The 57,671-nt window shown below is 59.3% G+C and carries 51 protein-coding genes (2 of these 51 only partly in view); 31 read left to right on the forward strand and 20 right to left on the reverse strand.

Annotated elements, in window-relative coordinates; translation table 11 throughout:
- The 5 genes from arcS to RJ40_RS12710 all read left to right on the forward strand — a co-directional run.
- On the forward strand, positions 1–810 hold the 3' portion of the coding sequence (arcS, locus tag RJ40_RS12690) for an archaeosine synthase subunit alpha (RefSeq protein WP_265581228.1). 837 nt of this gene lie to the left of the window's left edge; only the last 810 of its 1,647 coding nucleotides appear in the window; its start codon lies off the left edge, out of view; the stop codon is at positions 808–810.
- Between the two features lie 35 nt (positions 811–845).
- Positions 846–1,700 (forward strand): sulfide/dihydroorotate dehydrogenase-like FAD/NAD-binding protein, encoded by an 855-nt coding sequence (locus tag RJ40_RS12695; RefSeq protein WP_265581229.1) that lies wholly within the window; start codon positions 846–848, stop codon positions 1,698–1,700.
- A complete protein-coding gene (gene gltA / locus RJ40_RS12700) occupies positions 1,700–3,028 on the forward strand; it encodes an NADPH-dependent glutamate synthase (protein ID WP_265581230.1) in 1,329 nt (442 codons plus the stop codon). Before RJ40_RS12695 ends, gltA begins: the two co-directional genes overlap by 1 nt.
- Before the next feature lie 4 nt (positions 3,029–3,032).
- The gene (locus RJ40_RS12705) at positions 3,033–3,554 is read left to right on the forward strand and encodes a class I SAM-dependent methyltransferase (protein WP_265581231.1); all 522 of its coding nucleotides are present in this window, start codon (positions 3,033–3,035) and stop codon (positions 3,552–3,554) included.
- A gap of 1,463 nt (positions 3,555–5,017) precedes the next feature.
- A complete protein-coding gene (locus RJ40_RS12710) occupies positions 5,018–6,397 on the forward strand; it encodes a PAS domain S-box protein (protein WP_265581232.1) in 1,380 nt (459 codons plus the stop codon).
- A gap of 357 nt (positions 6,398–6,754) precedes the next feature.
- On the opposite strand, the gene RJ40_RS12715 is transcribed toward RJ40_RS12710, so the two are convergent.
- Entirely contained in the window at positions 6,755–7,834 is a 1,080-nt protein-coding gene (locus tag RJ40_RS12715) for a GHMP family kinase ATP-binding protein (protein ID WP_265581233.1), read from the reverse strand.
- Between the two features lie 9 nt (positions 7,835–7,843).
- Positions 7,844–8,392, reverse strand: coding sequence for a ferredoxin domain-containing protein (locus RJ40_RS12720; RefSeq protein WP_265581234.1), 549 nt, complete (start codon positions 8,390–8,392; stop codon positions 7,844–7,846).
- A gap of 91 nt (positions 8,393–8,483) precedes the next feature.
- Between RJ40_RS12720 and RJ40_RS12725 the strand changes: the two genes are divergently transcribed.
- The 5 genes from RJ40_RS12725 to RJ40_RS12745 all read left to right on the forward strand — a co-directional run bounded on the left by RJ40_RS12725 (position 8,484) and on the right by RJ40_RS12745 (position 13,689).
- Complete coding sequence (locus RJ40_RS12725) at positions 8,484–9,539, forward strand: radical SAM protein (RefSeq protein ID WP_265581235.1); 1,056 nt, start codon at positions 8,484–8,486, stop codon at positions 9,537–9,539.
- 1,113 nt (positions 9,540–10,652) lie between these two features.
- Positions 10,653–11,483, forward strand: coding sequence for a radical SAM protein (locus RJ40_RS12730; protein ID WP_265581236.1), 831 nt, complete (start codon positions 10,653–10,655; stop codon positions 11,481–11,483).
- Positions 11,428–12,516, forward strand: a complete 1,089-nt coding sequence (locus RJ40_RS12735; protein ID WP_265581237.1) for a hypothetical protein — start codon at positions 11,428–11,430, stop codon at positions 12,514–12,516. Before RJ40_RS12730 ends, RJ40_RS12735 begins: the two co-directional genes overlap by 56 nt.
- A 2-nt stretch (positions 12,517–12,518) precedes the next feature.
- On the forward strand, positions 12,519–13,091 hold the full coding sequence (locus RJ40_RS12740; RefSeq protein WP_265581238.1) for a hypothetical protein: 573 nt from the start codon (positions 12,519–12,521) through the stop codon (positions 13,089–13,091).
- A 16-nt stretch (positions 13,092–13,107) separates the two neighbouring features.
- A complete protein-coding gene (locus tag RJ40_RS12745) occupies positions 13,108–13,689 on the forward strand; it encodes a hypothetical protein (protein WP_265581239.1) in 582 nt (193 codons plus the stop codon).
- Positions 13,690–14,421: 732 nt separating this feature from the next.
- On the opposite strand, the gene RJ40_RS12750 is transcribed toward RJ40_RS12745, so the two are convergent.
- The 8 genes from RJ40_RS12750 to RJ40_RS12785 all read right to left on the reverse strand — a co-directional run bounded on the left by RJ40_RS12750 (position 14,422) and on the right by RJ40_RS12785 (position 23,689).
- Positions 14,422–15,123 carry a glycosyltransferase gene (locus RJ40_RS12750; RefSeq protein ID WP_265581240.1) on the reverse strand — a complete coding sequence of 234 codons (702 nt, stop codon included), beginning with the start codon at positions 15,121–15,123 and terminating at the stop codon, positions 14,422–14,424.
- Positions 15,120–16,100 carry a glycosyltransferase family 4 protein gene (locus tag RJ40_RS12755; protein WP_265581242.1) on the reverse strand — a complete coding sequence of 327 codons (981 nt, stop codon included), beginning with the start codon at positions 16,098–16,100 and terminating at the stop codon, positions 15,120–15,122. Before RJ40_RS12755 ends, RJ40_RS12750 begins: the two co-directional genes overlap by 4 nt.
- On the reverse strand, positions 16,097–17,437 hold the full coding sequence (locus RJ40_RS12760) for a protoporphyrinogen/coproporphyrinogen oxidase (RefSeq protein ID WP_265581243.1): 1,341 nt from the start codon (positions 17,435–17,437) through the stop codon (positions 16,097–16,099). Before RJ40_RS12760 ends, RJ40_RS12755 begins: the two co-directional genes overlap by 4 nt.
- Positions 17,438–17,542: 105 nt before the next feature.
- Positions 17,543–18,217, reverse strand: coding sequence for a DUF1847 domain-containing protein (locus tag RJ40_RS12765; RefSeq protein WP_265581244.1), 675 nt, complete (start codon positions 18,215–18,217; stop codon positions 17,543–17,545).
- 52 nt (positions 18,218–18,269) lie between these two features.
- Entirely contained in the window at positions 18,270–19,772 is a 1,503-nt protein-coding gene (locus RJ40_RS12770) for a sodium:solute symporter family protein (RefSeq protein WP_265581245.1), read from the reverse strand.
- Between the two features lie 268 nt (positions 19,773–20,040).
- Positions 20,041–20,535, reverse strand: coding sequence for an acetolactate synthase small subunit (gene ilvN / locus RJ40_RS12775; RefSeq protein WP_265581246.1), 495 nt, complete (start codon positions 20,533–20,535; stop codon positions 20,041–20,043).
- On the reverse strand, positions 20,532–22,205 hold the full coding sequence (gene ilvB, locus RJ40_RS12780; protein ID WP_265581247.1) for a biosynthetic-type acetolactate synthase large subunit: 1,674 nt from the start codon (positions 22,203–22,205) through the stop codon (positions 20,532–20,534). The genes ilvN and ilvB overlap by 4 nt, the downstream gene beginning before the upstream one ends.
- Positions 22,202–23,689, reverse strand: coding sequence for a 2-isopropylmalate synthase (locus RJ40_RS12785; protein WP_265581248.1), 1,488 nt, complete (start codon positions 23,687–23,689; stop codon positions 22,202–22,204). Before RJ40_RS12785 ends, ilvB begins: the two co-directional genes overlap by 4 nt.
- A 153-nt stretch (positions 23,690–23,842) precedes the next feature.
- Here RJ40_RS12785 and RJ40_RS12790 point away from each other — a divergent pair, with 153 nt between their 5' ends.
- On the forward strand, positions 23,843–24,274 hold the full coding sequence (locus RJ40_RS12790; protein WP_265581249.1) for a hypothetical protein: 432 nt from the start codon (positions 23,843–23,845) through the stop codon (positions 24,272–24,274).
- A 925-nt stretch (positions 24,275–25,199) separates the two neighbouring features.
- On the opposite strand, the gene RJ40_RS12795 is transcribed toward RJ40_RS12790, so the two are convergent.
- The 3 genes from RJ40_RS12795 to purH all read right to left on the reverse strand — a co-directional run bounded on the left by RJ40_RS12795 (position 25,200) and on the right by purH (position 29,210).
- Positions 25,200–25,862 (reverse strand): DUF4013 domain-containing protein, encoded by a 663-nt coding sequence (locus RJ40_RS12795; protein WP_265581250.1) that lies wholly within the window; start codon positions 25,860–25,862, stop codon positions 25,200–25,202.
- 1,111 nt (positions 25,863–26,973) lie between these two features.
- Positions 26,974–27,621 (reverse strand): DUF4013 domain-containing protein, encoded by a 648-nt coding sequence (locus RJ40_RS12800; RefSeq protein ID WP_265581251.1) that lies wholly within the window; start codon positions 27,619–27,621, stop codon positions 26,974–26,976.
- 104 nt (positions 27,622–27,725) lie between these two features.
- Complete coding sequence (gene purH, locus RJ40_RS12805; protein ID WP_265581252.1) at positions 27,726–29,210, reverse strand: bifunctional phosphoribosylaminoimidazolecarboxamide formyltransferase/IMP cyclohydrolase; 1,485 nt, start codon at positions 29,208–29,210, stop codon at positions 27,726–27,728.
- A 90-nt stretch (positions 29,211–29,300) separates the two neighbouring features.
- Here purH and RJ40_RS12810 point away from each other — a divergent pair, with 90 nt between their 5' ends.
- The 5 genes from RJ40_RS12810 (at position 29,301) to RJ40_RS12830 (ending at position 35,164) form a co-directional block, all read left to right on the forward strand.
- The gene (locus RJ40_RS12810; protein WP_265581253.1) at positions 29,301–30,677 is read left to right on the forward strand and encodes a phosphoadenosine phosphosulfate reductase domain-containing protein; all 1,377 of its coding nucleotides are present in this window, start codon (positions 29,301–29,303) and stop codon (positions 30,675–30,677) included.
- 136 nt (positions 30,678–30,813) lie between these two features.
- A complete protein-coding gene (locus RJ40_RS12815) occupies positions 30,814–31,338 on the forward strand; it encodes a nucleotide exchange factor GrpE (RefSeq protein ID WP_265581254.1) in 525 nt (174 codons plus the stop codon).
- A 13-nt stretch (positions 31,339–31,351) separates the two neighbouring features.
- Positions 31,352–33,202 (forward strand): molecular chaperone DnaK, encoded by a 1,851-nt coding sequence (gene dnaK, locus RJ40_RS12820; RefSeq protein WP_265581255.1) that lies wholly within the window; start codon positions 31,352–31,354, stop codon positions 33,200–33,202.
- Between the two features lie 6 nt (positions 33,203–33,208).
- On the forward strand, positions 33,209–34,345 hold the full coding sequence (gene dnaJ / locus RJ40_RS12825; RefSeq protein WP_265581256.1) for a molecular chaperone DnaJ: 1,137 nt from the start codon (positions 33,209–33,211) through the stop codon (positions 34,343–34,345).
- Between the two features lie 240 nt (positions 34,346–34,585).
- Positions 34,586–35,164, forward strand: coding sequence for a HEAT repeat domain-containing protein (locus RJ40_RS12830; protein WP_265581257.1), 579 nt, complete (start codon positions 34,586–34,588; stop codon positions 35,162–35,164).
- Positions 35,165–35,562: 398 nt separating this feature from the next.
- Here the strand turns inward: RJ40_RS12830 and RJ40_RS12835 are convergent, their stop codons facing one another.
- On the reverse strand, positions 35,563–36,885 hold the full coding sequence (locus RJ40_RS12835) for a sodium-dependent transporter (protein ID WP_265581258.1): 1,323 nt from the start codon (positions 36,883–36,885) through the stop codon (positions 35,563–35,565).
- Between the two features lie 128 nt (positions 36,886–37,013).
- Between RJ40_RS12835 and RJ40_RS12840 the strand changes: the two genes are divergently transcribed.
- From RJ40_RS12840 to RJ40_RS12875, 8 genes are all read left to right on the forward strand, one after another.
- Positions 37,014–37,262: an Hsp20/alpha crystallin family protein gene (locus tag RJ40_RS12840; RefSeq protein WP_265581259.1), complete on the forward strand. Its 249-nt coding sequence runs from the start codon at positions 37,014–37,016 to the stop codon at positions 37,260–37,262.
- A gap of 422 nt (positions 37,263–37,684) precedes the next feature.
- A complete protein-coding gene (locus RJ40_RS12845; protein ID WP_265581260.1) occupies positions 37,685–37,909 on the forward strand; it encodes a HypC/HybG/HupF family hydrogenase formation chaperone in 225 nt (74 codons plus the stop codon).
- Entirely contained in the window at positions 37,910–38,251 is a 342-nt protein-coding gene (locus RJ40_RS12850; protein ID WP_265581261.1) for a hydrogenase maturation nickel metallochaperone HypA/HybF, read from the forward strand.
- A complete protein-coding gene (gene hypE, locus RJ40_RS12855; protein WP_265581262.1) occupies positions 38,248–39,243 on the forward strand; it encodes a hydrogenase expression/formation protein HypE in 996 nt (331 codons plus the stop codon). The genes RJ40_RS12850 and hypE overlap by 4 nt, the downstream gene beginning before the upstream one ends.
- Positions 39,244–39,257: 14 nt before the next feature.
- The gene (locus RJ40_RS12860) at positions 39,258–40,517 is read left to right on the forward strand and encodes an amidohydrolase family protein (protein ID WP_265581263.1); all 1,260 of its coding nucleotides are present in this window, start codon (positions 39,258–39,260) and stop codon (positions 40,515–40,517) included.
- Positions 40,518–40,681: 164 nt separating this feature from the next.
- Positions 40,682–41,041, forward strand: a complete 360-nt coding sequence (locus tag RJ40_RS12865; protein ID WP_265581264.1) for a DUF167 domain-containing protein — start codon at positions 40,682–40,684, stop codon at positions 41,039–41,041.
- A gap of 130 nt (positions 41,042–41,171) precedes the next feature.
- Positions 41,172–42,395 (forward strand): DNA primase DnaG, encoded by a 1,224-nt coding sequence (gene dnaG / locus RJ40_RS12870; RefSeq protein ID WP_265581265.1) that lies wholly within the window; start codon positions 41,172–41,174, stop codon positions 42,393–42,395.
- Positions 42,396–42,450: 55 nt separating this feature from the next.
- On the forward strand, positions 42,451–42,738 hold the full coding sequence (locus RJ40_RS12875) for a UPF0058 family protein (RefSeq protein WP_265581267.1): 288 nt from the start codon (positions 42,451–42,453) through the stop codon (positions 42,736–42,738).
- Between the two features lie 634 nt (positions 42,739–43,372).
- On the opposite strand, the gene RJ40_RS12880 is transcribed toward RJ40_RS12875, so the two are convergent.
- Both RJ40_RS12880 and RJ40_RS12885 read right to left on the reverse strand, forming a co-directional pair.
- Positions 43,373–44,170: an ATP-grasp domain-containing protein gene (locus RJ40_RS12880; protein ID WP_265581268.1), complete on the reverse strand. Its 798-nt coding sequence runs from the start codon at positions 44,168–44,170 to the stop codon at positions 43,373–43,375.
- A gap of 101 nt (positions 44,171–44,271) precedes the next feature.
- Positions 44,272–44,862, reverse strand: a complete 591-nt coding sequence (locus tag RJ40_RS12885; protein WP_265581269.1) for a hypothetical protein — start codon at positions 44,860–44,862, stop codon at positions 44,272–44,274.
- A 238-nt stretch (positions 44,863–45,100) separates the two neighbouring features.
- Between RJ40_RS12885 and RJ40_RS12890 the strand changes: the two genes are divergently transcribed.
- A complete protein-coding gene (locus RJ40_RS12890; protein WP_265582582.1) occupies positions 45,101–46,036 on the forward strand; it encodes an ornithine cyclodeaminase family protein in 936 nt (311 codons plus the stop codon).
- A 543-nt stretch (positions 46,037–46,579) separates the two neighbouring features.
- On the opposite strand, the gene tes is transcribed toward RJ40_RS12890, so the two are convergent.
- A complete protein-coding gene (gene tes, locus RJ40_RS12895) occupies positions 46,580–48,049 on the reverse strand; it encodes a tetraether lipid synthase Tes (protein WP_265581270.1) in 1,470 nt (489 codons plus the stop codon).
- Between the two features lie 178 nt (positions 48,050–48,227).
- Between tes and RJ40_RS12900 the strand changes: the two genes are divergently transcribed.
- From RJ40_RS12900 to RJ40_RS12925, 6 genes are all read left to right on the forward strand, one after another.
- Positions 48,228–48,728 (forward strand): CDP-2,3-bis-(O-geranylgeranyl)-sn-glycerol synthase, encoded by a 501-nt coding sequence (locus RJ40_RS12900; protein WP_265582583.1) that lies wholly within the window; start codon positions 48,228–48,230, stop codon positions 48,726–48,728.
- On the forward strand, positions 48,722–49,234 hold the full coding sequence (gene pyrE, locus RJ40_RS12905; RefSeq protein ID WP_265581271.1) for an orotate phosphoribosyltransferase: 513 nt from the start codon (positions 48,722–48,724) through the stop codon (positions 49,232–49,234). Before RJ40_RS12900 ends, pyrE begins: the two co-directional genes overlap by 7 nt.
- 27 nt (positions 49,235–49,261) lie before the next feature.
- Positions 49,262–50,557 (forward strand): phosphoribosylamine--glycine ligase, encoded by a 1,296-nt coding sequence (gene purD, locus RJ40_RS12910; protein ID WP_265581272.1) that lies wholly within the window; start codon positions 49,262–49,264, stop codon positions 50,555–50,557.
- The gene (gene argF, locus RJ40_RS12915; protein ID WP_265581273.1) at positions 50,554–51,489 is read left to right on the forward strand and encodes an ornithine carbamoyltransferase; all 936 of its coding nucleotides are present in this window, start codon (positions 50,554–50,556) and stop codon (positions 51,487–51,489) included. The genes purD and argF overlap by 4 nt, the downstream gene beginning before the upstream one ends.
- Positions 51,490–51,811: 322 nt before the next feature.
- Positions 51,812–53,116, forward strand: a complete 1,305-nt coding sequence (locus RJ40_RS12920; protein WP_265581274.1) for a hypothetical protein — start codon at positions 51,812–51,814, stop codon at positions 53,114–53,116.
- 158 nt (positions 53,117–53,274) lie between these two features.
- Positions 53,275–54,486: a hypothetical protein gene (locus tag RJ40_RS12925; protein ID WP_265581275.1), complete on the forward strand. Its 1,212-nt coding sequence runs from the start codon at positions 53,275–53,277 to the stop codon at positions 54,484–54,486.
- 1,042 nt (positions 54,487–55,528) lie between these two features.
- Here RJ40_RS12925 and RJ40_RS12930 read toward each other — a convergent pair.
- The 3 genes in view from RJ40_RS12930 to RJ40_RS12940 are tightly spaced (at most 25 nt apart) and all read right to left on the reverse strand, a layout consistent with a single transcriptional unit that may run on beyond the window.
- Positions 55,529–55,783, reverse strand: a complete 255-nt coding sequence (locus RJ40_RS12930) for a hypothetical protein (protein ID WP_265581277.1) — start codon at positions 55,781–55,783, stop codon at positions 55,529–55,531.
- Positions 55,780–57,282, reverse strand: a complete 1,503-nt coding sequence (locus tag RJ40_RS12935) for a methanogenesis marker 14 protein (protein ID WP_265581278.1) — start codon at positions 57,280–57,282, stop codon at positions 55,780–55,782. The genes RJ40_RS12930 and RJ40_RS12935 overlap by 4 nt, the downstream gene beginning before the upstream one ends.
- A 25-nt stretch (positions 57,283–57,307) precedes the next feature.
- Positions 57,308–57,671, reverse strand: the final stretch of a protein-coding gene (locus tag RJ40_RS12940) for a winged helix-turn-helix domain-containing protein (RefSeq protein WP_265581279.1). The gene runs 416 nt beyond the window's last position; the window shows 364 of its 780 coding nt (coding positions 417–780); its start codon lies off the right edge, out of view — the gene reads right to left on this strand; its stop codon occupies positions 57,308–57,310.

Genomic DNA, 57,671 nt, shown 5'->3' on the forward strand with positions numbered 1-57,671 from the left:
CTCCCGTGCTCCGCTAGGAAGCCGTACTCCACCTCGCAGAGCCACCAGAAGTTCGTGCGCACCATCGACGGCCGGGCCCATGAGGTGATCATCACCTCGCCGCTCGGCGTCGTGCCGCGAGAACTCGAAGGGGTCTACCCGGCCGGTCACTACGACGTCCCGGTCACCGGGTACTGGGACCGCGAGGAGTGCGGACTCCTCGCCGGGTTCCTCACCGACTATCTCAAGGCCCACCCGTACCAGCGGGTCATCGCCCACCTGGAGGGTGGGGCACTGGAGGTCGCGAGGACCGCCGCGGCGGCCTGCGGGATCGAACTCGAGGAGACCGTCGTCGCTGGCCGCCCGACCGCGCCTGCCTCGCTGGCGGCCCTCGACGAGGCGCTCGCCGGAGGATGGAAGAAGCGGAGCACCCCGGTCGCCGGGATGCTTGCCTGGCAGTTCGGCGAGCAGGTCGAGACGAAGGGGATGCAGGTGAAGGGCAAACCCTGGCGGCGTGCAGTCTTCAAGGGCAAGACCATCCTCTTCAACATCGACCCCGAGACCGGACTGTACAAACCGACTTTGAACGGCTGGGAGCATCTCCATGGCTACCGCGTCGAGATCGACGACTTCGTCCCGCGCGGCGACGTCCTCGCTCCGGGCGTGACCGGCGCCGACCCCAGGATCCGGGCAGGCGACGAGGTGCTGGTCGTCGGCCCCTCGGCGATGGCGACTGGTCGGGCGGCGATGGGCGCGGCCGAGATGGTCGGGGCACGCCGCGGCGTGGCGGTCAAGGTGCGTAAAGTAAAGTCCTTGAAAAGCGAATCGTAAAGGAACAGTGCACTGTGCAACTGGAGTGGTAGAGTTTGTATCAGGTTGAGGAGGCTACGCAGCTCTCAGAGAATGTGTACCAGATCTGGGTCAACGCGCCGCAGGTGGCGCGCCACGCCCGGGCCGGGCAGTTTCTGATTATCAGGGTCGACGAGACCGGCGAGCGGATCCCGCTTACCATCTCGGCGACGAAGGGCGATTCGGTCAGAGTCATCTATATGGCAGTCGGCAAGACCACCGAACTGCTTGCGACCAAAAAGAAAGGCGACGTCCTTGCCGACATCGTCGGCCCGCTCGGCACGCCGAGCGAGATCAAGAACTACGGCACCGTTGTCGTCATCGGCGGGGGCGTCGGGATCGCGAGCACCCCGATCATCGCCCGCGAGGCCAAAGAGGCCGGCAACCATGTCATCGGAATCATCGGGGCGAGGAACAAAGATCTTCTCATCCTTGAAGACGAGATGGAAGAGGTCTGCGACGAACTCTTCATCACGACCGACGACGGGAGCAAGGGCGTCCACGGGTTTGCGAGCACGGTCCTGGAAGACCTTCTCAAGGAGCGGACGATCGGTTGTGTCTGGATCGTCGGCCCGGCCATCATGATGAAGGTGACCTCGCGGGTGACCATACCGTACAAGGTCAAGACCTTCGTCTCTCTCAACCCGATCATGGTCGACGGGACCGGGATGTGCGGCTCGTGCCGGGTCACGGTCGGCGGCGAGACGAAGTTCGCCTGCGTCGACGGCCCTGAGTTCGACGCCCACCAGGTCGACTTCGACAGCCTGATGCAGAGGCAGCGGATGTACGTCGACGAGGAGAAGGAAGCGCGTGAGCACTTCCACCACCATGACCATCATGGCGGCTGCGGGTGCTGTGGGGGGAAGCACTGATGGCTGAAGAGATGAAGGACTTCAAAGAGGTCAACAAGGGGCTCTCCGAGGAGAACGCCGTCCTTGAGGCCCTCCGGTGCATGAACTGCGTCATCCCGCACTGCGTGAAAGGGTGCCCGGTCGGGATCGATATCCCGGCCTTCATCCAGAAGGTGGCAGAGAAGGACTTCGAGGGCGCGGCAGCGGTCATCAAGGCCGACAACATGCTCCCGGCGATCTGCGGCCGGGTCTGCCCGCAGGAGTCCCAGTGCGAGGGCGAGTGTATCCTCGCAAAGAAGGAGAAGCCGGTGGCCATCGGCGCCCTGGAGCGGTACGTCGCCGACCGGGAACGCGAGCACGGCACAAAGCTCCCGGCGGTCGCGGAACCGACCGGCAAGCGGGTCGCGGTCGTGGGTTCAGGCCCGGCCGGACTGACCGCCGCGGCCGAACTGGCCCGTTTCGGGCATAAGGTCACGGTCTTTGAGTCGCTCCACGAGGCCGGCGGCGTGCTCACCTACGGGATCCCTGAGTTCAGGCTCCCCAAGGCGATCGTGAAGGCCGAGATTGAGCAGGTGAAGGCCCTCGGCGTGGAGGTCAGGCTCAACCACCTCGTCGGGCGGAGCGTCCCGGTCGAGGAACTCCTCGGCTATGACGCTGTTTTCCTCGGGACCGGTGCGGGACTGCCGTACTTTATGGGGATGGAAGGCGAGAACCTCAATGGGGTCTACTCGGCCAACGAGTTCCTGACCCGCGTCAACCTGATGCATGCCAACTGCTTCCCTGAATTCGACACGCCCGTCAAGCGCGGCTGCAAGGTCGTCGTGGTCGGCGGCGGGAATGTAGCGATGGATGCCGCACGCGTGGCCAGGCGGCTCGGCGCGGCGGTGACGCTGGTTTACCGCCGGCGCGAGGAAGACCTCCCGGCCCGTGCGGTCGAGGTGAAGAATGCCCACGAGGAGGGCGTGGAGTTCCTCTGCTGCGCCAACCCGGTGCGGGTCGTCGGCGAGACGGCCGTGGAAGGCGTAGAGTGTGTCAGGATGGAGATGTGCGAGGTCGACGCGAGCGGACGGCCGAAGCCGACCTGCATCGAGGGGAGCGAGTTCACCCTCGAGGCCGACGTCTTCATCGAGGCCATCGGGCAGGGGCCAAACCCGCTCCTGGTCTCGATGATCCCCGGGCTTGAACGCGAGCGCCGGGGCAACCTGGTCGTGGACGAGGACGGGCGGACGACGGTGGCACGGGTCTATGCCGCCGGTGACGCCGCGACCGGCGCGGCCACCGTCATCTGGGCGATGGGCTCGGCGAAGAAGGCCGCGGCGGCAATTGATAAGGCACTGAAAGAGGAGTGAAGAGATGATCGAAGGGCGGTATCTTGAGGAGCGGAGGACTCTCCTCCGTCTCGCCGGCGTCGAGGACAGAGAGGTGCTGGACATCGGGGCCGGCCCTCTCACTCTCATCGCCGCCAGTGAATACGACTGTTTCGTCACCAGCATTGATATCGACACCGAACGGTTGAGGGAGACCGAGCGGCTTGCCGAGGAGGAGGGGGTCGCGAAGAAGATCAGCTTCGAGGAGGCCGACGCCGCTGACCTTCCATACGGGGACGAGGCCTTTGATATCGGGGTTTGCTTCGGCACTCTCCACCATCTGGAACCTGAGACGAGGCATGCTGTCCTCTCAGAACTGGCACGGGTCTCGTATGAGAGATTTATCGTCGCTGAGTTCAATGAGGTAGGCTTTTCCGAACTCCATGGCGAAGACGACCTCGCACCCGTCGACCTCGCCTGGCTGGAGGAAGAACTCCGGGCCTTCGGCTGTCCGGTCGTCCACCCGCTCGAGAAGATGACGATCTTCGTCGTGGAAAAGAAGGCCTGACTTTTTGGCTCTGTAGAATTCCTCAAGACGGTCATCTCTGCGGGGGGCTGGCCGCCCCCCGGTCCCCCCGCGCGAAGATAGGCAGGGGACGGCAATACTCTCTTCATCGTCATTGATAGTGCCTTCCCGGCCCTATCGCAATCCCGGGGGTCCGGGGGCAGAGCCCCCGGCGTGAGCATGGGGGAAGGCGGTTGAATCATACTCAAACCTAGAAAAAGTGAGGTTTTCTACAAGGCCTGACTTTTTAAACTTTTTTTGGCTGTGAGCATATCCCAAAAGTGTCCCGAACATGAATCTTCGTCCGTATCAAAACCCTTCATTCCAGAAATTCTGATCGCAGACCTTCCGCCGGGTGGCTGGTTGCCCCTCGTTCCCCCCGCAGAAGATAGGGAGGAGGACGGTAATCCCCTTTTCAGCATCATCACATGCGCCTTCCCGCCCCCATCGCAATCCCGGGGGTCCGGGGGCCGCGCCCCCGGCGTGAGGGTGGAGGAAGGCGTGGTGATCCGACGTGCCGCCCCCCTTGTAGACTCTTCACCGCAATCTCGCGCCGGGGGGCTTTGCCCCCCGGAACCCCCCACGGACAGAGGATAGCCGAGGGGCGGCGGATGAGTGGTGCCCTCCTCGCCCCCTGTTGCTAAGAGAGGGATCCAGGATCTCTCAACAGTTCGAAACCCTGCTCAGAACAATATTCAACCGCGTATGCTTGAGCCCCCGGTTCATGTTGAATTCTAAAGAGCCATTCTGGCAACCTTTTGCAGATCAAAAAGCCGTAGTATTCGTCTCAATCGCGCTGATTTCCGACAGAATTCCCTCGCCGTATGACGCTGTTCCCGAAGGGTCCTGACCCCTGATGTCTCTCCCTCTTGTACGGGTGGGTATGGGGCCGATATAGTCCATGGATCTTTCGATATTTGATAAACCGGTCATATTCTGTCATGGCTGCAAAAAATGACCGATATAACTCTGGATCGGCGGGGCAGATCCCGGAACAAAGAGATATTCGAGCAGATATGCCCCGCTTTCCTCTCTATGATCCGTCGGATCCGGAGGATGAATCCCCGAACGGATCTCGAAGGGTAATTCCTGGAGGGTTTTATCTGAAATACGGGCTTTGTAGAAATGCTCTGGATGGGTATCTTTGCGGGGGGCTGGCCGCCCCCCGGACCCCCCGCATCAGGATAGGAGCGAGGACGACAACCCCCTCTTCAGGCGCATCAATGGCGCCTTCCCGGCTCTATCTTCATCCCGGGGGTCCGGGGGCAGCGCCCCCGGTGCAAGAATGAGGGAAGGCGATGGATTCGGTCATAGGGGGGTTGAAGGGATGAAATGAGGATGGTTTCTACAGGGCCGAAATACGCCCAATTATTCCTTATTGTTGCCACAAATGATTTTGATATTTAAAATGAATATCCGCGATAAATATGAAACATATATATATTATTCAGGGTCATTGAATTTTGATGCTCCGTGACTCCCCCCTTATCGGAATAGAATCCTCTCAGGCCAATAGACTCCCGCAGATTCTCTGTCTGGCCGATACAAGGGGTATCATTCTGTTCCTGAACCAGAGGGGGCGAAACGTCTTCTGCCGTCCGGATGAGCGCACCACCGGGCGGTACCTCTCCGATCTCTTTGCCCCCTCTGAGAGGGAACGGTTTGTGGCTGAGTATGACGGGACCGTGAGCGGTGCGGGTTCATCGCCCTCGCTGTACACCGTACTCGACAGAGACGGCCGTCGGATCCAGGTGTTGCCGGTCTTTGCTCCTGCCAGAGAGGGCGTCTGGGTCAGCCTCGTTGAAATAAACGCATTCTCCATCCGTCCCCGCCCCGATGTGCGCGAGGATCTTTTTGCCTTCCTGGACGCCTTCCCCCAGACATTCTTCGAGTTCGACGAGAACGGCACCTTCACCTATGTGAACAGCCATGGTCTCCTCGAGTTCGGTTTTACCGATGAGGATCTCAAGAGGGGGCTGAACGCCTACGACCTGATTGCTCTCCCTGACAGGGAGTGGGCCTACCAGAATGTAGCCTGCCGGATGGGCGGCAAGGTTCCCGAGTGCCACGAGTACACCTTTCTCAGAAAGGACGGGAGCACCGTCCCGGTGATCGTCCACTCGGTCGCCGTGACCAGGGACGGGAAGGCGACCGGGACACGGGGGGTGGTGATCGATATCAGTGGGATCAGGGCCGCCCAGGAAGAACTGGAGCATATGAACGAGGCACTCACTACGGTCACCAGTCTCACCCGCCACGAACTGATGAACATCCTCACCGCCCTCTCGGGGTGGGTCGACCTGGCGGCCGGTGCCACAACTGAACCTGAAGTCGATAAATGCCTCGGGAAAGCTTCGGATGCGGCCGGGTTGCTCAGAAAACACCTTGAGTTCTCCCGCGAGATCCAGCAGGTAGGGACGGCGGCACCGACATGGCAGGGCCTCGATGCCGCCGTCGCCTCCGCACGGTCGTTTCTTGAGAACGGTGCGCAGAGCCTCACGATCCGGACGGAGACCAGAGGTGCCTGGATTCTTGCCGACACGCTCTTCGACCGCGTCTTCTATATCCTCCTCGAAAACTCGCTGCGGCATGGGAAGGGGGTGACCGAGGTGAAGTTCAGGGTGGAGGGATCTCTGGTGGTGTACGAGGATAACGGATGTGGGGTTCCCGACAGGGAGAAAAAAAGGATCTTCGACCTCGGGTATGGGAAGAACACCGGTTTTGGGCTCTACCTCGCGCGCCGGATCCTGACCGTCACCGGGATCAGGATCCGGGAGGAGGGAAAGCCCGGCACCGGGGCGAGGTTTGTCCTCTCCATCCCGCAGGACCAGATCAGGTTCTTCTAATTCTCGGCTCTGGAGAACTCCTCAGACTCTCAACCATCATCATCGTGAAGGGACTGGGGGGTGCAGCCCCTGAGTGTGGGGACTGCCGCACCCCGATCTTGAAGATTGGTGCAAGACGGCACACTGATGAAGAGACGATCGAACCGACACATTGTTCCAACTGCTCGCCAATTCGCCGGCGAGCGATCCCCCACCAATCGCCATTGTGGAGGGGTTCAGGGGCTGGTCCCTGAACCCCCTTTATTGAGAGGATTGTGCGAGACCGCACATCCCCGAAAAAAAGCGGGCGAAATTGATCTATTCGGCCCGCCGCTATCAGCGCTCCAGAGTCGATCTTCTCCAAAACTCAGGAGAGCCCTAATCCTCTTCTTTCCAGACCTTCAACCCTTCGTTGTCGACGGTGGTGGCGAGGGTGACCGTGAGGCCGAGCCCTTCGGCGATCGCCTCCACTTCTTCCGTGGGCTTCCCGGTGACGACGGCGATCGAGGGGCCGACCGAACTCATCCCCACGAACTCAAGCCCGGCCTCCCGCAGTCTGCTCATATAGGCGTAGATGGCAAAACTGTGGTGCTCGATCTCGGCCCTCTTGGAGCCGCGGAACTCGATCTCCCACATCACCTCGCCGGCCTTCTCAAGGTCGCCCCGTTCGAGGGCCGGGATCAGGTCCATCAAGACCATGTAGGCCTTGAGCGGGCGGTCGCGGTAGTCGAGGTCGCGGGCCCGGTTCATCAGGAGGTCGAACTCGCTCTTGCCGGCAGAGGAGATCCCGCTCTCAGGGATGATCACGTAGACGTTCTTCTCTGCGGCGAAGGGGTGATGATAAGCAAGGGCGAGGTCGTCGCCCATCACCACAAACCCGCCGTATGTGCTCACCGCCGGGCCGACCCCGGTCTCGAAACCGAAGGCCACCTGGTCGTCGGCTGTCTCCTCGACAAAGTTCCTGCCCACCAGAATCCTGATCTCCTCAGGGGTGAGGGGTGATCCCACGGCGGCGTTCATCGCATGGCAGACCGCGGTGAGGACCGTCCCGGTTGAGCCGAGACCGACATGCTTGTACTGGTGGTCACGGGCCCTGACCGAGAAACCGCCTTCGTAGCCCACCGTCTCCTTGAAGGCCTCGATGACCTGCGTGACGATGGGGGCGCGCTCGTACTCGATCTCGGTCTCTCCATCGGTGCACCGCGCCGTGGCGGTGCAGTAGACCTGGACCGCGTACCCGAACCCGCCGCCGCCCGGGCGGTCGGGGGCAAACCGGTTCATGTCAAGGACGGTCGCGTGGATCCTGGCCGGCGCACGGGCGGTGAAGGCGCCTTCCTGCGGCACCGCCCGAACCTCGCGGTCGAGGTGGAGGGGGCGGAGGTGCTCGCCCGCGGTGAAGGGCTCGAACTCGTACTCGACGAGGTCGAGGTCGCCGCCTCTGATCTTCATCATCGGCATGGTATGTTCCTATGTGCGGTCAAAGAAGATATTTTTTCCAGAGGCCTTGAGCGGGACGGCATAGACGACGGTGCACCCCTCCAGAAGGCCGAGAGTCCGGGCGCCGACACCCCCGGAATACAGGACCCGGTTGTCGACATTGTGGATCGAGGCGGTCTTCACTGCGGACCCGACGGCGATCCCGAGGTCGGTCATCCTGACCGCACAGTTCGGGCCGGCAAACGGCGCGCCGCCTCTCCGGGGTGCGCGGAGTGCCGCGGTCATCTCTGTGCAGGTGAGGTACCCGCAGGCCCCGCAGTTGATCGCGGCGGTCTCCGCTCCGCGGCACCCGATGAGAAGACAGGCGTCGGCGGCCTCGACGTTTTTGGCGTCCCGCAGGAAGAACCCGAGGTCGTGCTCCTCCCCGAAGGCCCGCATTGCGTCGGCGAGTCTGGTCAGGTCGGCGTCGACGAGCACCGCCGTCTCGATGGTGTCGACGCCCTTCCCCTTGGGTGCGGTCCTGGCCGAGAGCGCCATCAGCGAGGCGACGAGCCTGACGGCTTCAGATTCTGGAGTCATACTGGTTAGGTTCGCTTAGCATCTGATATAATCTTCACTTTCACCCCGCACCCGGTCCATCTTTTTCCCTCTCAGGACCGAGTTGAGAACAATGTCTCGTGCCGCAGAGGTCGCGGCCCTCACCAGGGCGGCGCGCTTTGATCGCTGTGTCCCTGATCCTGTTCTGCCGGGGATCCCCGTCGCATCGGGCCGGTGCAGGCGGATGATGAAGGTGCTGCTCCATGGGCGGTGTGCGTACGACTGTGCCTACTGCGGGATCCGGACGTGCCGGGAGGATCGTTCCCTCTCACCGGCAGACCTCGCCGATCTCTTCCTGCGGATGTGGCGCGAGGGGCGGGCCGACGGGCTCTTCCTCTCGTCGGGTATCCCGCGCGACGTCGACGAGGCGATGGAGGGGATCCTCGAGACCGGCGAGATTCTGCGGCGCCGGGGGTACGACGGATATCTCCATCTCAAGGTGCTTCCCGGCGCGGCGCGGGCCGACATCACCGATCTCGCCAGGGTGGCCGACCGGATCTCCATCAACATCGAGGCGCCTTCGGCGTCCAGGCTCTCGGAAATCGCCGGGGTGAAGGACTACCGGCAGGACATCGAGAAGAGGCAGACCTGGGTCGCCGACGCCATGCCGGGACGACACACCACCCAGCTCGTCGTCGGGGCGGCCGGCGAGAACGACGCCGAGGTGCTGGCCTGCATCGCCGGGCAATACCGGCGTCTGGCCCCGGCCAGGATCTATTATTCGGGTTTCAGGCCTCTTCCCGGAACGCCGCTTGCCTCCCACGATCCCACCCCCCTCTGGCGGCAGAACCGTCTCTACCAGGCGGACGCTCTGCTCAGGCTCTACCACTTTTCCACGGATGAGGTGGCCGGGGTGCTGGACGAGGGAGGGTTCTTGCAGAACGCCGACCCCAAGCGACTCCTTGCCGGGGAGAGGCCGCGGGTGGACGTCAACCGTGCCTCCCTTGCCGACCTCCTCAGGGTGCCCGGCATCGGTCCGAAGAACGCCCGCCGGGTGCTCGCCGCACGGGAGAAGAGTCCTCTCAGGTCTGAGCGCGACCTCAGGGCCTGCGGCGTGCGGGGGAGAGGGGTGGGGCGGTATGTCACCTTCGGGGAGGGGGATGTGCAGAGCGGGATCTTTGAGTTTTGATGGGGGGTTGATGAAACTCTCAGACTTTGCCCTCTCTAATCCCACGCCATTCCTGATCCTCGCGCTGGGGGCTCTTCGAAAAACTTTGTTTATCTCGTGTTCGCTGTCGCTCGCAACCCCCGGACAGTTATAATCAAAGATTTTCTCGAACTCGCTCACGCTCGTTCCCTCAGGATGAAGAGCTGGCCGCGACGGCTGAGAAAAGATCTAGAAAACTGGAATGTCGTCCACCGCTTATTCGTGGTCGCTTCAGGATCTTTGTTCTGCCTTCCCCCAATCATCTATCATCCCATGGGGCCGGGGGATGGGAGTGTCAGCGAGTTTGAGAAGATCTCTGATCTTCAAGAGAGCACCCGGTGCGATCTGGAGGGAAAGTAAGTCGATTAGAAGTTCTCCTCTGAACAATTTTCATGTGTTATGCATGAGGTGTGCTCTCGACTCATGTTTGATTACCATGAAACAGGATGAGGCAAGAGCCTCATACTGAACCAATGAAAACCTACCCATTGAATTCTATTTCTGATTTCAATGGGGTTTTCATGGAAAATGATCCTGACGATCAACCTGGGCGGTTTGTATGATGATTTCTCATCATCTGGATCCTTTATACCTGATATACGAAGTACAGAAACTCTCTCAGAATGATCGGCCGCCCTCAGCGCAGAACCTTCACCGTCGTCTCGCGCCGGGGGTTGCACCCCGAGACCCCCCACGGAGAGAGGATAGGCAGGGGCGGCACGATGCAAGATTTCTGGCCGTTCCCCTGTCATAAGGGGAAGAACCAAGGATCGGTCCTTCCAAGCCCCAGAGAGCGGCGACATGAAATTTTCATCGCGTATGCTTGAACCCAGGGTTCATGCCCTATTCTACATAATCGGAAGACAGGACATTCTTTCTAGTCGAAAATATCTGGTCAGGATGGAATGGAGCGTGTCTGGGGTCTAAAAATATGTTTGAGATCTAGAAGGACTTCATTTGATGTAAAGAGTTGTACCACAAAATACATAATAAATAAAATATTAAATGCCGATTGCATACATCTCGGATTATATTTGATAATCTTATCAGAAGTCGGGAGAATGATGCATTGAACATAGAGAGGTGATGAAATTGGTGGCCAATTTTCTGGACCTCCATATTGTTGATTACTGCCAATTGAACTGCAAGCATTGCTACCTGAATCAGGGCCACACCTTCATGCCGGTGGATATGCTAAAAGAAGTCTGTATCGACTTCATGCAGACCGATTTTCCCCTTCCGCAGAGTACGATTATTCTCAGCGGCGGCGAACCTCTTCTCCATCCGCACTTTGATACCGTGTGCACCATTGTACGAGGTCTGAACGGTTTCATTGCCCTGAGTTCGAATGGAATACTCATTCCTCAACACATCGATCTTTTCCAGAAAGATGATGGTATCCAGATCAGCATTGACGGAGACAAAACTGTTCATGATTTCATCCGCGGCACCGGGAGTTATGAAAAAGCAGTGAATGCGCTGAGGATACTGGACGAGAACAGGATACGTCATAGTATTTCATTCACTATCAATGAGGCAAACTTGAAATGCATCGACCCTATCATTGATCTCTGCATTGAAACCGGGTCCTATATGCTGAACTTTAATCTTTACCAGCCGATTCGTGACAATGGATTTTATCCTCTAACGTTTTCACACTGGCTCTCTCTCAGACAACACGTCAAGAAAAGAGCGGAACAAGAAGGGATATTCTGCCCTCTGACCTGTGTGGAAAAGGGCTGTATTGCAGGGATACTGGGGCTTTCAGTTCTTCCTGATGGTACATATTGGGATTGTTCACGGAATCAACGTGTTCTTGGAAAGTTTCCTCAACGGATCAAGGATGTCGTACTCAAGAAAAACATCAGAAGTGGAAAAAGTAGAGATCAATTTGAGACTTGTTGCAAGAAGGTGGATTATGAGTAAAGTATATGTAATCGCTTCGTATTGCGATCAGGGAAAAATTGCACTGATATTGGCACTTGAAAATTATTATAGGGCACAGGGCAAAAAAGTGGCATGCTTACAAAGGATCAAAGGTCAATCAGATGTAGGATTATACCTGAAGAAAGGATGCTATCAATACAGTCTTCCGCTTGAAGCTGTAAAAAGCCGAAGTGCACTTGAACAGTGGTTGCCAAAAGGATTTGATGTTTATATCGTCGGGATTTCTACCGCGTATTCCCCTATTGGGGCTGCATATCTCGATCTCTTTTCGAGTTATAACGAAATCATTCCTTATGATTGGTTTGATAATGTGACAGGCTGTGTACAGAACTGTATCCAGTCTTATTCAGGTGATCCTGAAATATTACTGTTCTGGGAAATGGCACGTCAAAAGAATCTTCAGGAGAAAAAAGTTCAAGAAGCAATTACCGGTGTGTCAGAGCCTCTGGACTACCCCTGCCTGGATAAAAATTCTGTTCTTCATCATCCAGAAACACTCGTCTACGATGCATTTGAGCCAAAAATGTCACTGCCGGAGAGTAACAAGAAAGTGATTGCTGTGGGCGCTTTTCCCGGGGAGTTCTGGGATATTTTCCATGATCTCATGTGGTATGGGTACGACTACATGCAGTTCGTCCAGAGGCTTGAGGAAGAAAGTTATGATCTGGCGATTATTGGAGAATGTAGCAATGGATCTTTAAAGTTGCCCAGTAAGCCAAAAAATAAAACAGTCATTTGCTATCAGCCTTCAGTTTATTTCCCGTTTCGACAGCCTGAAAATGTATTTCAATCCGGCAAAAGCATTGGACAGATTCCTAAGAACATAAAGGAGAGACCCGTGGGTACATCTCTGGCTGATAACGGGTTTTCATACAGTGCCTATCAGAATAGATTCTGGTTATTTCAGAGGTATCCCGGGACTGATATTGTCCGGCATGAGGACAATATCATCTATTGTAACGGATGGGTACTCCCTCAGTACCTGATGAGGGATGGATTACTGGAGGTGTGATCATGGGAGGTGGTGGCTGGAGCGATTGGGGGAACTGGGCAAACTGTTGTGTTCCATCAGGTCCGTATCTCACCTTCTACATACGACACTACCGGTGTGGTCAGTCGTCCTGCCAGGGAGGTACAGGTTCCTGGAATTTAAATGCCGTGTGTCTGCAAAACGCAGTGATGCGATATGCACGGGCCGGAAAAAGTTCTCAATTCTCCAATGCTCTATCATGTTGTTACTGGAGAGAAGATTATAGATGCCCTGAGCACTGCTATTTTGAGGAAAATTACAACAAGGACATCTATATCGTCGCAATAACAAATGGGGATCTTGTATTTGGCCATGCCGTCTGCGCCGAATATCTCGGAGGAGGAGTAGGAGAATTCAGCAACTGGAAATTTTTCCAGTACGATAATCTCAATATAACTCCAGGAGACTGGCAGATGCCGTACGGAACGGAATGGCAGGAAACAAAAGTCGAGATAAAAAAAGTAACTGACATACCCGACTGTGGTCATTACAATAGCGATCGATATCCTGTTGTGACATTTTTGATCGACGAAAATGGTAGGATAACCATTGGTTGACAGGAGATGGCAATGAATGAAAATAATTCTTGGAATAAAAAAACATCCGATTTTGGTGGGAGTTGGTACAGTGATTATTGTATTAGTAATCATATGTTTCGCAGTATTGATGGTAGAAGAATTACAATCCCCAGAAAAAACTGAAGATACGAAGGAGACTGAAAATATGACATTAGAGGAGTTACCAGAGGATTTGAAAGATGAGATTGAGCATATACGACTATACAGTAAATTTGGCATAAGTAAATTGGAATTAGATGCCAAAAATAAACACCTCGTCATATATGCTTTCGATATAACGGATGAAAAAGAAGTGAGCGATCTCCAGGGAAAGCAAATCAGTAATTGGACCATTCAGATCGTTCACGATGTTGACTATGAAAAGGAGAGAGATCAGATCCGAACCGAACTTATGGAACTGGAAAAAGATCCGGAATTGCAAATCGCAGGTTTTGATCTGTCGACCGAAGAAATCAACGTGTGGGTCTACGAACGCACACCCGAAAACCAGGCGCTGGACGGCAAGGAGATTCACGGCTGGACGGTCCATGTCTGGGTTGCGCTCACCCCGACAGAGACTGGAATTAATAGGTGCTAGTGCTCTCGCTATCGATGGAAAATCTGCTTCCGGTGTAATCTATCCATGAGAGGTATGAAAGGTGTTGGCATAAACCTGAAAGCCCTCTGTATCGTCCTGCTGCTTGATCACATGCACCCACCAAGTTAGCGGCAACCTCCATCGTCCCGCTGACGAATGACCCGGCAATCAATTTGTATCAGTCTTGGTCACCAGATGGGAAACACATTGCCTTCACGTCATCCGATAACGACCATGCCGGCATCAAGGTTATGGAACTACGTTGTCGGTTCGGCACTGGAACCAGAGTTTTCGATCTGGATTACAGAGATCGGGGGGAATGCCACCGCACAGGTGACGACAACCGCAATGGTCGCCTGACGGAAAAAAGATCGCCGTAAGCGATGGAAACGATCTCTTCACCGTCATCCTTGATGATCCACAGCAGACAACACCTGCCTTGCCGATTTATGGCGTTTGGGGTGGTGGCGGCACTCTCACTGTTCGCAGTGGGCGTTGCTTTTAAAAGACGGTGATCCTATCACCTGAACTGGCGGTGTGTATGATCCTGCCAGGAGAGTTAGCGGGATGCAATCCAAGAAATCAGGCCCCCTATCGCTCGCACTCAGTGTCGAGATAGCACCGGGGATGGCTTTCCTCTCCTCAAGATCTTCAATGTTGTTTTCCGACCCGGAGATCCAAAAAAGATGATCGCGGGAAGTGTGAAGACGTTCTCCCTCCGTCCCGCACCTCTCACTTATACTCGCGCTTCGAGTACGAATACTTCTCGGAGTTCCCGCCCCGCACCACGATATAGATCCACTCCCAGAGGGACTTGAGCGTCCCGAACTGCTCGTACCGGCGCATATCGAAGGCGACGCGGAGTGAGGTGTCGAGGAAAACCTTCCCGACCTCGCTGGTCCGGCGGGCGATCTCCAGGTCGTCGCCGGCGTCGATGCACCGGTACATCCCGACCTCGATGAAGGCCTCGCGGCGGAAGGCGGTGTTGCACCCGAGGGTGTAGTACATGGTGTGCGTCCACGAACCGAGGCGGGAGAAGACGTTGGCCAGGGCGAGGGAGATGGAGTGTTTGAGGTTCTTCTCCTTGGGATACACCAGGCCGTAGACCTGGACGACGTCCGGGTGGCGCGCGAAGTCCTCCTCGATCCGCTCCAGCCAGTCCGGGGGGATGACGCAGTCGGCGTCGGTCGTGGCGACGATCTCCCCCTTCGCCGCCTTCGCCCCGTCGTTCCGTGCGCCGCCGACCTTCTTGCTCGTCTGGATGAAGACCTGGTCGGCATATTCGGCGGCGATCTCGCGGGTCCTGTCCTTCGACCCGCCGTCGACGACGATGAGTTCGTAGCGCTCCCTGGGGAGGGTCTGGTTGCAGAGCGACGCAAGACACGCGGCGATGTTCGCCTCTTCGTTATAGGTAGGGATCACAACTGAGATCATGACGAGGTCAACTCCTGGTAGAGTCTGACATGGAGGTCGGAGACTTTCCTGATGTCGTAGCGTTCGGTGAAGGGTCTGGAGAGGTCGGCGTGCTGCCTGAGGAGGGCGGTGTCCTCGAGGAGTGCCCCGGCCCCGGCGAGGTCGTCGAAGTAGAGGGCGGCGTCGCCGAAGTTCCCGGTGAACTCGGGGATCTTGCGGGCGACGACCGGCAGGCCGCTGGCGAGCGCCTCCAGGATGACCATCGGGAGGCCCTCGGCGAAACTGGGCATGAAGAAGACGTCGGCGCTGCAGTAGGCCGCGGTGATGTCCTCGACGAACCCGGTGAAGAGGACGTTCTTGCCGCACTTACTCTTCTCCTCTTCGATCCGGCCGTGGTCTTTTGAGAACCTGCCGTAGGGGAACCCGCCGACCCAGACAAACCTGGTGTCCGGGTGGTCCCGCGAGAGGGCGAGGAAGTCGTAGATGCCTTTCCGGGGTGTCTGCTGGGCGACGGTGAGCACCACCTGCTCGTCCTCGCCGATCCCGTACGTCTCGCGGAAGGCCGCCCGCTTCTCGGCGTCGGGTCTGAACCGTTCCCTGTTCACGCCGTTCGGGATGAGGGTGGTAGGGACGTCGGGGGCGAACTCGCGCACCTCCTCGTCGCAGAGCGGCGAGATGGTGATGATGTGGTCGAAGCCCTGGTATATGCCGGGGTAAAAGTTGTTGACGGTATCAGAGAAGGCGAGGTTGCCGGCGTTGAGTCGTGGCGTCGAGTGGGCGGTGAGTACGGTCACCGCGCCGCTCAGTTTTTTGTTTGCGAGGGCGAGGGGACCGAAGGTATGGTAGTGGACCAGGTCGAAGTCCCGGCCGTGAGCGTTCCAGGAGACTTCGGGGCCGCCGTTGCCGTCGGCGAGCGCCCGGTACAGGGTCTTTGCCAGGGTGGCGCAGCCGATATATTTGAAAAAGAGCATGTCCTCGACGAAAAAGTTGACTTTCATGAAAACTCCTTCGCAAACTCGATGACGTGACGGATGCACCCGTCCATATTGAGGTACTCGAACTCGGAGAACCGGCCGACAAGATCGATCCCGAGGCTCTCGCAGTACTCCCTGACGATCTTGATATTCTCCAGGTAGGCGAGGTCGTAGATGACGTAGGCGTATTTCTGGCGTTCGACCGAGGTGGTGAGCACCTGGTCGCGCGAGGCGATGACTCCCATCTCCATGAGGCCGTCGACGGTGGAGGCGACGAGGTCGTCGTCGGAGAGGGCCGCGGTGGGGTCGCCGTCGCGGTAGGTCACTTCGGCGAGGACCGAACTGCACCCTTCGGGGGCGTTGGTGTCGCTGTAGCCTGAGGGGAAGGAGATCCGGTTGAAGGGGCCGAGTTCTTCCTGCGGGACATAGACCCAGGAGTACGGCGGGACGTCGCCCCTGAGTCCGAGGCAGACGCAGGCGACCGAGTTGTACTTGAGGGCCCGGCAGGCCGCGGCAACGTCGTGTGGGACGCCGTCGAGGGCAGGGAGGAGGGCCTGGAGGGGGATGGTGGAGATGCACCGGTCGGCGACGACCTCTTCGGTGCCGTCGGAGATCACCCAGCGGTCGCCCTTGCGCCTGACCGACCTGACCGCAAACCCGGTCCTGATGGCGTCCTCGATCGGTGCGGCGACGGCCTTCACCATCGCCTCGATCCCGCCCTCCTGCGGGTACGAGAAGACCGACTGGTGGGTGTAGCCCTCGGTCTCGATCCCGACCGCCGACCTGACCACATCCTCCACCGGCGGCCTTGGCACGCGGCCGTCCATCCAGTGGGCCGACATCTCCTCCGGCGGGAACTTCCAGATCTTTCTGTTGTACGGGAGCATGTAGCACGCCGCGATCCCCTCGCCGAAGGTGGTGCGGATCCACTCGCCGAAGTTCTCGGGCGGTTTCACCTCGCCCTTCTCCGCGGCGATGAGCGCCTTGATGAACTCGTTGATGCAGAAGAAGAGGTCGTCCTTCGGGAGGTCGGCAAGTCCGTTCTCGAAGGGGTACTTCACGTACCGCCCCTTGTAGAAGATCTTCGTCTTTCTCTGCCGTTCGGTCCGGTTCTCCCCGAGCGCCTCCTTCATGAGGGAGAGGACCTCTGTATCTCTTGAAAATATAATGTGCGACCCGCCGGTGTCGAAGGTGAAGCCGTCGATGACCTTCGACCGGCAGAGCCCGCCGTACCCGGACTCAGCCTCAAGGACCACCACGTCCTCGCCCTGCTGACGCAGCAGTCGCGCCAGTGTTATGCCGGTCAGTCCGCCGCCCAATATCGCCGTTTTCACGGTGTAATAGGTTTGTGGAGGATTCATTTATGGTTGTTGATATTCGGTGAACGGCCCAGGATCATGATGAACGGGGGGAGAAAAGGGGAGGCCGGAGGGCGGTCGAGCATGGATGCACCGTCGACTTCCGTCTTACTTCATGTACCGCGAATAACTCTCTATCGTATAGACCGCCGCGAGGGGGTTGTGGCCGAGCAAGCGATCCTTGGCGGCGAGGACGGTGCAGGGCGCCTCCGCATATTTCATGAAGAGGGAGTCGTGCCCGACGCAGAGGCCGAGCATGATGTTGAACTCGGTCTCTGCGGCATTGAGGAGCATGGCCTGGAAGATGGGATTGCAGATCTGCTCGTCGGTGCCCGGCGCCACCTTCTCCTGGTCGGAGACGCCGAGAGTCTCTTTCGGGACGCGGCCCGCCTTGCAGACCACCGAGATGACTTCAAAACCCCGCCCCCTGAAGAAACGCTCCACCGCCGCCGCCTCCTTTGCAAGGCCGGTGCAGAAGGCAAGGCCGAGGCGGCGGTATCCCATCTTCCCGGCAAACTCGGCCGTCTCCTCAAGCCGGCACTTCACCGGCCTGAGGCGGTCGTACCCCTGCTCCTTATCTCCATAGCCCTCGCCCTCCTGGACCGCCGCCGCCCGTGCAAAGGCGGCCACGGCAGGGCGGCGGTACTCCTCCATCGCGGCGGCCAGCACTTCGGCCTGCTCTGCCGTCGGACATCCTGGGATCGACCTCCCGTCTTTTGTCCTGCAGAGTTGCTCGTCTTTTTTGATCCCGCATCTGGCGCATGCAGGGTAGCCTCCTTCCATGGATCACTCCTGGGGGGCCGGGTAAAAATAGAGAGAGATTGCGGCAGTCCGTTCACCGGAGGTGGATGAACTTGCCGGTCAGCGTGGCGTCGAGCACCTTCGCATCGGTCTTCGTGGTCGCCATGCTGACGACGACCATCGTGACCGCCGAGAGGAGGAAGGCATACATGCTGAAATGGAAGGGCATCTTGTCGACCACATAGTACCAGTAGCCAAGCGCCCCGCCTGAGACCAGACCGACCAGCATCGAGGCGATGGCACCCTCTCTGGTCGCACCCCGCCAGTACAGCCCGGCGAGGAGAGGCACCGCAAAGGTGGCGAGCATGATCCCGATCCCGGACCACATCAACCACGCGAGCATCTGGGGCGGGTTGATCGCGAGGAGGAGCGTCCCGCCGGCGGCCACGACGACCGCGACCCTGGAGACGAGGAGCACCTCTTTGTCGCTGGCCGAGGGCCTGAAGATATTCTTCCAGACATCCCAGGCAAACATCGAGCCCACCGTGAGCATCAACCGGTCGGTCGTCGACATCACGGCCGCGAGCACGATCACCGCAAAGAACGACCAGACCCAGAGGTTGGGCATGGCGTACTCCAGCCCTGAGATGAAGATGAAGTCCTGGGCATTGGGCACGTCGGGGAGAATGATGCTCCCCTCCTCGACGAGCACCCGGCCGGCAAACCCGGCAAACTTCATCAGGAGCATCACGACCGCGTAGACCGCGAAGGCGATGAGCGGCGACCACTTGAAGTAGCGCTCCTCCTTTGCCGCCAGCACATTGTTGATGACGTGCGGGGCGCAGGCAAGCCCTACCGTGAGCATCAGCCCGAACGAGAGGAGAAACTCGGGCGTGAAGGTCATCCCCTCGGTGAGGTACGGCTGAACAAAGGTCGGGTCGATCCCGGCCATCACCTCGTTGATATGGCCCATCCCGCCGGCTTTCATGATGAGGATCGGCGCGATCGCAAGCACCCCCACGATAAGGAGGCCGCCCTGGATCACCGTCGTCCACGAGACGGCGTACAGCCCGCCGACCACGGTGTAGGCGGTGATGATGACGCCCGAGATGATCAGCGCCTGCCAGTGGGGGATCTCAAAGAGCCAGACGAGCACGATGGAGATCGCAGTGTACTGTCCAATCAGGTAGATGAGGGAGACGATGATCCCGGCCACCGCCGAGAGTCCTCGCATGACCTTCGGGCTCTCGAAGCGGTCGGCAAGATAGTCCTCGACCGTCAGGTAGTTGTTCTTCTTCCCGATCCGGTGGAGTTTGACGCCGAAGACGATGATACAGAAGGAGGCGGCCAGCGGGACGAAGAGTTGTTCCCAGATGGAGGGCCACCCGGTGGTGAAGCCGAGCCCGCTCACCCCGAGCAGGGTCATCCCCGAGCAGATGGAGGAGACCATCAGGATGGTGAAGACCCAGAACCCGAGCGACCTTCCGGCGACGATGTAGTCCTCGGTGTTGTGGATCTTGCCCGAGGCCCAGGCCCCGATCACGATGAGGACCAGGAAGTAGAGGCCGATGATCCCGGCCGTGACCGGTTCGATCATACCTCGTCCTCTTTGAAGACGAACGCCCAGAGGGTGAGCATGACGGTGACCGCAATGAAGGCGGTGCTGACGATGGCAAGTGTCTCGAATGGAAGGCCGATCATAGTACTATGTCAATGTGTGTCATGCCAGCATATAACATGATCGGTCGGAGCGGCCCTCGCCTCTCAAGCATGAGAAGAGGCGATCTTCAGGGGGCGGGGGGCGGGCGGGTGCGAAAAAAGGGGATGAATGCAGTATCCGGATTATCATCAGTAGAATGGGGCCATTACCGCCCGCCTTTCATCCCCCGCATCAACGCAATCTTCCCGGTCCGCACAAACTCCTTGATCCCGTACTGGCGCAGGAGGCGTTCCAGGGCGTCGATCTTCTCGGGGTCCCCGGCCACCAGGAGGATGACGCTCTTTGGCCCAACATCGATGATCTGGGCCCTGAAGATGCTGGCCACCTGCATCACCTCGGCCCTCCCCTCGCCGGCTTCGGCCGTCACCTTGATGAGCGCGAGTTCGCGGTCGACCGTGCTCTGCTCGGTGATGTCGGAGACCTTGATGACGTCGATGAGTTTGTTCAACTGTTTTTTCACCTGCTCGATCCTGGCGTCGTCGCCCAGGACGACGATGGTCATCCTGCTCATCCCCGGCTCCTCGCAGGTGCCGACGGCAAGGCTCTCAATATTGAACCCCCGGCGGGAGAAGAGCCCCGAGACCCTGGAGAGGACGCCCGCCCTGTTCTCGACGAGGACGTGGAGCGTGTGCGGCCTCATCCGCCCCGCCTCCCGATCATCTCGTTGATCGCCGCCCCTGCCGGGACCATCGGGAAGACATTCGCCTCCCGCTCGATCCTGACGTCCAGCACAAACGCCCCCTCCGAACCGAAGGCCGTCTCCAGGGCCGGCTCGACCTCGTCCGGGTCGTCGACCCGTATCCCATCGACACCGTAGGCCTTTGCAATCCCGACAAAGTCCACGGGACGGAGCTCGGTGTACGAGTACCGCCGGTCGTAGAAGAGTTCCTGCCACTGCCGCACCATCCCGAGATAGAGGTTGTTGAGGATGACCACCTTCACCGGGACATCGTACTCGACGACCGTGCCCAGTTCCTGGATGTTCATCTGGAAACTCCCGTCCCCGGCCACCAGGGCGACGGTCTCGTCAGGACATGCAAACTGCGCCCCGATCGACGCCGGGAAACCGTAGCCCATCGTCCCGAGCCCGCCTGAGGTGATCCAGGTCCGCGGCCGCCTGAAGCAGTAGTGCTGCGCCGTCCACATCTGGTTCTGCCCCACCTCGGAGACGACGATCGCGTTCTCGTCAAGGAGGGCGTTCATCTGCCTGATCACCGCGGCCGGGCTGAGTCCGTCGGCGGTCCCGGCCGCCCCGGTCCCTTCCTCCTGCCAGCGCCGCACCCTGGAGAGCCATCCGTTTCCTCTCTCCTGGCGGGCGAGTTTTGCGGTGACCGCCCTGAGGACCAGTTTCGCGTCCCCGACGATCGGGACGTCGACCGGTTTGTTCTTCCCGATCTCCGCCGGGTCGATATCGATGTGGATGACCGCGGCGTGCGGGGCGAAGGCCTCCACCCGGCCGGTGACCCGGTCGTCGAAGCGCACCCCGACGGCGATGAGGAGGTCGCACTCGGTGACGGCGAAGTTTGCCGCCTCGGTCCCGTGCATCCCGATCATTCCCAGGGAGAGCGGATGGTCGCACGGGACGGCCCCCAGGCCCATCAGGGTCGAGGCCACCGGAATAGCCGTCAGTTCGGCAAGGGCGAGGACCTCGGCGGCCGCCCCCGAAGCGACGACCCCGCCGCCGATGTAGAGGAGCGGACGCTCGGCCTCCCGGATGAGCGCAACCGCCCGCTCGACCTGCCTCGGGTGCCCTTCGTACGTCGGCTGGTAGCCCCGCAGCCGCGCTTCGCGCACCTCAGGGACTGGATCGACCTGGGCGGTCATCACGTCTTTGGGGAGGTCGATGAGCACCGGGCCCTGCCGTCCGGTCCCCGCGATATAGAAGGCGTCGCGAACTACCTGGCCGATCTCGTCGGCCTCTTTGACGAGATAGTTGTGTTTGGTGATCGGGAAGGTGATCCCGGTGATGTCAGACTCCTGGAAGGCGTCGTTGCCGAGCATCGTCGTCGGGACCTGGCCGGTGACGGCGACGAGGGGTACCGAGTCCATGTACGCGGTGGCAATCCCGGTGACCAGGTTGCAGGCGCCAGGGCCGGAGGTGGCCAGGCATACCCCGGTCTTTCCCGAGGCGCGGGCATACCCGTCGGCTGCGTGGGCCGCCGCCTGTTCGTGGCGGACCAGCACATGCCGCAGCGGGGCGTCGTAGAGTTCGTCATAGATAGGCAGGACCGCACCGCCGGGGTAGCCGAAGATCGTCTCGACCCCCTCGCGCTGCAGCCCCTCGACCAGCAGTCGTGCTCCAGTCTTCATTTTTTCTCCTCAATCAGTCTGTTCATGCCGGCGACCATCGCCTCCACGCTTGCCATGATGATGTCGGTCCTCGCCCCCCGCGCCGTGAGTGTCCGCCCTCCGTGGCTGAGCCGCACCGTCACCTCGACGAGGGCGTCGGTGCCCCCGCTGATCGCGTCCACGCGGTACTCTTCGAGCCGCACCTCGGCGGCACCGGCGACCGCCCGCCGCACCGCCTCGACGGCGGCGTCGACCGGACCGTTCCCGGTGGCGGCGCAGGTCACCTCCTTGCCGTGGACGAGGAGGGTGACCGAGGCCGTCGGGATGACGGTGTTGCCCGAGACCATGGTCGCCTGTCTGAGGGTGATCGCCGGTTCGCTGCTCACCCCCGTGACCGAGTCGGCGATGGCCATCAGGTCGGCGTCGGTGACCCGCCGCCCTTCGTCGCCGAGGGCCTTGACCCTGGCGACGACCTCGGCGTGCTGCACCTCGGTGCAGTGGTAGCCGAGTTCTTTGAGTGCGGCCCCGACCGAGGCTGAGCCCGAATGTTTCCCGAGCACGATCCGCCTGGTCCGCCCGACGCTCTCGGGCGTGAGCGGTTCGTAGGTGCTCGCGTCCCGCAGGACGCCGTGGGCGTGGATCCCGCTCTCGTGGGTGAAGGCCATCTCGCCGACGATCGCCTTGTTCGTCGGGAGCGGGACGTTGGTCAGCCGCGAGACCGTCGTCGCAAGCGGATAGATCTTCTCGGTCGATAGCCCGGTCTCCACCCCGTAGAGGTGCTCCAGGGTCACGGCCAGTTCTTCGAGGGCGGTGTTCCCGGCGCGTTCTCCCAGGCCGTTCACGGTCACATGAGCGGCAGTCGCCCCGGCCTTGAGCGCGGCGATGGTGTTGGCGAGGGCGAGGCCGAGGTCGTCGTGGCAGTGGATGCTCAGCGGTGCGGAGAGGAGCGTCGGGATTCTTTCCGCGACCAGTTCAGGAGTCATGAGCCCGACCGTGTCGCAGAAGCAGAGGCGATCGGCCCCCCGCTCCACCCCGCCCGCAAAAAGCATGGCCAGGAACTCCTGGTCTGCCCGTGAGGCGTCTTCGCCCGAGAGTTCGACGACGAGCCCGTGGTCTTTCGCATACTCAACCGCCTCCCAGGCCATGGTGCAGACCGCGTCCCGCGTCTTCCTCAGTTTTGCCTGGATGTGCAGGTCGCTCACCGGCACGACGAGGTGGACGCAGTCGACCCCGCACGCCGCGGCATCGTCGATGTCGCCTGGCAGCGCCCGCACGAAGGTGGCGACTTCGACCCCGAGCCCGGCGTCGGCGACGAGTCTGATGGCCTCACGTTCTCCTTCCGATGCGGCGGCCGATCCTGCCTCGATGGTGGCGATGCCAAGGTCTGCGAGCATGGTTGCGATCTGAAGTTTTTCCTCGGGCTTCAGCGAGACGCCCGGCGTCTGCTCCCCGTCCCGCAGGGTAGTGTCAAAAAAGCGGATCTTTTCAGAGAATAAAGCAATCACTCATAGTGGTTGTCACCACCTGATGTGGGGACGAGCCGATATATATTCTTTCGTATATCTCACCGGGGCACATAATTTTCGTCCCATCTAAGGGAGCAGATAGAAAAAACCAGCACTCATAAATCTCCGGAGGCCAACGCTCTTCTATCTCTTATGCCAAACTACTGTCCAAACTGCGGCACGCTGCTCAAGGATAGGGACGGTGCCGTCTGCCCTCAGTGCGGGACGCGCTTCCAGCACACGACGAAAGAGAAGAACCTCTCAATCGCTGTCATCTGCGCGGCCTCGTGCCCTGGACTCGGGCAGGTGTACAACGGCGAGATCGGGAAGGGGGTGCTGGTGCTTGTCGGGACGGCGGTGGGCATGCTCCTCCTCATCCCCGGCCTTCTGGTCTATATTTATGGTATCTATGACGGGTATCGGACGGCACAGAAAATGAATGCCGGCGAGGTACCTTTCAGGGAGGCCAGTATCCCCTTCATGCTCCTCTTTATCGGCATCCTGATCCTGGGCACTATCGTGCTCGTCCTGCTGGCGGTCTCGGCCGCGTTCATGTGCTTGCAGGGGATGACGGCCGGGTTCTGATACTTTTTTGGCCGCGTGGCCTTGTCGTACCATCAATCGTTCCTATCTTGTCAGGTGTGAAGGATTCGGAAAATCCTCTCCCCATTCTGTTCGCTCAGGAAGAGAGTTTCAACAGTGCCTTTCTCTGAGGTCATCCCAAAACTCTCCTGACTTCCCCCTCTACTAGAGATAAAGAAAGATGATGGTGTAAAACTCTCCTCTCTTCGTAGCGTGAACATCCATTCCTTGCCTTCTTCTATCCTTTCACCGGGTGCTCTGCCACCCGATCCCTATCTTCGTCGTGGGGGTTCCGGGGTGTCTCCCCCCAACGAGAGAAAGCAGGAGAACATTCTTTACTCTATAGGTGGGGCGGCACGTCGGATCAGCACGCCTTCCCACACCATACGTGCCGGGGGCTCTGCCCCCGGACCCCCGGGATTGCGATAGGGGCGGGAAGGCGCACGTGATGATGATGAAAAGGGCTCTGTAGAAATCCTCTCGGTGGTTATCTCTACGGGGGGCTAGCCGCCCCCCGGTCCCCCCGCGTCAAGATAGGACAGGGGACGGGAACTCCCTCTCCATGTTCGCTGATTTTGCCTTCCCAACCCTATCTTCATATCGGGGGTCCGGGGGCAGCGCCCCCGGCGCGAGCATGCGGGAAGGCAGGTGGGTCACGCTTGTACCCAGAAGAGGGGAGGATTTCTACAAAGCCATGAAAAGGGGATTGCCGTCCTCCTCCCTATCTTCTGCAGGGAGAACGGGGGGTAACCAGCCGCCCAGCGGAAGATCTGCGATCAGAATTTTTGGAATAAAGGGTTTTGATACGGACGAAGATTCATGTTCGGGAGACTTTTGGGATATGCTCTCTGATAAAAAAAATTCACGCGGCACACCGTCGGAAAAAGAGAGGGATTAAGGAGTTGTCCCCTCACAAAATGAAACCTCTTCACGCAGGCGCCGCGGCGCTGTCGTAGATGAGGGTCATGTATCTGGCCGTGAAGATCCCGAGCACCGGGTAGAGGAAGATGGCGATGACCCAGCCGATGAACGGAATTGACATGATGATGCCGATGACCAGACCGATCACGACGGTTACCACCCAGAGGACGATCAAGGCGATGATGTAACTGCCCCATCCGACCGCACCGATATGCGCCAGGATCGCCGAGATGTTGAAGGCCTCACCGAAGCTGTCGGTCCGTGCAAATCTGATGAACCCGAAGGCGGCGATCAGGCCAACGAGGAAGCCGACCACGATCATGACGAGTATCCCGAGGAGCATTCCCCCGATCGCGGCGGCGACTGCGGCGTCGGAGCCTCCGCCTGCCATGAGGGCGATAGAACCGCCGAAGAAGACCACGGCGACGATCAGCAGGGGGATGCTGTAGATGAGTTCGACGATGAAGAGTTTGATCCCGTCGATGAGGAGTTTGACCCAGTCCTCAAATTCGGGTGCTGGAGTCTTGCCCCGGTAGATCTCCATCAGATATCCCATGAACAGGGGGAAGATGATCATCGAGATGAAGAGGAAGACCCACTTCAACCATTTTCCCCAGACCGCTTCCTTCGCATATTCGAAGGAATCACCAAGCATAGAACCATAATCCATAAGAATACACCTCCCGGTGTGTAGATCTCAGTAAATGCCGGTTGGATATATACGTTTCGTAATTAGGAAATATATGGGATTTGTTTAACCCATAACAATTGGGAAATGTCAGTTTTTTGCTTGACAGTGGATGTTTTTGTGTTCTGTCCGTTCCATCACGGTGGCAAACGATCACCTGTGGAGAGGGTGCCGCTGCAAAAATGAATGGGAGGCAGTGTAGAAAACCTTGATCACTCTCTTTCCAACAGGGGAGCGGGCCGAAACCAAGCAACCTGCCGCCCCCGTCTCTCTTCATCGCGGAGGAGATCCGTGGGGCACTCGCCCCCAGCGTGAGGATAAGGGCAGGCGATGGATTCAGTTCAAAATGGGGGTATGTCGATCAAAAGAGGATCTTTTCTACAAGGTCGAGAGTTGATACATGTGTTTGATCATTTGCACCACATTTCCACTCAGGGGTGCAAAGAAGAAAAAGATCAGAATGGCGGCTGATCTTGATTTATAGGAGATCTAGTGCTATACGCGTGTATATATTGATCTTTGCATTAGAATGTGAATACACAGAGCATGATCGATAAAGAGGGGGATGGGGGTGTGGGACGGTGTTTTCCGTTCAGGTGCAAACGAATCTTAAACCTCCATAGATGGCGTGAATAATTAAATGACGGCATTGATGGCGGTTGATACGTTTGCACATCCTGGTGAAAGATATCGGAGACCTGGCAGAGAGTGAAAGAGTGGTGAGATGCACCCCCTGAACAATGGTCTCTCTGCCTTCCCCCCCAATCGCAATCCTGGGGGTCTCGGGGGCAGCGCCCCCGGCGCGAGTGTGCGGGAAGGCACGTCGATCAGAAGGGCCGCCCCACCAGAAGGCCGAGGGATGTTAAACTGTTTTCTTCCGCCGAGGGAGACCCCCCGGACCCTCCCCAGGACGAAGATGGGTGGAGAACGGCAGCAATCTCTTGAACTACGCCGTGTTTCATAAATGTCTTCCAGTCGCAGATCCTGGCGGAGAGTTTTGGGATATGCTCGTGGTATGCCTGAGGCGTGCTTCACCCTCATGCCTCTACTGCGCTAAAAAAAGTATGAGCCTTTTAAACAGTCAGAAATATCCTCACTCCGACACCGGCACACTCTCGTAGATGAGCGTCACGTACCTGGCCATGAAGATCGAGATCGCCGGCGTGATGATAAGGAGGATCAACCCCCCGACGATCGGGATGAGCATCAGCACAAAGGTCACCACCCAGACGATGATATACGCAATGACCAGGGCGACAAGATAATACAGCCATCCGACCGCACCGATATGCCCGATGATCGCTGAGATGTTGAAGGCCTCGCCGAAACGGTCGGTCCGTGCAAGCCTGATCCCTGCAAAGATCGAGACCAGACCGATGAGGACGGCGAGGACGAAGAAGATGATTGAGCCGATGATGAATGTCGCCGAGGCCGCGGCCGTCATACCGCCGCCGCTATAGAACGCCAGCGCCGCCCCGCCGAAGAAGACCAGAGCGACGATGATGAGCGGGATGCTGTAGATGAGTTCGACGATGAAGAGTTTGACCCCGTCGACAAAGAGTTTGATCCAGTCCTTGAGTTCAGGCGCAGGCGTCCTCCCCCGGTAGATCTCCATCATATATCCCATGATCAGGGGAAAGATGATCGAAGAGATGATCAGCAGAACCCACTTCCCCCATTTTCCCCAGACTGCCTCTGTCGTATACTCATACGACCTGCCTATCAACGTACCATAATCCATCCTGTACCCCCCGCAAAGTACGGCGAGAGATGGTATGAGAGAATATAAGTCTGCCGTGGCGAGCGGGCACCCGCCGGTACAGGGCGGAAAAAAGAAGGAAAAGTTTAGTGCCTGAAGTACCGCACGCCGGTGAAGACCATCGCCACATTCAGTTTGTTTGCGGCGTCGATCACTTCCTGGTCACGGATCGAACCGCCGGGCTGCACGAGGGCCGTCGCCCCGGCCGCCGCGGCGACTTCCATGGTGTCGGCGAAGGGCAGGAAGGCGTCGGACGCCACGACCGCACCCTTCAGGGACGACCGCGCCTTCTCGACGGCGATCTTCGCCGAGTCGACCCGGTTCATCTGGCCGGCGCCGATCCCGATGGCGGCATGGTCGTTGGCATAGATGATCGCGTTGCTCTTCGTGTGCTTGCAGACCTTCATCGCAAAGTGCATCGCCGCGATCTCTTCCGTCGTCGGTTCGCGCTCTGAGACGACCTTCCACTCTTCCTTGGGCTCGGGAGTCCGCTGGACCAGCGCACCGCCGTCGATGGACCTGAGTCTGTCGGCCGGAGACTTCTCGGGCAGGACGAGCACCCGCATGTTCGGCTTCCTCTTCATGATCTCGATGGCCTCAGGCGTGAACGACGGGGCCACGATCACTTCGACAAAGGTGCCGCAGAGTTCCTCGGCGATCGCGGTGTCCACCGGGGTGTTGACAGCCACGATCGAACCGTAGGCCGAGACGGGATCGACCTCGCGGGCGGCGAGGTAGGCTTCGAGTCCGTCCTTGCCGATGGCGACGCCGCACGGGTTGTTGTGCTTGACGATCACCGAAGCGGGTTCCTCGAACTCACGGAGCAGGGAGACCGCCGCATCGACGTCGAGATAGTTATTGTACGACATCTCCTTGCCCTGGAGAGGCGTCTGGCCGGCGATCCCGTGGTCGCCGTAGACCGCCGCCAGTTGGTGCGGGTTCTCACCGTACCTGAGGCTCCGCCGATTCGTGAACTGCACGGTGTAGACCTCGGGGAAGTCGCCGTCGAGCGAGTGCAGGTGGTTGGAGATGGCCGCATCGTATGCTGCGGTGCGGGCGAAGACCTTCTTTGCAAGCCCGAGCCGCTGTTCATAGGTGAACCCGCCATTTGCGACGTTTTCCTTCACCATGGCGTAGTCGGCCGGGTCGACGACGACCGAGACATACTTGAAGTTCTTGGCCGCCGCCCTGATCATCGCCGGGCCTCCGATATCGATATATTCGATGAGTTCGTCGAGACCGAGGTTCTCTCCGGCCATCTTCTCGAAGGGATAGAGGTTGACGACCACCAGCTCGATGGGGTTGATGTCGAGTTCCTTCATGATCTCGGCATCCACATCAGGTCTGCCGAGGAGTCCGCCGTGGACGCGCGGGTGGAGGGTCTTGACCCTCCCGCCCATGATCTCGGGCGAGCCTGTGTACTCGGAGACCTCAACGAAATCGATCCCTGCTTCTCCGAGGGCCCGTCCGGTCCCCCCTGAACTGATGATACGGTAGCCGTTCTCAACAAGCGTCTGTGCAAGATCCACAATCCCGGTCTTGTCCCAGACAGAGAGAAGTGCCCATTTCATGATGTATATGTGGCTCCCTGAGGTCTTATATCTTTCAAGGCCATGATGCAATTTCTTATCCGGCCGCCCGACAAACAGAGTTGTGATCATATGCAGGAACCCGCCGTCAAGAAGACTCTGTACTGGTGCCCGGTCTGCAATCTCCCTCTCATCGGCAAGAATTGCCGGTGCGGAGCCGAGGGCACCCCCGTAGTTCTCCAGAAACCCTATGATGTCAGGCCGGCGCTCAGTCACGACATGGAACTCCTGCGTTCCCTTCTCCGTGACCGCTTCGGGATCGACCGCCTCCCGCAGGTGGTCCTCTTCAACAAGATCGGGGGGGTGGACCGCGCGGAGTCTGTCATCGCCGATGGTGTCGTCTTCGGGCGACTCACTTTCGACCCGGTCTCCAGGACCTATACCTTTGACCTCTCTTTTGAGGCACTGTCCTATCTCCTCCCCTCGGTCACCAGGAGCGTCGTCGACATCACCGAGGCCGCCGCCGGACAGGGACTGAACCAGGGGCGGATCGGCGGGAAGAAAGTCGCGGTCAGGACGACCGATCTTGAGGACGGCCCGGTGGTGGTGAGGATGGGCAACCTCGCCGGTGTCGGGACGCTCAGAGAGGGCGAGGTAAAGGTGAAGCAGATCGGGCGGGTCGACCCGGTCGAAGCCCCCGATCCGTCATGGGAGGAGACGGGGAAGGCAAACGCAAAGCACCTCAAGAACCTGGAGAGGACGGCGATCCGGTTCATCAGGCAGCACATGCACGACCGCCCCAGGGCGAACGTCTCGTTCTCGGGGGGGAAGGACAGCACCGTCGTCCTCGAACTTGCCCGCCGGGCCGGGGTCGAGGAGGTCTATTATGTGAACACCGGGGTGGAGTTCCCTGAGACGGTCAAGTTTGTCAGGGAGTGCGGAATCGAGAAGGTGCTGCATGGGCCCGACTTCTGGTCCGAACTGAAAAAGCACGGCCTGCCCAGGAAGGACGACCGGTGGTGCTGCGAGAGGCTCAAACTTCAGCCGGTGAAGAACTGGCTCGAACAGGAGGGGCCGTGCGTCACCATCCAGGGGAACCGGTGGTACGAGTCGTTCTCGCGCTCGAACCTCCCCCCGGTGATCGAGAACCCCTTCAACCCGCGGCAGTTGAACATCTCGCCGATCCGGAACTGGCGGGCACTCGAGGTATTCCTGTACCTCTGGTGGCGGCAGGTGCCGTACAACCCCCTCTACGAAGAGGGGTTCGAGCGGGTGGGGTGCTGGCTCTGCCCGGCCATGCTGGAGAGCGAGGCGGCGCGGACGCGTGAAATCCACCCTGAACTTGTCGCCAGGTGGGACAAACACCTCAGTGCATGGGGAAAGAAGGAACATATCCCCCAGCGCTGCATCGAGATGGGGATCTGGCGGTGGCAGGAGCCGCCACCGAAGATGCGGGAACTCGCGGCGCAGTGCGGGATCAGGCTCCCGAAGAAGAGACAAAAGCAGTAAAAACCAAATTTTTTCCTTTAATTTGATATTAGGATGATATTCCATGGCCATCCCGCCGGCCAATGCCCAAACTTATATATAGAACTACATTACAACTGATATTGTATCATTTACGAGGAATTCCATGGAGACGGATATGAATCAGAAGGTGCCTGAAGAAGCCGGCCCCTCGCATACCGGCAAGGAGGGAGGAGCCGCCGAAGAGACCTGTGAGGAACTCAGGAATGAGAATGAGAACCTCAAGAAAGCCTCTGAGGATCTGAACCAGCGGTACCTCCGTCTTGCTGCGGATTTCGACAACTTCAGAAAGCGTAGCGCACGGCAGGCCGATGAGGTCAGGCAGTTCGCACTCGAAAAATTCGCCGTTGAACTGCTGGAAGTTGCCGACAACTTCGAGCGGGCGCTGAAGGCCGACGATGCCTCTCTTCGCGAGGGGCTTGAGAGTATCCAGAAAGAGTTCTCCGGGATCCTGGAGAAGCATGGTGTCAGACCGATCGAGTGCGTGAACCAGGAGTTTAACCCTGAAGAGCACGAGGCGGTCGCCTGCATCCCGTCCGACCACCCGGAAGGCACAGTTGTTGAAGAATTCATCCGCGGCTACTGTATGCACGACACGGTTATCAGGCACGCAAAGGTCGCAGTCTCCAAAGGAAAAGAATAAAGGAGCATAATCAATGGCATCAGAAAAAGTACTCGGCATTGATCTCGGGACGACGAACTCCTGCATGGCGATCATGGAAGGCGGCAGCCCGGTCGTCATCGCAAACGCCGAAGGCGGCAGGACAACCCCCTCGGTTGTGGCATTCAGCAAAGACGGCGAGCGTCTTGTCGGCAATGTCGCAAAGAGGCAGGCGGTCACCAACCCCAAAAAGACCATCACCTCGATCAAGCGGAATATGGGGACCGACGAGACGGTCGGGATCGACGACAAGAAATACACCCCGCAGGAGATCTCGGCCATGATCCTCCAGAAGCTGAAGGTCGATGCCGAGGCCTATCTGGGCGAGGAGATCGCGAAGGCAGTCATCACTGTCCCGGCCTACTTCAACGACGCCCAGAGGCAGGCGACCAAGGACGCCGGCAAGATCGCGGGCCTTGAAGTGATGCGGATCATCAACGAACCGACCGCGAGCGCCCTTGCCTACGGCATCGAGAAGGAAGAAGAGTCGACGGTCCTCGTCTACGACCTCGGCGGCGGCACCTTCGATGTCTCCATCCTCCAGCTCGGCGACGGTGTCTTCGAGGTGAAGGCGACGGCCGGGAACAACCGTCTCGGCGGTGACGACTTCGACCAGCGGGTCGTCGAGTGGATCGTCTCTGAGTTCAAGGCAAAAGAGGGGATCGACCTCAGCAAGGATCCGATGGCGATGCAGCGGGTGAAGGACGCTGCCGAGAATGCCAAGAAGGAACTCTCGAGCGTTCAGAAGTCCAACATCAACCTCCCCTACATCACCACCGACGAGACCGGGCCGAAGTTCCTGGATCTTGACCTCTCGCGTGCGAAGTTCGAGCAGCTCATCGGCGACCTGGTCGAGAAGACGATCGAGCCGGTGAAGCAGGCGCTCTCCGACGCAAAGTTGACCGCCTCCGACATCGACCACGTCCTCCTGGTCGGCGGGTCGACCCGTGTCCCGCTCGTGCAGGAGATGGTGAAGAAGGTCACCGGCAAGGATCCCGACAAGGGGCTCAACCCTGACGAGTGTGTGGCTGTCGGTGCCGCCATCCAGGGTGGTGTGCTCACCGGCGAGGCCAAGGACGTCCTCCTCCTCGATGTCACTCCACTCTCTCTCGGCATCGAGACCCTCGGCGGGATCGCCACCCAGTTGATCGAGCGCAACACCACCATCCCGACCAGGAAGAGCCAGATCTTCTCCACGGCCGCAGACGGTCAGACCAGTGTCGAGATCCATGTGATCCAGGGCGAGCGCGCCCTCGCCAAGGACAACTTCACCCTCGGGCGGTTCCAGCTTGCGGGGATCCCCCCGGCACCCCGCGGCATCCCGCAGATCGAGGTCACCTTCGACATCGACGCCAACGGCATCGTCCACGTCTCGGCCAAGGATCTGGGCACCGGCAAGGAACAGACCATCACCATCAAGGGCGGCAAGGGTCTCTCCGACGAGGAGATCGAGAAGATGGTCAACGACGCAAAGGGCGCCGAAGAAGACGACAAGAAGAAGCGCGAGGAGATCGAGGTCCGCAACAATGCCGACTCTGCGGTCTACGCTGCCGAGAAGGCGATCAAGGAGTCCGGCGACAAGATCAGCGAGGACGATAAGAAAAAGATCGAGGAGAGTTCCGCTGCCCTGAAGACGGCCCTCGAAGGCGACGACACGGAGGAGATCAAGAAGAAGATGGAAGAACTCACCGAGGCCGTCTACGCCGTCACCGCCAAGATCTACCAGGAAGCCCAGCAGGCGGCGCAGCAGGCCGAGCAGGCCGCCGGCGCCGAGGGTGCGGAGAAGAAGCAGGACGACGATGTCGTCGATGCCGACTTCAACGTCAAGGACGAGAAGAAAGAGTGAGCATCGATGAGTGCGGGAAGCTACTATGATGTCCTCGGCGTCTCGAAGGATGCCGGCCAGCAGGAGATCAAGAAGGCGTACCGCAACCTTGCACGCAAGTATCACCCTGATGTCTGCAAGGAACCGGACGCAGAGGAAAAATTCAAGGAGATCAACGAGGCCTACTCGGTCCTCTCGGATGAGCAGAAAAAGGCCCAGTACGACAATGTCGGCCACGATGCGTTCACCAACGCCTCGAAGGGTTCGTACTCGGGCGGCGGCGGATATGGCGGGTTCCAGGCAGACTTCAGCGGGTTTGGAGACATCTTCGACACCTTCTTTGGTGGAGGTGGGGGCGGCGGCCCCAGAGGCCCCAAGCCCGGCGCCGATCTCCTCCTCAGGATGAAGATCAGCCTCAGGGACGCGGTCTTCGGGGTCGACCGCGAGGTGGAGGTTTTCCACAGCGAGTCCTGTCCTGACTGTGACGGGACGGGTAGCAAGAACAAGAAGATGCGCACCTGCTCGAAGTGCGGCGGGAGCGGGCAGATCCGGCAGGTGAGCCAGTCGCTCTTCGGGCAGTTTGTCAGGATGAGCACCTGTCCGTCCTGCAATGGCCGGGGGAAGATCCCTGAGGAACCCTGCACGGCATGCGGCGGGAGCGGCCACACCCGGGTGAAGCGGAAGGTCACGGTCCACATCCCGGCGGGTGCGTATACCGGCATCCGCCTCAGGATGGAAGGCTACGGCGAGGCCGGCGATTACGGCGCACCGGTCGGCGACCTGTACGTCGAGGTGCTCGTCGAGGAGAACCCGAAGTTTGTCCGCACCGGCGACAATCTGGAGACCGAGGTGAAGATCACCCCGGCCCAGGCGGTGGTCGGTTCCACGGTCGAGGTAAAGACCATCGACGACCGCACGGTCGAACTGAAGGTTCCGGCCGGGATCCAGCATGGCACGGCCCTCCGGATCCCTGGCGAGGGAGTGCGGCGTCGGGGCAGACCCGGTGACCTCCTGGTCCGGGTGCGGCTTGTCGTGCCCAAAAAACTCTCTGACGAGGAGAAGGAACTCTACGAGAAGATCCTTGAGATCGAGAAGAAGAATTCAGGGAAGAAGGGGTTCTTCAAGGACTTCGTCGATAAGATGCGGGGCGGGTCTGAGGAGTAGACCGCCCTTCGATCTTTTTTCGCGCTTTTTTTCTGGTTTTGACTCTTTCGAACCGCTTATGGTTGATATGCGGGCGACTGAAACGCCCTCAGAACGATCAGCCCTCTGCCGAGAGGGAGCAAGGATCCCCCCACACTCCGAAGCGCTGCCCGGAGCAATGTTCATGTGGTATGCCTGAGGCGTGCTTTCGGCTCAAGCCCAATTTTAAAAAGCCGGGATATGGGTGCTCCGGGGAGAGGGATGAAGACGGGCACACGCTCGAAGAGACCGAACGGCCTGTCGACCGATCCATGCCTATCTTATACCTTCCCCGCCTACCAACCATCCATGCAAAACCCCGCAAACCCTGATCTCTCTGACGACACCCTTCCTGTCGAGACCGATGTCGCACCTTCCCCCGAGGTGCTCGACTGCGCTGTCGAGAACGACCTCGAAGGGCTCACCGACTATCTCTTCAACGGGGAATCGCAGAAGATCAGAGAGGACGCCGCCCTCGCCATCGGGATGATGATGGGAGAGCAGGCCGTCGAGGCCTTCATCGAACTCTTCAGCCAGGAAAACAAGGATCTGCGGATGGCCGCCTCATGGGGGCTCTCGGCCATCGGCACCCCCGCGCTCAACAGGCTGATCGTCGCCCTTGCCGAAGGCGACACCGTCACCAGAACCTGGGCCGCCTACACCCTCGGCACTATCGGCCACTGCAAGGCCGACACTCCGCTCACCGAGGCGTTGAAAGATGAGGATCCGCAGGTCCGGTGGTGGGCCGGGTGGGCCCTCGACCAGATCCTCCAGCGGCACGGCACCTGTTCGAGTTGCTGATCCTCAAACTTCCTTTTTTCGGACTCTGTAAAATTCGACATGAACCCCGGGTTCAAGCATACGTGATGAAAACTTCTCGTTGCAGTTCTCCTGAGTGCAGAGGGATACTTGATCCCTCTCCTCGCAACAGGGCACCTGAAGGATACTGTTCAATTGCCGCCCTTCGGCTATCTTCGTCGTGAGGGGTCCGGGGGGCAACCCTCTCCGGTGCGAGACGGCGGTGAAGATTCTGCGGTCGGGGCGGCAGGCTGCTCGGTTTCTGTCCGCTCCCCTCTCGGGAGGAGATTGATCATAGTTTTCTACACGGCCAGAGAGTCATGACAAAAAAATGAGAGGTTCATCAGAGTCAAATGCTCAAAAATAGATTTTCAGTCCTCTTCTGTGGCACTACCAAAAAATCAGAGGAATGTCCTGACCACCGTGCTCGCGAGGGTGACGAGCAGGAGAAGGGGGACGATGTACCGTAGATAGTAGACCGCGGTTCTCGAAAATTTGAACCTGCTGTTTTTGTTCACCTCGGTGAGAAGCGATTCTGGTTTCCAGAGCCATGAGAAGGCGAGGCAGATCATCGAGGCGGAGACCGGGACCAGGAGCGTTCCGAAGAGGAGGTCGACGTTGTCAAGGAAGGGTGCGCCGAAGAGGATGAGGTCGTATCCGGCATAGCTGAGGGCCGAAGGGAGGCCGATGAGGGCGGCGAGAGTGCAGATGAAAATGGTCGCCTTCTCCCGCGGCCATGCCCACTCGTCGACCATCGTCGCCACCCCGCCCTCCACCATCGAGAGGATCGAAGAGATCGCCCCTACGAAGAGAAGAATAAAGAATATCGTCCCGAAGAATGAGCCGAAGGCCATCGTCGAGAAGATCTGCGGGAGGGTGATGAAGGCGAGTTGCGGGCCTGAGACCGGGTCGAAGCCGAAGGAGAAGACGATCGGGAAGATGATGAAACCCGCGACGAGGGCGACCAGGAAATCGACGCCTGCGATGACCGCTGCGGAACGCGGGATGGATGCCGAGTCGGAGAGATAACTCCCGTAGGTGAGGAGCACCCCGAAGCCGATGCTCAGGGAGAAGAAGACCTGACCCGCGGCCTGCACCCAGATCGCCGGGTCGGAGAGGGCCGAGAGGTCGGGGGTGAGGTAGTAGGCCAGTCCGGCCTGCACGCCGGGCAGCGTGAGCGCCTGGACGAGCATGATCAGGAGGGCGACGCCGAGCACCGGCATCAGGTACCGGTTCGCCCGTTCGATCCCGGCCTTGAGGTCGACCTTCACCACCGCACCGGCGAGGAGGATGGTCGCAAAGAAGGTGACCCGCGGGAGGGGAGAGGAGGTGAAGGTCTCGAAGTCCATGTATCCGGTGACCGAGAAGATGATGTAGGCCAGTGTCCACCCGGCGATGACCGAGTAGTAACTGAAGACCACAAGAGTCATCACGAAGGGGAGGAGGCCGAGGTGGCGCAGCCGCGGGTGGAGGCGTCCAAAGGCGGTCACCACCGAGCCCCTGAACCCCCTGCCGACGGTGAACTCGAGGACCATCAGCGGGATCCCGAAGCAGAAAAACGAAACGATATAGGGGACGAGGAAGGCCCCGCCGCCGTTTTCGCCGACGACATAGGGGAATCGCCAGATATTTCCAAGGCCGACGGCCGAACCGATCGCCGCGAGGACAAACCCGTAGCGCGACCACTCGGCCCGTTTCGTGGTGTCGGCACTCTCTGAAGGCATGGTATCAACCGGAATCTTCGACCCTCTCACTCCGGACTAGGGGTGAGGTGATTTATATAGCATGTCGCTCAGCCTCAGGCGTCGATATGAGATGACTGAAGTGATGGATCGCACCGGTGGTGTATGCGATGCCTGACGAGGGCCATGAGCACCTGCACATCGAGGTGGAACTGCCCGGCGTGGCAAAAGAGGAGATCGTGTTGAGCATGCATGACGACAGTTTCTTTGTGCGGGCCTCGAAGGAGGGGGTGCGGTATGTCGGTTCGTACGCCACCCGCTGCCCGATCGATTACGAGAAGGCGAAGGCGAAGTATCACAACGGGTTGCTCGTCATCGACGTCCCGTACAGGAAACCGCAGGAGCGAGGGATCGTATAGATCCCGATCACCTGATGAAGTGCGGAGGGATAGGACCCCGGTAGTTGTCAAGCGTGGCTATTTTTCTTGACGGGGGAGATGGCAACATCCTCTTCGTGTTCATCAATTTTGCCTTCCCGCCCCCTTTGCTAAGAGAGGGATCAAAGATCCCTCAATGTATCGAAACCCTACTCAGAACAATATTCAACCGCGTATGCTTGAGCCCAGGGTTCATGCTGAATTCTACACCGTCTTACAAGGCCGATCCCCGTGAATGTTCAGCCCCCGACACCTCCGGGATCTGCTCATAGAAAAACATCCTATACGGCCTGCTCACGTCATGCTCCGGTCTTGTCACAGGTTTTTCGGAGCCCATTTGTTCTATGTCACTTCGGAAGGTGTTTTTACTACCGGCGCCCATACTCCCTATCTGAGGAAATACGATGTGTGTTGCAGTTCCTGCCGAAGTGATCGAGAAAAAGGACGGCAATATCGGCGTCGTCGACTATGGTGAACTCAAACAGGAGGTCCGCCTCGACCTGGTCGACGTCGAGATCGGCGAGTTTGTCCTCGTCCATGTCGGTTTTGCCATCCAGAAGCTCAGCCGCGAGGAGGGTCTCTCCACCAGAGAACTCTTCAAAGAAGTCTACGCAGCGATGGAAGAGTAAATGCACGAGTACAGCATAGCATACGACATCTTCGCCACCGCCAGGCGGGCCGCAATTGAGAACGGGGCCGACGAGGTCACGACAGTCAAGGTCGACGTCGGCGAGATGGCGATGGTGAACCCTGAACAGGTCGAGTTTCTCTTCGGGGTGATCGTGGAGGACGACCCCCTCTTTACCGGGACGCATCTGGAGTGTCGGACCGTGAAGGTGCGGACCAGATGCGAGTGCGGGTATGAAGGGGACGAGAAGTTCGTCTGCCCGCAGTGCGGCGGGCTCCCCCATATCGTCGAAGGAAAGGAGATCGTAGTCACCAATATTGAGATCGAAGTGAACGAATCATGAAAGTCAACCTGATGCACGGTGCGGGCGGAGAAGTGATGGGCGAACTCCTGAGCGTGATCACGAAGTTCGAGAACAACAATGCCGGCGGGATCGGACTCGAGTCCCTCGACGACGGGGCGGTGATCCCGGTCGGCGACCAGAAGATCGTCTTTACGACCGACAGCCATGTCGTCCACCCGATCTTCTTCCCCGGCGGCGACATCGGCAGGATCGCCGTCTCCGGGACGGTCAACGACCTGGCGATGATGGGCGGGCGACCGATCGCCCTCTCGTGTGCGATGGTCATCCAGGAAGGTTTCGATGTCGCCGACCTGGAGCGGATCGTCGCCTCGATGGACGCAGCCCTCGGCGAGGTCGGGGCCTCGGTCGTCACCGGCGACACGAAGGTGCTGGAGCGCGGCTCGCTCGATGGGATCATCATCAACACCGCCGGGGTCGGGGTCGCCAACCATGTTGTCAGGGACAACGGCCTTCGTCCCGGCGACGTGATCATATCGAGCGGCACCCTCGGCGACCACGGGCTTGCGATCATGGCCCACCGCGAGGGGTTCGACCTGGGCGAGCAGATCAAATCTGACGTCGCCCCCCTCTGGGGCATGGTCGAGCGGGCGCTTGCGGCCGGCGAGATCCACGCGATGAAAGACCCGACCCGCGGCGGTTTTGCCAATGCCATCAACGAGATGGCGAGCAAGGCCGGTGTCCATGTCGAGATCGACGAAGAGGCCCTGCCGATCAGGACCAGCGTTCGGAGTGCCGCGGCCATGCTCGGAATCGATCCCCTTGAGGTGGCGAACGAGGGCAAGACGATCATGGGTGTGCCGGCCGACGACGTCGAGGCGGTGCTCAAGGCCCTCCGCTCTCATAAGTATGGCAAAGACGCTGCGATCATCGGCCGGGTGACCGAGGGTTCGGGCGTCGTGATGAAGACGAAGATCGGCGGCGAGCGTTTTATCGAAGCGCCGATCGGCGACCCGGTACCCAGGGTCTGCTAAAGGGGGAAAGAGAGATGGCCGGGCATGCGGCGCTGGTGCTCAGGGGGCTCACCCTTCCCTCCGGCCGGGTGGCCGACCTCAGTCTCGGCGAGGGGAGAGTGCTCCATATCGGTGCCGGCCTGCCGGCAGACGAGAGCGTCGACGCCTCGGGTCTCCTCTGCCTGCCAGCCGCGGTGGATATGCACACCCACCTCAGGGGCGGGCGGGCGCAGGTGGCCAAGGAAGACTGGACGACCGGGACGACCAGCGCCCTCTTCGGCGGGGTGACTGTCGTCGTCGACCAGCCCAACACCCTCCCGCCGTTGACCGCGCCCGACGCATTCGGAGCGCGTGTTGCAGAGGCGGCCGGGCAGGCCAGGTGCCGGTTTGCGGTCAACGCCGGCGTGGTATCCGGCGCCGACCTTCCGGCCCTCTGGCGTGCCGGTGCGATGGCCTTCGGCGAGGTCTTCGCCGGGCCGTCCAGTTATGGAACGGCGGTGCCACCCGAAGTGCTCGGCCGGGCCTTCCTCGCGCTTCGAGACCTCGGGGCTCTGGTCACCGTCCATGCCGAAGACCCGCTCCCCGGTGCGCCTGAAAATCTTGCAGAGCATGATCGCCTCAGGCCTGCCTCCGCCGAGGCGGCGGCGGTGAGGGCGGTGGACCGTCTGGTGCCTCCTGGCGGGCGGGTCCACTTCTGTCATATGAGTTCGGCCGCGGCCGTCGACGCCGCAGTCGGGACCGTCGAGGTGACCCCCCACCACCTCTTTCTCTCCTGGGAACAATTTGAAGCCGAGGACACTCATGCAAGGATGAACCCTCCCCTCCGGAGCGAAAAAGAACGAAAAACACTCTGGAGCCGCTGGGACGCGATCGACGTCGTCGCCTCGGACCATGCCCCGCACACCGCCGCCGAGAAGGCGGTCCCCTTCGCTGAGGCCCCCTCAGGGGTGCCGGGTGTCGAGACGATGCTCCCCCTCCTGATGGCCGAAGTCGTCTCCGGCCGGCTCTCTCTCGCGTCGGTCGTCGAGAAGACGGCGATCAATCCGGCCGGGATCCTCGGCATCGCCCCGGCAGGGTTCGGGCCGGGCGAGCGGGCCGACTTCGCCCTGTACCCCAGGGAACCTACTTCAATCGACCCGGACACCCTGCATACAAAATGCACCTGGACGCCCTTCGAGGGGATGGCCGCGGTCTTCCCCGAGATCGTGGTGATGGACGGGGCCTGCACCGTCCTTGACGGCGAGTGTCTCGGGGGCGGTGGCGCCTGGCTCCCTGGCAAAGGCTATAATCCCTGAGCCCAAATAGTAGCATGCCGATACATGCACGCCCATAGGTCCCCGCGCGATCGACTGGCGATGACCTGGATATGAGCTGCGGGACAACCCGGACGTGCGACAGGCATTACGCCCGGCGCGAGGGTTATGACCAGGTGAAGTACGGCACATGCCACTGGTGATCCATGGTCGTTAGCGTCGGGCGACATAATATCGTGATTCTTATGTCTTCTCATGACGATGCCGTGTCCGGATCAGACAACGGTGCTGTGATCGCCATCGACGTTTCTGCAGGCTGCAAAAAAGATGCTTTTCCGGTCGGCTACAACCCCTGGCGCAAGGCTGTGATCTGCCATGTCGCGGCCAGAGCGGTGGGAGGGAAGGCGAACCGCGCGATTCTCGATCTGATCGCCGGGACATTCGGGGTTCCGAAGTCATCGGTGAGCATCATCTCAGGTGCGACATCAAGCACCAAAAAAATTGAAATTCTGGGCATCTCCAGAGATGATGTGATATCACGGCTCTCCGGGCTTCTTGAGCCATAGGACGGCTATTCTTTCAAGATGTTTACTCCCGGGCATGGGGGTGCATATAAGTATTCCTCCCGGTATATCTACTACTGTTATCTATGGTCTGTCATAGTAATCCTGACATGACATACTCTGGAGGCTTACCATGTATTCATCTGATACGACTAAGTATCTCATTCACATTAATTTGTATACCGAGGGGGTGGTCGAGAAACCTGACGTAGTCGGGGCTATATTTGGCCAGACTGAAGGGTTGCTCGGCGAAGACCTCGACCTGCGCGATCTCCAGCGGACCGGGCGGGTCGGGCGGATAGACGTTCATATCACGAGCAAGAAAGGCGAGACAAGGGGAGAGATCCTCATCTCCTCGTCCCTGGACCGGGCCGAGACGGCGGTGCTCGCAGCGTCCCTGGAGACGATCGACCGGGTCGGACCGTGCGTCGCCCACGCACGGGTCGAGCGGATCGAGGACATCAGGGTGACAAAGCGCAAGCAGATCGTGGAGCGAGCGAAGGAGCTCCTGCTGACGCATTTCGACGAGACCACCATCGACTCGACCGAACTCATCGACGATGTCCGCGAGTCGATGCGGATCGAAAAGATCGGGGTGCTGGGGGAGGAACGAGTCCCGGCCGGCCCAAATGTCCACGAGTCCGACGCCGTTATTGTCGTCGAGGGGCGGGCCGACGTGATCAACCTGCTGAGGTACGGGATCAAGAACGCCGTCGCAGTGGAAGGGACAAAAGTTCCGGCGGTGATCGCCAAACTCTGCGAGGTGAAGACGGCGACAGCCTTCCTGGACGGCGACCGGGGTGGCGACCTCATCTTGCGCGAACTTCTGCAGGTCGCCGACATCGACTATGTCGCACTCTGTCCGAGGGGCAAGAGCGTTGAGGATCTGACCAGGAAAGAGATCATCAAGGCCCTCAGGAACAAGATGCCGGTGGAGTACTTCAGGGAGCAACTCGACGAGGGGAAGGAACCTGCGCCCGAAAAAGTCGAGATCCCGGTAAAGGAGGAGACGGAGGTGATCGTCAGCGAGGGGCCCGAGGAAGAAGAGGGCCCCGCGGTTCCTGAGGTCACCGGCCCGACGCTTGAGCAGCAGGTGCGCGAGGTGGAGGGGAGGAAGACCGCCAGGTTCCTGAACGCCGACTACAATCTCATCACCGAGGTCGGCGCTGGCGAGGTGGAGGATGCCCTTGAGACCGTCGACCCCGATGCCGCCGGAATTGTCCTGGATCGCCCGGTGGACCAGCGTCTGGTCGATGCGTTCCTTGCAAAGGGGATCGAATTTGTCGCGGCTCCTGAGTTCAGAGAGATCGTCAAGAGGCCACTATCTCTGCGGCTCATGAAAATCCGGAAGGCGTAGCACGGAGCAAATATATATATAATAAAATTTCCTATTTCTCTTTCCGGGTCTGGACATGCATAAAGAAGAACTGATTACCCTGCATCAGATCCTTGTCGAGATCAAGGACTACTTTGAACTGGTTAACCCTGAACTGAAGTTTCCCCAGTACTCTGCTCTGAGGATCAATCCCTCGCAGATTCACAAGAGCAAACTCGAACACAAACATGCGATCTTCGTGCTCGGGCAGGAACTTGCGAATGGCATGAAGGACATTGAGTTCACTGGTTCGACCAGGATTTCGGCGCGGATGAAGGATCTCGCAGAGCGGGCTGAGAAAGAACTGGAACGCAACTTCGAATGAATCCAGGTCGTTTCACCGGCCAGTCCGACATGAAGACCGGCCGGTGGGCGGGCATGAATCTACACTTCTTCACCGCTCCATGGTATCTATGTGAGACCGTCATATTTTGATCGATTTTTCCGGCGAACGACTCTGTTGAATCAGGCATGAACCATGGGCTCAAGCATACGCGATTGAACATTGCTCAGAGCAGTGTTTCAAGATGAGGAAGGATTCCCCTCCCTTGCGCCGGGACACCCGAGAGGATCTCGTTCAATCGCCGCTCCTCGACTATCCTCTGTTCGTGGGGGTTCCGGGAGGGGACAACCCCCCGGCGCGAGTGGGGGGAGGCGTGTGATCAGAAGGGGGCCACCCAAAAAAAAGAATGAGATATGCGGCTTTGTAGAAACAATCCTCTTTTCATCGCCTCAAACCCTCTATGGTCTGAATCCATCGCCTTCCCTCATTCTTGCGCCGGGGGAGACCCCCGGTCCCTCCCCACGGCGAGGTAGAGGTGGGGCGGCGACGAAGCGGTGATCCCACCCGTTGCCATGTCACGATTGAGAGAGATCAAGGGGCCCTCAACACCCAGAAAATATCCTCTGAACAATGTTCATTCGGTATGCCTGAGGCGTGCTCCCGGCTCATGCCTGGTTCAACAGAGTCTGAAATCCCGCTCTTTCTCAACCAGGTGTTCTGCGAGGAACCTCGGGATCGGCGCCGCCATGCAGTGCCAGTTCGGGGTTCCGTTCACTTCGAGGACGGTATATCCGTCGGCGGTTTCGAGCAGGTCGACCCCGCAGTACGCCGCGCCCACCGCCCTGGCGGCCCCCCCGGCGGCCTCCTGCATCTCGTCACTGATCTCGACCGGGGTGCCGGTCCCGCCCTGGTGGATGTTGTGGGTGAGGTGCGGGGACTGCCGGCAGATCGCCCCGACCGCCTCCCCCTCGATGACGAAGACGCGGTAGTCACGGTCGTTCTGGACATACTCCTGGAGATAATAGGGAGCCTCTCCGAGTTCGGTCTCGTCTTTGATGAGGCAAACCCCGATCCCGTCATAGCCGTAGACCGGTTTGATGACTGCCTGACCGTGGCGGGCAAGGAACGCAGCGGCCAGGTCGTGCGATGCAGTGAAAAGGGTTTCGGGCGAAGGGACGCCATTTTTGAGGAGGAGTGCGGTCGTCTTCACCTTGCTTGCGCAGGTGGCGATGGCGTCAGGTGAGTTGATGACCAGATTATCGAGGGAGAGGACGTCCAGACACTCGAACTGGTGGATGTCCTGCTTCATCCCGCAGACCCAGATCAGGTCGCCGCTGACCTCTGCGGCGAGGGGGTCGATGGCGTTCAGGTCGAGGAGCGAAAAATCGGCTCCCATCTGCCTGAGTGCTCTGATCACCATGGCGGTCGAGTTGTCGTCGGGGGTGTCGGTCGGTTTAGGTATGATGCGGATCATGCTCGCTCACGCTCTCAGGTCGCCGGCGGCAGGGGCCGGTCTGATGTATCAGTACTCGGCCGGTGGAGGGGATGAAAGTATCTATCCGGCCCCCGACACCTTCAGATCTCGCCGAGTCCGGCCTCGACCTTTTCGAGGAGCGTCTCGACAGCGCGGGCCTTTCCCAGCGCCGCAGGGTTCTGGCCCGCGTCCAGGTCGGAGGCCGCCTCATGGCAGAGAGTTTCCGCCCGCCTGAGCAACTGTTCCGGCCGGCTCACATCCTCGCCGCGTTCTTTCAACTGCCTGACCTCGTCCCTGACTGAGAGGAGTTCCCTCCCGGCATCCTGGAGTTGCCGTCTCAGTTCCTCTGTCGCACCCGCCCCTCTGTGGAGCCGCCCTTCTTCCTCCCCCTCGGTCATGGCCCTGAGTTCGTCGTCGATATCAATGAATACAAGGGTGAGGAAATGGATGAGCGGGCCTGTATTCTTCTCCTCTCCGGGGGCGTCGGGACCGTATATGACCTGCAGGTCAGGCCCCGCTCGTCTCACCTCCAGGGCCCCGCACTCTCCCTTCCAGGCGATCCGCATCAATGTCCAGCCGGCAGCGTCGTCAGGGACCACGTCCGCCCCGCTCTCTTTCAAGACCTCGACCAGACGGTCAAGAAAGAGGTGATGGACCGCCGTCAGGCCATGGGCATAATAGGTATATGGCATGCACACCCCATCCGTTCAACCGCGTCAGTTCATATAAGCGTTATGATGCCTGCCGTCCGACCTGAATTTCTCCAGAAGGGCTGTTCGGATGTTCGTCTCTCCCCCTGTACCGATCTCTCGATCCCATCTCGGAATTATATTTGAATTCGATTTTGCCCATTTGAATCCTGACCTCCGCCACTCCCCTCTCCCTCCTCTCACCGGCAGGGCTTAGTATCTGGAAGTGAGTATGTCGCCCATGAAATATTATCCCGAAGGGTTGCTGCTCCCTCCGCTCTCCACCATCAACCAGGCGATCGAGGAGGCATTCAGAGAACATGGCGAAGGAAGAGCCAGGATGCCCCCGAAGGTCTATGTGAACTTTGAGAAAGGAGACTTCAGGACCATGCCCGCCTACCTCCCCGGCCTCGGCGTCGCCGGGGTCAAGATCGTCAATGTCCACCCCGAGAACCCGAAGATCGGTCTCCCGACCGTGATGGCCCTCACCGTCATCCTCGACCCCGAGACCGGGAGGCCTGAGGCGGTCCTGAACGCCACGCTCCTCACCGACCTGCGGACCGGTGCGGCCGGGGCGGTCGCCGCGAAATATCTTGCTCCGAGGAGATCGGTGACGCTTGGCATCGTCGGGAGCGGTCGGCAGGCCGTCGCCCAGGTGAACGCCATCGCCGAGATCCTGGAGATCGAGGAGATGCGGGTCTGGAGCAGGACGCCGGCGAACGCCGCAAGGTTCGGCGACCTCTTCGACCGCATCTCCTGCATCCCGTCCTCGATCGAGCGTGCCTGCGACGCCGACCTCATCGTCACCACCACCCCGTCACGAAAACCGCTGGTCCGCTCCGAATGGATCGGCGAGGGGACGCACATCAATGCCATCGGGGCCGACGCTCCGGGAAAAGAGGAACTCGATCCCGCTCTCCTCACCCGCGCCCGCGTCTTTGTCGACGACATGGAGCAGGCCGTCCACTCGGGCGAGGTGAATGTGCCCATCTCGACCGGGCTCTATACCGCCGGTGAGATTGCGGGCACCCTCGGCGAGGTGGTATGCGGAAGAAAAAAGCGGGAGACCGCGGATGAGATCACGGTCTTTGACTCGACGGGGCTTGCGATCCAGGATCTGGCGATCGCGGCCCTCGTTATGGAGGGGGGTGAGGGGACCGAACTCAGGTTCCCGTGAACCTACTGGCGAGTCAATCCCAAAATGTCTGACCAGGGCCCCCTGGTCACACTCTTCACGGCGGGGCAGCGATCTGGACCGCCGCTTCGTCGCCGCCCCACCTCTACCTCGCCGTGGGGGGTTTTGGGGGGTCTCCTCCCGGCGAAAGAAAGTGACAAAAATTTCTTCTTTTTTCTGTGGGGCGGCCATTTTGATCGATCTGCCTTCCCACCACTCGCGCCGGGGGCGCTGCTCCCGGACCCCCGGGATTGCGATAGGGCCGGGAAGGCAGCGGGGGGATCATGAAGAGGATGGCGTCGTTCCCTACGTTCTCTTCACGCGATGGCAGAGAGAACTCTCGTTCAATCGCATCGCGGCGGCGACATTTTGTTCTTGACTCACTACTAGTGTCGTGTCAACACCCAGATGTCTGATATGCCTGAGACGTGCTTTCGGCTCATGCCCGATTGTACAATCGTGCATTCCCCCGGCGCGATGGAATTGGATGGTGTGGAATCAGAGACGTACAAAAAAAGTATTCGATATTTGAGTAATAACTTGCCACTACTCCTTTTTCTCAAGGGGCTGTGCAAACTTCTTCCAGACCTCTTCACGATAGACCGGGCCCGAGTTGTAGGTGCAGAACGGGATCATCCTGCCGTCCGGCGTCGTGTAGTGGATACAGCAACGCTGGACCCGCTCAAGGTCGTAGTTGAAGTTGTCCATAAAGTGCATCGTGCCGATGAAGATGGCGTTCCAGTGGAAGTCCCGGAGGGCATCGAAGTTCTGGAAGACCAGCGCCTCTCCGAGGAGTTTCCAGAGCTTTGTCCCATTGACCTCACCTTTCGATGCCGAGGCACTCATCTCCTTCACGCCTTCGAGCAGGGACATATACTTGTTGATCGTCCCGCCGTTCTGCATCTTGACGGCCATCCTGTCGATCGCCTCAAAGAACTTGTCGACATCGACCATCTCGTTGATCGGCATAAGTTTGTCGTCTTCGACAAAGACATAGGTCGCCGCACCGCAGTGCTGGTGGGTGGTGAACCGCACCTGCGGTTTGCCGGTATAGGTCTCGACCAGGTCGGAGATCGGGATGACGCAGGGCACCGGGTAGAAGTAATCCTTCTTGATCACGCCCTCGGTCTGCTCCTCGATCCGCTCGGTGAGGTCGGGGATGGTCACCCGCTCCCGCCTGATATCGTCCTCGCTTGCCGCCCCGGTAAACGCGACCGGCTGGAAGTTGACGCCGCGGACGACCTCCACATGCTCGGCGGCATATTTCAGGATCGCTCCCACTTCGTGGTCGTTCCTGCCATTGATGATTGTGGGGACGAGCACGACGCCGAGCCCGATCTCCTTGCAGTTCTCGACGGCCTTCAGGCTCGTGGGGAGGATCGGGTTTGTCTCCCTGGTGACGCCGTCGAAGTGGAGATAAACAGTGCTGAGCCCGACGTCCTTGAGCTCCTGGACATATTTAATGTCTTTTGCCAGTTTGATCCCGTTTGTTGCGATCTGGACCTGGGAGAACCCCATCTCCTTGGCCTTCCAGACGATCTCTGGAAGGTCGTCACGCATCGTCGGTTCGCCGCCCGAGAACTGGACGGCCGGTGGCGGGACAGGTTTTTCCTCCCTGAGCATCGCCATCATCCCGATCACCTCGTCGAACTCCGGTTCATAGATAAATCCGCATGCTCGTGCGTTGGCAAAGCAGAAGTCACAGTTGAGGTTGCACCGGTTTGTCAGATCGATGTTGGCAAGGAGTGTCCCTGAGTGGTGGTTAGAGCAGAGCCCGCATGCGCCCGGGCATGCCTCGGCCCCGGCATCCTTCTGTGGATTCAGGACGCCGGCACCGATGGCCTCATACGCGTCGAAACGCCTATACATCTCTGCATCTGACCAGTAGAGATTCTTCGCTTCGCCGTGGTCTGGACAGGTACGAGTGATCCAGACCTTCCCGTCCTCCTCGGTAATCTCCGCATCGAGGACTTTTCTGCAAATCGGGCAAAGGCTTTTGGTTTCTTTCAGGAGCATATCTCATCCACCGGCATTGTCTTTACAATAGCGTTCCTATGATATATGGTACCGACCATGTCGGGCATTGACAGATTGGTTATACCCGACAGGCATTTAAACCTAAGTAGAAATTGAGGGGATTCGTATTATTAGTATCGTTGACGTGGGATCAGCCCTCATCGCGGCGTTCTGGATCATGGTCCCGGCATATGTACCCAATTCCGCCGCCGCCGCCCTGGGCGGTGGGACGCCGGTCGACCTCGGGAAGAACTGGCGGGACGGGAGACGGATCCTCGGGGACGGCAAGACGTTCCGCGGTTTTTTCCTGGGCGTGGCTGCCGGGATCGCCGTCGGGCTCATCCAGATCGTGCTGAGGGAGACCTTTGGCTGGTCGTCGCTCCCTGAGCACACGTTCGTCACGGTCACGCTCCTGGCGGCCGGCGCCCTTCTCGGGGACATGGCCAAGAGTTTTTTCAAGCGGCGGCTCGGCAAGGAGAGCGGTGAGGAGTGGCTCATCGCCGATCAGTACGACCTGGTCGTCGGGGCGTTTGTTCTCCTCCTCATCTTCCAGTACGAGTGGGTCGTCAGGTACGTGGATCTCCTGGTCTTCCTCTGGATCCTCGTCCTCACGCCCCTCCTCCACCGTGCCGCAAATATCATCGGCTATCTGATAGGAGTGAAGAAAGTACCATGGTAAAAGAAGTCGCAGCGTTGCTCAAGGCCCACGGAGCCGTCCAGTTCGGGAATTTTGTCCTTGCTTCGGGGGCGAAGAGTTCATATTACCTTGACATCAAGTCGGCGATCACCGATCCCATACTCCTGAGGGAGATCGGTGAGGCGTTTGCAGGGAGGTTCTCCTTCGATGTCGTCGCCGGCGTCGCCGTCGGTGCCGTCCCCCTGGCGGTCGCCACCTCTCTTGCCTCGGACAAGCCCTATGCAATCATCAGAAAGGAAGAGAAGTCGCACGGGAAGAGCGGGCTGATCATCGGCGATGTCGAGGGGAAGACTGTCCTCCTGGTCGAGGACGTCACGACCTCCGGCGGTTCCGCACTCTTCGGGGTCCGGGCGCTCAGGGAGGTCGGGGCCGAGGTCGTCGCCGTGGCTGTGGTCGTGGACCGGGAAAGCGGCGCGGCCGCGACTTTTGCCGGAGAAGGGGTCGCTCTCGTACCGTTGACAACGGTCTCTGAGATCATGGACCTGTAACCAATTTATTTGCCGGAGTGCATACGTATGGACATGAAGATCCTTGTTGTGGGCGGTGGAGGCCGGGAGCACGCGATTGCTCGTGCCCTTTCCCGCAACAGCGACGCGAAACTCTATTCTGTCATGGCCAGGCGAAACCCTGGCATCGCTCAGCTCTCGGAAAAAGTGCTTATCGAGAAAGAAACGGACGTCAGAGCGGTGACGGCGTTTGCGACCGAGCATGCGGTCGACTATGCCGTCATCGGTCCGGAGGCCCCTCTGGAGGCCGGGATCGCCGACGTGCTCCACGAAGCAGGCATCCCCTGCGTCGGGCCCACCAGGATGGCGGCCAGGCTCGAGACCGACAAGGCCTTCTGCCGGACCATGATGGAGAAGCACGGGATCGCCGGGTGCCCGCTCTACCGGGTCTTCCATGGCGATGCCGAAGGTGCCTGCGAGTACATCGACGCCTATGACGGCGACCTCGTCGTCAAACCGATCGGGCTCACCGGCGGGAAGGGCGTCAAGGTCATGGGCGAGCAGGTCGACGCTGCGGGGGCGAAAGAATATGTGCAGAGCCTCGGCGGCGATGTCGTCCTTGAAGAGCGGTTGATCGGTGAGGAGTTCACGCTCCAGGCCTTTGTGGACGGCAACAACCTGGTGCCGATGCCCCTGGTCCAGGACCATAAGCGGGCCTATGAGGGTGATGTCGGGCCGAACACGGGCGGGATGGGTACCTACTCCCTTGAAGATCATCTCTTCCCCTTCGTCTCGCGTCTCGATTACGAGGCGGCCCTCGAGATCATGCGCAGCGCCGTGGCGGCGATGATCGCCGAGGGACAGCCGTACCGCGGGATCCTGTATGGGCAGTTCATGAACACCAGGGACGGCCCGAAGGTGGTGGAGTTCAACTCCCGCTTTGGGGATCCCGAGGCGATGAACGTCCTCTCGATCCTGGAGTCCGACTTCTCAGAGGTACTCTGCCGGATCGTCGAGGGCACGCTCTCCCAGGCGCACGTGAAGTTCGCACCGAAGGCGACGGTCTGCAAGTACCTGGTGCCTGAGGGCTATCCTGTGGCCCCGGTGGCCGGGGCGCCGATCACCATCGGCAACTATGGCGACACCCTCCTGTATTATGCCAATATCGGGGAGATGGACGGGCACCTCTCGACCCTCACCTCGCGGACGATGGCCTTCGTCGGGATCGGAGACTCCCTGGAGGAGGCCGAGGCAAAGGCCGAGGCGGCCGCCGGGTCGGTCCGCGGCGGGGTCTGGTACAGGCACGACATCGGCAAGCGGGCGGTCCTTGAGAAGAGAATCGCACATATGAGGGATATTCAATGAAGAAGGATTTTTTAACGCTTCTGGACTGTGACGCAATCGAGATCGAGGCGCTGCTCGACGGTGCAGCGCGGCTGAAGAGTTACCGGGCGGCGGGCAAGTCGCACGCCATTCTGCCGGGGTGCAGTCTGGGGATGATCTTTGAGAAGGCTTCGACCAGGACGAGGGTCTCGTTCGAGGCCGGGATGCACGACCTCGGCGGCCATGCTCTCTTCCTCAACCCGGCCGATATGCAACTCGGCCGTGGCGAACTGGTGAGGGACACCGCACGGGTGCTCTCCAGGTTCGTCTCTGCGGTGATGATCCGGGCCTACCACCACAGCACCATCGAGGAGTTTGCGAAATATGCCTCTGTCCCGGTCATCAACGGTCTCTCTGATAAGGCTCATCCGTGTCAGGTGCTCGCCGATCTCCTGACCCTCAAAGAGCAGTTCTCGTCCCTCAAGGGCCTCCGGGTCGCGTGGATCGGCGACGGCAACAATGTCTGCAACTCCCTGCTCCTTGCCTCGGCTCTCACCGGGCTTGAACTGCAGGTGGCGACGCCGCGGGGCTACCGCCCGCCGGCATGGGCCGTCGAGGAGGCCGAGGAACGCGGGGCGCGGGTCACCTTCTGCGAGACGCCAGAGGAGGCGGCGGCAGGTGCGCACGCCCTGTACACCGATGTATGGGTTTCGATGGGGAACGAGGACGAGCGCGAGATGCGTCTGCGGGACTTCAAGGACTACACCATCACCGCCGACCTGGTCAGGCGGGCCGAGCCCGATGCGATCGTGATGCACTGTCTCCCGGCGCACCGGGGCGAGGAGATCACCGATGAGGTGATCGAGGGGCCGCAGAGTGTGGTCTGGGATCAGGCCGAGAACCGGCTCCATGCCCAGAAGGCGCTCCTGGTCCATCTCCTCAGCGACAGGGTTCACTCCTGTGGGACGCAGTGATCAGGTTTTTTCCTTTCGTATTTTTTTGCCCCTGTAGAAGTCCTCTCGTTTTTGTTGAACATCGCACCTTTTCTCTCGCTTTTACCGGGGTCGAAAAGATGCTGTATTCCCCTTGATGCCCTGTCATGAGAAAGTGATCAAGGGTTTACTATGAGCATATCCCCAAACTCTCTGAGGCTTGAACACTTCCTCGAACCGAAGCGCTTCCTTTCTGAGGCCCCCACGAATTAGAGAGACGTACTAGAAAAAATAAATATTTCAAAGTTTATTTTGATTATGTGGCGCCGAATCAGGCGTAAGGATGAGGATACGCCGGAATTGAATGTGGTCGGCAATCCCCCCATCCGTCCAGAGGCGTGCGGTTCTCTTTGTCGACTTCTATCTCATGCCTCAGGGAAGACACATTGCAAAGGAGGCATGTACGGTGGAACAAAAAAGAAGAATTGGATGGGATGTCCTTTTATTGCTGCTTTTAATCGCTGCAATATCTATTCCTATCGTCACAGCACTTGGTCTGCAGCCAACAGAGGAAGCATGTACAACAGCGACAGATGCGCTCTCCCCGGAGAAGGAGTACGACCCAGAAGAGTACACACTTGTCAGGATGGTTGCATCGGATCCCGACACCGCCGATAAGACACCAGATCAGGGCCTCGAACCCACGACACTGGAAAAAGAGAGTAGAGCACTCCTGGAAAAGTTCACCCTCGAATTCGGGGAGAAACTCCCACCAGGATATCTGGGAATGGCAGGTGTCACCCCTCCGGAAGATGCAAAAGTGGGTGCATACATCTTCAGAGTGCTCCCGACCGGCGAGACCATACAATACACCGGACTCTGCGGCATAGGGTGCCGGGACTATTCTGACGTTCTTGAGCGCGCAAACGAGTGGAAAGAGACCGAGTTGATCGCGAGAACAAATGAGGTGAGGGAGACGAAGTCAGGTCCCAGTCCTATCTCTACGACAATCCTGGACTGCAGTTATGACAGTCAGGAATACGGAGAAGATTATGGGTATGCGAAAATTAAGAGCACGTACTACTGGGATAATGTAGAGACTGACCGTCACCATGATTACTTCTATGTGAAAAGCCAGGTCCAGACTGATCCCGGTGTGCATTGTTTCCAGGGGAGCGGTTTTCGCAATCATATCTTTGAAGTCTCACACAACTGGATGCATAACGGATATCCTGGATGCGAACACCTGCCCTATGTCGATCTCAGCGAATATTCCCCTGGCCAGACACCGGGATATACGTCGGTGACGGCGTCTTTGAGTTCGAGCACAGGAGGGATTGGAACTTCTATGAGTTGGACCACTGAAATCCCTGATTATCGGGTTGACGATGACAGTCATCCTGCAAATCAAGTAGCAAAGTGGGATGAGGTTTTCAATTATGACGCAGCCTGTTCACAGACGAACTTTGTCTTCCGTCCCGGTTCTACCGCGACGTGTGGACAATCAACCGCTCGTGACGGGCGTATTTACTCCATCTGTCGTGTTGAGATGGACTGCCACAGGGGATGGTTCTATGACGGATTGCTCCTGGACAAAATGGGGCCCAGGAATGCCCGGCCCCTGGTGTACAATCTCTATGCCCACTGGGAGAATGGCTGGACGACTTAATCTTTTTTTTACGAGAAATTTGAATGAATGTAAAATATTATTCTTGGTTCCTCGTTCACCTCCCCTCCGTGATCTCAATTCCAGAGGCATCCACCGGAGTGGTGGTGTCGAGTGTCCCATTTCATACTAAAGCACCGGTTCTCATGGGGACGTGAGCATTGAAACAGAAAGGATCTGAGATCAGCATCCTGATCATACTGTTGCTGATCGGGGTGGTGGGCATCCCGGGCGTCACGGTGCCGGGGTTGGCTGATCGTGATTCTCCTCCTGGAGAGACAGCGCCTGCTACAACGCCTCCCTCTTCACCTTTGATGACGAGATACAACTCTGAAGAATTTACTGTCATAAATATTGCCGACGGCGCGTTAGAGACCGGACTGGATCCTGCGACGCTTGAAAAGGAGAGCAGAGCACTCCTGGAGATCTTCACAGAGAGATTCGGGGAGAGCGTTGCGCCCAGGTACCTGGGTCTTGCGGGAGTCACGCTGCCTGAGGACACAAAGATTGGGGCGTATCTCTTCAGGGTGCTCCCGACCGGCGAGACCTTACAGTACATCGGGCTCTGCGGGAGAGGATGTCAGGACTATTCAGGAGTTATCGCACGTGCAGAAGAGTGGAAAGAGACTCTCTTGATCCCGCGGACGGACGGCACCCTGACGATGGGATCCAATCCACAGCCCATCGCCACTGTCACCATGGATTGTGAGTATATCGGCAGGGAATATGGGGGAGACTACGGGTATGCCGGGATCACGAGCATTCTCTCCTGGGACTGCGAGGAAAATGACCGGGTCAACGACTATTTTTTCGTCAGGACAATGGTCGTTGTCGATGCCGGCATGAATCGTGTTGAGGGGAGTGTTTTCCATAACAATATCTTTGAGATCTCGCACGACTGGATGCATCATGACTCTCCCGGATTTGAACCCCTGCCCTATGTCTGTCTCAGTGATTACTCTCCTGGACAGAATCCGGGGCCTGCTGAGGTGGAGATCTCTCTTATGCCACGGGCAATTGGAAGTCCGGGAACACCGTTGAGTTGGTGGACCTGTGCCATCCCTGATGGAGAAGTGAGGGACGACAGCCACCCTGCAGACGAACTGGCAAAGTGGGATCTGACCTTTGATTATGGTGCCGGGGACTCACAAGCCGACTTCACTTTTGATCCGGGTTCTGCCGCGACATGCAGTCAGTCTCCGGCCCGTGACGGAGGGACGTACTCGGTCTGCCGCGTCGAGATGGACTGTCATCGAGGCTGGTTCTACGACGGTTTTTTCTTCTTCGACGAGACCGGGCCTGAGAATGCCGGTCCGCTGGGGTATACTTTCTTTAGTTGGTGGGAGGAAGGACTGGAGGATCTGAGGGATTAGATTCAGGTCTCCTGTTTTTCGGGCTCTGTAGAATTGAGCATTTGGCGAAAACACACCTCAAGCATGCCGGATAAAAAAATTTTTCATAGTGATTCGGCATGAACCCCTTGGCTCAAGCATACGCGGTTGAATATTGTTCTGAGTAGCGTTTCGAGGTGTGGAGGGATCCCCCTTACGCCGGGACACCAGAGAGGATCTCGTTCAATCGCCGCCCCTCGGTTCCCTTCAACGTGGGAGGTTCCGGGAGTTTCCCCTGCGGTGAGAGATAGAACAAGGTAAAATTTCTTATTCTTCTGGTGGGACGGCCCGTCTGATCGACGTGCCATCCTCCATGCTCGCACCGGGGGCGCTACCCCCGGACCCCCGGGATGAAGATAGGGGTGGGAAGGCAGAGGTGAGATCATGAAGAGGATGGTATCGTTCCCTATGTTCTCTTCACGCGAGGATAGAGAGATCTCTCGTTCAAGTGTATCGTTTGGGGGACCTTTTGTTCTTTCTTCTGGAGTGACCATGAGGGGCTGCTCACACCCTTGCCCCTCCGTGATGGATCGCCAGAGGACGGGAACCCCCTCTGAACGATTCCCCGCCCGCCTTCCCACCCTATCGCAATCACGGGGGTCCTGGGGCAGAGCCCCCGGCGCTTATGGTGTGGGAAGGCACGTCGATCAGAAGGGTCGCCCCGCCAGAAGAACGAGAAATGTTACCCTGCTCTCTCTCGCCGGGGGGAGAACCCCCCGGACCCCTCCACGACGATGATGGCCGAGAGGCGGCGAAGTGCTCGGTTCCCGTCACCCTCAAGGACGGGAGAAGAGGAATTGAGGGTTTCAACAGAGCCTCAAAATCGTTTTTTCAGTTCTTCAAATTTGATTGTCGCCTCTTCACGCCGCTCCACCGCCACAGCCAGATCGTGAAGATCCTCCTGCAAATGCTCGTATTCATGGAAGGGAAGGATGACTACAACTCCATGCAAGAGGGGAGGGATCTGCATCAGAGAGGCATGGCTGGAGAGCCACGGCTCACGGTGAAGAGCCAAAAAAAAAGTTCAGTCCTCGCCGATGAACTCGCGAACCATCGCGCGAAGATCCTTTTCGGCCTCGACGAGCACTTCCTTTTTCCCGCGGAAGGCGAGGAGGTAACGGGTGTCCCCTTCCATATTGGCGAAATTGAGTTGTTCTGCCCGGTCGACCAGGTCGACGTCGTACTTTTCGATGATTGCCCTGATCGCCGACCTGGGAACGCCCGGGGGGATCAGGAGGTCAAAGAGTTCTTCTTCCTCTGCCATTTCGTTCAGCCTCATTTTCCGATCTTGATCCGCTCGGCCATGATGCACCGTCCGCCGCGGACGCCGCCGAGCGGGTTCTTCGGTTTGCCGAGAGAGTTCATGCACCGTCCCATCAGGGCGGCGCCCCTCGCAAGTCCGTCGTCCACAAAGACCAGGTGGTCCTGTGGGTCTTTGTACAATCCGCGCTCCGCGATCCCGTCCAGGATGTACTGCGGTTTCTTCCCTGAAATCGCCGCCCGGCCGGTGAAGCCGATGGACGAGTTCTCGGGGACCATCTCGTGTTCGACGGCGACGTCGATGAGCCGGAGGGCCATCTCAGAGCAGACGTGGTCGATCACATCGGTGAGCAGACCTTTACCGTACTTCTCATAGATCTCTGCGCCGATGGTATTGAGTGCTCCGGTCTCGCTCCCGTTCTCCCCGACGTCGCAGCCGATGAGAACCACCCCTGAATCATGGGCGATCCTGGAGTTGACCGGCACCCGGCCGAAGCGTTCGCGGTCGGGCGGGACGCGCCTGATGTCGATGTGCCGGTGGACCTGCCCGACATAGTCCTCGACGATCCCGGCGCTCCGCCCGATCCTGGAGACGCCTTCGAGGGCGCTCTTGTCCCCGAACATGTCCAGCGCCGTTCCGGTCCGTCCCTCGACCTGGCCGGTGCCCCTGACGATGGAGTCGGGGATGGAACCTGCAAGCCCGCAGAAGTTCCCGATGGTCTTTGCGAAGGGGTCGGAACTGCCCGGTGCGACGTCGGAGGTGATCCGCCCGTCGAGCGTGGTCCCGAAGTCGATGGAGATGCAGGGGTTGCGGAAGTCGACCGGGGTGTTCTTCGCCCCCTCCTTGATCCCGGCCATCGCGAGTTCGCCCTCCATCTCGTTGGCGACCATCTCGACGCCAGAACTTCCGACCGGCGGGACGACGCCGGCGACTGCCCCGACAAAGACGACCTTGTCGGCGAAACTGTGCTGCTGGAGCTTTTTCGGGAGGTTCTCCTTGGACATGGGGGGCGTCATCTTCCTGGGCGGGACACCGGCCGCGAGGCACCCGTTGGCCAGGGCGATCACGAACTCGCCGACCTGGTCGGGGGAGTCCATCGCCGCCACCACGCCGGTGCTCCTCACCACAAAGTCGAGGTCGTCGGCGATCGAGAGTCCGGCCTCTTTGTGACACTCGATAAGGGTGTCGCGGACCAGGTCGGTGACCGACTCTCTCGTGATCTCGGTCCCGTCCAGGGTCGCCCCGAAGACCTCTTCGCCGGGTTTGGGTGGTCGGACGTCCCGGCTCATCTTTACGGTCTTGTTGATGGCATAGGCGTGGCCGGTCTCCAGGTTGGTGCCGGTGAGGATGCACTTGGTGGTGGTGTTGCCCATCTCCACTGAGGCGACGATGAAGTAAGGCTTGACCTTGTATTCAGGCATGGTCATCCCGGCACCGTGGGCGACCGAGGGGGGCGGTACGCTCTCCACGATATATGGCTTCGGTTTAAAGAAGCGGTCAAAAAAATGGGGGCACATATACCATTCTCTCCTTCTGTAGACTTTATATTTTTCTATCCTGACCAAATGGGTTCTTCTTCGCCGGCGCCAGCGCGGTGCAGATTCGAGCGATCCCCTGGAGGCAGAGATACCCGGTCCCGGTGAGGTGGTATTCGCCCCGGTTCCGGCGTTGCACGATGAGCCCCGCCTCTTCGAGCCGCGAGAGGTGGAAGAGGAGGTTGCCGCCGCGCAGGCCGGTAAGCCTGGAGAGGTCGGAGAAGGAGAGCGAACCGTCGGCGAGGGCCTTGAGGACGGTGAGTCTCGGGACACTGGCGGCCGGTTCGAGGAAATCTCTCACGGCCTCCTCCACCGGGATCTCGGCGATCTCAGCGCGATTGGGCTCGTCTCTGAGGCCGAGTCCTTCGGCG

This window comes from Methanofollis aquaemaris (assembly GCF_017357525.1).
Taxonomy (GTDB): domain Archaea; phylum Halobacteriota; class Methanomicrobia; order Methanomicrobiales; family Methanofollaceae; genus Methanofollis; species Methanofollis aquaemaris.

Coding starts and splice junctions, on each gene's coding strand:
- RJ40_RS12875 (WP_265581267.1), top strand. CDS start 42,451: ATGCATAAAGAAGAACTGATTACCCTGCATCAGATCCTTGTCGAGATC.
- pyrE (WP_265581271.1), top strand. CDS start 48,722: ATGGTAAAAGAAGTCGCAGCGTTGCTCAAGGCCCACGGAGCCGTCCAG.
- RJ40_RS12720 (WP_265581234.1), bottom strand. CDS start 8,392: ATGACTCCAGAATCTGAAGCCGTCAGGCTCGTCGCCTCGCTGATGGCG.
- RJ40_RS12930 (WP_265581277.1), bottom strand. CDS start 55,783: ATGAGGCTGAACGAAATGGCAGAGGAAGAAGAACTCTTTGACCTCCTG.
- RJ40_RS12835 (WP_265581258.1), bottom strand. CDS start 36,885: ATGCCTTCAGAGAGTGCCGACACCACGAAACGGGCCGAGTGGTCGCGC.
- RJ40_RS12935 (WP_265581278.1), bottom strand. CDS start 57,282: ATGTGCCCCCATTTTTTTGACCGCTTCTTTAAACCGAAGCCATATATC.
- RJ40_RS12815 (WP_265581254.1), top strand. CDS start 30,814: ATGAATCAGAAGGTGCCTGAAGAAGCCGGCCCCTCGCATACCGGCAAG.
- RJ40_RS12750 (WP_265581240.1), bottom strand. CDS start 15,123: ATGATCTCAGTTGTGATCCCTACCTATAACGAAGAGGCGAACATCGCC.
- dnaJ (WP_265581256.1), top strand. CDS start 33,209: ATGAGTGCGGGAAGCTACTATGATGTCCTCGGCGTCTCGAAGGATGCC.
- RJ40_RS12860 (WP_265581263.1), top strand. CDS start 39,258: ATGGCCGGGCATGCGGCGCTGGTGCTCAGGGGGCTCACCCTTCCCTCC.
- RJ40_RS12740 (WP_265581238.1), top strand. CDS start 12,519: ATGGGAGGTGGTGGCTGGAGCGATTGGGGGAACTGGGCAAACTGTTGT.
- RJ40_RS12845 (WP_265581260.1), top strand. CDS start 37,685: ATGTGTGTTGCAGTTCCTGCCGAAGTGATCGAGAAAAAGGACGGCAAT.
- RJ40_RS12865 (WP_265581264.1), top strand. CDS start 40,682: ATGGTCGTTAGCGTCGGGCGACATAATATCGTGATTCTTATGTCTTCT.
- hypE (WP_265581262.1), top strand. CDS start 38,248: ATGAAAGTCAACCTGATGCACGGTGCGGGCGGAGAAGTGATGGGCGAA.
- RJ40_RS12755 (WP_265581242.1), bottom strand. CDS start 16,100: ATGAAAGTCAACTTTTTCGTCGAGGACATGCTCTTTTTCAAATATATC.
- gltA (WP_265581230.1), top strand. CDS start 1,700: ATGGCTGAAGAGATGAAGGACTTCAAAGAGGTCAACAAGGGGCTCTCC.
- RJ40_RS12830 (WP_265581257.1), top strand. CDS start 34,586: ATGAAGACGGGCACACGCTCGAAGAGACCGAACGGCCTGTCGACCGAT.
- tes (WP_265581270.1), bottom strand. CDS start 48,049: ATGCTCCTGAAAGAAACCAAAAGCCTTTGCCCGATTTGCAGAAAAGTC.
- RJ40_RS12880 (WP_265581268.1), bottom strand. CDS start 44,170: ATGATCCGCATCATACCTAAACCGACCGACACCCCCGACGACAACTCG.
- RJ40_RS12890 (WP_265582582.1), top strand. CDS start 45,101: ATGAAATATTATCCCGAAGGGTTGCTGCTCCCTCCGCTCTCCACCATC.
- RJ40_RS12770 (WP_265581245.1), bottom strand. CDS start 19,772: ATGATCGAACCGGTCACGGCCGGGATCATCGGCCTCTACTTCCTGGTC.
- RJ40_RS12790 (WP_265581249.1), top strand. CDS start 23,843: ATGCCAAACTACTGTCCAAACTGCGGCACGCTGCTCAAGGATAGGGAC.
- RJ40_RS12920 (WP_265581274.1), top strand. CDS start 51,812: ATGTGGTCGGCAATCCCCCCATCCGTCCAGAGGCGTGCGGTTCTCTTT.
- RJ40_RS12900 (WP_265582583.1), top strand. CDS start 48,228: ATGGTCCCGGCATATGTACCCAATTCCGCCGCCGCCGCCCTGGGCGGT.
- dnaG (WP_265581265.1), top strand. CDS start 41,172: ATGTATTCATCTGATACGACTAAGTATCTCATTCACATTAATTTGTAT.
- RJ40_RS12745 (WP_265581239.1), top strand. CDS start 13,108: ATGAAAATAATTCTTGGAATAAAAAAACATCCGATTTTGGTGGGAGTT.
- RJ40_RS12840 (WP_265581259.1), top strand. CDS start 37,014: ATGCCTGACGAGGGCCATGAGCACCTGCACATCGAGGTGGAACTGCCC.
- argF (WP_265581273.1), top strand. CDS start 50,554: ATGAAGAAGGATTTTTTAACGCTTCTGGACTGTGACGCAATCGAGATC.
- purD (WP_265581272.1), top strand. CDS start 49,262: ATGGACATGAAGATCCTTGTTGTGGGCGGTGGAGGCCGGGAGCACGCG.
- RJ40_RS12705 (WP_265581231.1), top strand. CDS start 3,033: ATGATCGAAGGGCGGTATCTTGAGGAGCGGAGGACTCTCCTCCGTCTC.
- purH (WP_265581252.1), bottom strand. CDS start 29,210: ATGAAATGGGCACTTCTCTCTGTCTGGGACAAGACCGGGATTGTGGAT.
- RJ40_RS12795 (WP_265581250.1), bottom strand. CDS start 25,862: ATGGATTATGGTTCTATGCTTGGTGATTCCTTCGAATATGCGAAGGAA.
- RJ40_RS12710 (WP_265581232.1), top strand. CDS start 5,018: ATGCTCCGTGACTCCCCCCTTATCGGAATAGAATCCTCTCAGGCCAAT.
- RJ40_RS12765 (WP_265581244.1), bottom strand. CDS start 18,217: ATGGAAGGAGGCTACCCTGCATGCGCCAGATGCGGGATCAAAAAAGAC.
- RJ40_RS12800 (WP_265581251.1), bottom strand. CDS start 27,621: ATGGATTATGGTACGTTGATAGGCAGGTCGTATGAGTATACGACAGAG.
- RJ40_RS12810 (WP_265581253.1), top strand. CDS start 29,301: ATGCAGGAACCCGCCGTCAAGAAGACTCTGTACTGGTGCCCGGTCTGC.
- ilvN (WP_265581246.1), bottom strand. CDS start 20,535: ATGAGGCCGCACACGCTCCACGTCCTCGTCGAGAACAGGGCGGGCGTC.
- dnaK (WP_265581255.1), top strand. CDS start 31,352: ATGGCATCAGAAAAAGTACTCGGCATTGATCTCGGGACGACGAACTCC.
- RJ40_RS12760 (WP_265581243.1), bottom strand. CDS start 17,437: ATGAATCCTCCACAAACCTATTACACCGTGAAAACGGCGATATTGGGC.
- RJ40_RS12850 (WP_265581261.1), top strand. CDS start 37,910: ATGCACGAGTACAGCATAGCATACGACATCTTCGCCACCGCCAGGCGG.
- RJ40_RS12885 (WP_265581269.1), bottom strand. CDS start 44,862: ATGCCATATACCTATTATGCCCATGGCCTGACGGCGGTCCATCACCTC.
- RJ40_RS12715 (WP_265581233.1), bottom strand. CDS start 7,834: ATGCCGATGATGAAGATCAGAGGCGGCGACCTCGACCTCGTCGAGTAC.
- RJ40_RS12725 (WP_265581235.1), top strand. CDS start 8,484: ATGTCTCGTGCCGCAGAGGTCGCGGCCCTCACCAGGGCGGCGCGCTTT.
- ilvB (WP_265581247.1), bottom strand. CDS start 22,205: ATGAAGACTGGAGCACGACTGCTGGTCGAGGGGCTGCAGCGCGAGGGG.